General features: G+C 49.0%; 44 protein-coding genes, 2 tRNA genes, 1 rRNA gene, 1 other RNA gene and 4 pseudogenes. 2 read left to right on the plus strand and 50 right to left on the minus strand.

Features of this window, described 5'->3' with window-relative positions; genetic code table 11:
• The 16 genes and pseudogenes from DXA97_RS15675 to metG form a co-directional block, all read right to left on the minus strand.
• A 16S ribosomal RNA gene (locus DXA97_RS15675) occupies window positions 1-108 on the minus strand; the annotation flags it as partial.
• A gap of 541 nt (window positions 109-649) precedes the next feature.
• Complete coding sequence (locus DXA97_RS15680; protein ID WP_118544151.1) at window positions 650-1390, minus strand: CvpA family protein; 741 nt, start codon at window positions 1388-1390, stop codon at window positions 650-652.
• 61 nt (window positions 1391-1451) lie between these two features.
• Window positions 1452-2276 (minus strand): Cof-type HAD-IIB family hydrolase, encoded by an 825-nt coding sequence (locus DXA97_RS15685; RefSeq protein WP_118721023.1) that lies wholly within the window; start codon window positions 2274-2276, stop codon window positions 1452-1454.
• A complete protein-coding gene (locus DXA97_RS21145; protein ID WP_347561657.1) occupies window positions 2276-3175 on the minus strand; it encodes a hypothetical protein in 900 nt (299 codons plus the stop codon). The genes DXA97_RS15685 and DXA97_RS21145 overlap by 1 nt, the downstream gene beginning before the upstream one ends.
• Window positions 3115-4152, minus strand: a complete 1038-nt coding sequence (locus tag DXA97_RS22385; protein WP_347561658.1) for a hypothetical protein — start codon at window positions 4150-4152, stop codon at window positions 3115-3117. The genes DXA97_RS21145 and DXA97_RS22385 overlap by 61 nt, the downstream gene beginning before the upstream one ends.
• A gap of 203 nt (window positions 4153-4355) precedes the next feature.
• Entirely contained in the window at window positions 4356-4952 is a 597-nt protein-coding gene (gene recR, locus DXA97_RS15695) for a recombination mediator RecR (RefSeq protein WP_118721024.1), read from the minus strand.
• 1 nt (window position 4953) lies between these two features.
• Entirely contained in the window at window positions 4954-5331 is a 378-nt protein-coding gene (locus tag DXA97_RS15700; RefSeq protein ID WP_118721025.1) for a YbaB/EbfC family nucleoid-associated protein, read from the minus strand.
• A gap of 27 nt (window positions 5332-5358) precedes the next feature.
• On the minus strand, window positions 5359-6972 hold the full coding sequence (gene dnaX / locus DXA97_RS15705; protein ID WP_118721026.1) for a DNA polymerase III subunit gamma/tau: 1614 nt from the start codon (window positions 6970-6972) through the stop codon (window positions 5359-5361).
• Between the two features lie 63 nt (window positions 6973-7035).
• Window positions 7036-8110: pseudogene (locus DXA97_RS15710) on the minus strand (ATP-dependent 6-phosphofructokinase).
• A gap of 162 nt (window positions 8111-8272) precedes the next feature.
• Window positions 8273-8534, minus strand: an RNA gene (gene ffs, locus DXA97_RS15715) — signal recognition particle sRNA large type.
• Between the two features lie 114 nt (window positions 8535-8648).
• Complete coding sequence (gene tadA, locus DXA97_RS15720) at window positions 8649-9239, minus strand: tRNA adenosine(34) deaminase TadA (RefSeq protein ID WP_118721052.1); 591 nt, start codon at window positions 9237-9239, stop codon at window positions 8649-8651.
• 246 nt (window positions 9240-9485) lie between these two features.
• Window positions 9486-10856 carry a DUF6128 domain-containing protein gene (locus tag DXA97_RS15725; protein WP_118721027.1) on the minus strand — a complete coding sequence of 457 codons (1371 nt, stop codon included), beginning with the start codon at window positions 10854-10856 and terminating at the stop codon, window positions 9486-9488.
• A 190-nt stretch (window positions 10857-11046) separates the two neighbouring features.
• Window positions 11047-11918 (minus strand): annotated as a pseudogene (gene rsmA, locus DXA97_RS15730) (16S rRNA (adenine(1518)-N(6)/adenine(1519)-N(6))-dimethyltransferase RsmA).
• Between the two features lie 14 nt (window positions 11919-11932).
• Complete coding sequence (locus DXA97_RS15735) at window positions 11933-12703, minus strand: TatD family hydrolase (RefSeq protein WP_118721028.1); 771 nt, start codon at window positions 12701-12703, stop codon at window positions 11933-11935.
• A 15-nt stretch (window positions 12704-12718) separates the two neighbouring features.
• A complete protein-coding gene (locus DXA97_RS15740) occupies window positions 12719-13480 on the minus strand; it encodes a TraX family protein (protein WP_118721029.1) in 762 nt (253 codons plus the stop codon).
• Between the two features lie 67 nt (window positions 13481-13547).
• Window positions 13548-15538 (minus strand): annotated as a pseudogene (metG, locus tag DXA97_RS15745) (methionine--tRNA ligase).
• 273 nt (window positions 15539-15811) lie between these two features.
• Between metG and DXA97_RS15750 the strand changes: the two are divergent.
• Complete coding sequence (locus DXA97_RS15750; RefSeq protein ID WP_118721030.1) at window positions 15812-17608, plus strand: DUF885 domain-containing protein; 1797 nt, start codon at window positions 15812-15814, stop codon at window positions 17606-17608.
• Between the two features lie 125 nt (window positions 17609-17733).
• Here DXA97_RS15750 and araA read toward each other — a convergent pair whose 3' ends face one another.
• The 31 genes and pseudogenes from araA to DXA97_RS15890 all read right to left on the minus strand — a co-directional run bounded on the left by araA (window position 17734) and on the right by DXA97_RS15890 (window position 45450).
• Window positions 17734-19173 (minus strand): L-arabinose isomerase, encoded by a 1440-nt coding sequence (gene araA, locus DXA97_RS15755; RefSeq protein ID WP_118721031.1) that lies wholly within the window; start codon window positions 19171-19173, stop codon window positions 17734-17736.
• Between the two features lie 47 nt (window positions 19174-19220).
• Window positions 19221-20060: a substrate-binding domain-containing protein gene (locus DXA97_RS15760; protein WP_347561661.1), complete on the minus strand. Its 840-nt coding sequence runs from the start codon at window positions 20058-20060 to the stop codon at window positions 19221-19223.
• Complete coding sequence (locus tag DXA97_RS21155; protein WP_243107710.1) at window positions 20057-20335, minus strand: GntR family transcriptional regulator; 279 nt, start codon at window positions 20333-20335, stop codon at window positions 20057-20059. The genes DXA97_RS15760 and DXA97_RS21155 overlap by 4 nt, the downstream gene beginning before the upstream one ends.
• Before the next feature lie 102 nt (window positions 20336-20437).
• Complete coding sequence (locus DXA97_RS15765) at window positions 20438-21409, minus strand: ABC transporter permease (RefSeq protein WP_118721032.1); 972 nt, start codon at window positions 21407-21409, stop codon at window positions 20438-20440.
• Window positions 21410-21419: 10 nt separating this feature from the next.
• On the minus strand, window positions 21420-22919 hold the full coding sequence (locus tag DXA97_RS15770) for a sugar ABC transporter ATP-binding protein (protein ID WP_118721033.1): 1500 nt from the start codon (window positions 22917-22919) through the stop codon (window positions 21420-21422).
• A gap of 19 nt (window positions 22920-22938) precedes the next feature.
• Entirely contained in the window at window positions 22939-23910 is a 972-nt protein-coding gene (locus DXA97_RS15775) for an ABC transporter permease (RefSeq protein ID WP_118721034.1), read from the minus strand.
• Window positions 23911-24011: 101 nt separating this feature from the next.
• Entirely contained in the window at window positions 24012-25238 is a 1227-nt protein-coding gene (locus tag DXA97_RS15780; RefSeq protein ID WP_118721035.1) for a sugar ABC transporter substrate-binding protein, read from the minus strand.
• Between the two features lie 142 nt (window positions 25239-25380).
• Entirely contained in the window at window positions 25381-25845 is a 465-nt protein-coding gene (locus DXA97_RS15785) for a hypothetical protein (protein WP_147355585.1), read from the minus strand.
• A complete protein-coding gene (locus DXA97_RS20320; protein WP_182436930.1) occupies window positions 25826-25999 on the minus strand; it encodes a hypothetical protein in 174 nt (57 codons plus the stop codon). The genes DXA97_RS15785 and DXA97_RS20320 overlap by 20 nt, the downstream gene beginning before the upstream one ends.
• Window positions 25972-26361, minus strand: a complete 390-nt coding sequence (locus tag DXA97_RS20325) for a hypothetical protein (protein WP_182436931.1) — start codon at window positions 26359-26361, stop codon at window positions 25972-25974. The genes DXA97_RS20320 and DXA97_RS20325 overlap by 28 nt, the downstream gene beginning before the upstream one ends.
• A 56-nt stretch (window positions 26362-26417) precedes the next feature.
• Window positions 26418-26858, minus strand: coding sequence for a MarR family transcriptional regulator (locus DXA97_RS15790; protein WP_243032266.1), 441 nt, complete (start codon window positions 26856-26858; stop codon window positions 26418-26420).
• A gap of 108 nt (window positions 26859-26966) precedes the next feature.
• Entirely contained in the window at window positions 26967-27482 is a 516-nt protein-coding gene (locus DXA97_RS15795) for a spore maturation protein (protein WP_118721037.1), read from the minus strand.
• Complete coding sequence (locus DXA97_RS15800; RefSeq protein ID WP_347561659.1) at window positions 27479-28171, minus strand: nucleoside recognition domain-containing protein; 693 nt, start codon at window positions 28169-28171, stop codon at window positions 27479-27481. Before DXA97_RS15800 ends, DXA97_RS15795 begins: the two co-directional genes overlap by 4 nt.
• 133 nt (window positions 28172-28304) lie before the next feature.
• Entirely contained in the window at window positions 28305-29408 is a 1104-nt protein-coding gene (locus tag DXA97_RS15805; RefSeq protein ID WP_118721038.1) for a nitronate monooxygenase family protein, read from the minus strand.
• 11 nt (window positions 29409-29419) lie between these two features.
• Window positions 29420-31141, minus strand: coding sequence for an acetyl-CoA carboxylase carboxyltransferase subunit alpha (locus tag DXA97_RS15810; protein WP_118721039.1), 1722 nt, complete (start codon window positions 31139-31141; stop codon window positions 29420-29422).
• 74 nt (window positions 31142-31215) lie between these two features.
• Window positions 31216-32570: pseudogene (locus DXA97_RS15815) on the minus strand (acetyl-CoA carboxylase biotin carboxylase subunit).
• Between the two features lie 46 nt (window positions 32571-32616).
• Window positions 32617-33045, minus strand: coding sequence for a 3-hydroxyacyl-ACP dehydratase FabZ (gene fabZ, locus DXA97_RS15820; RefSeq protein ID WP_118544124.1), 429 nt, complete (start codon window positions 33043-33045; stop codon window positions 32617-32619).
• Window positions 33046-33055: 10 nt separating this feature from the next.
• Entirely contained in the window at window positions 33056-33565 is a 510-nt protein-coding gene (gene accB / locus DXA97_RS15825) for an acetyl-CoA carboxylase biotin carboxyl carrier protein (RefSeq protein ID WP_118544123.1), read from the minus strand.
• 18 nt (window positions 33566-33583) lie between these two features.
• On the minus strand, window positions 33584-34822 hold the full coding sequence (gene fabF, locus DXA97_RS15830; protein WP_118721040.1) for a beta-ketoacyl-ACP synthase II: 1239 nt from the start codon (window positions 34820-34822) through the stop codon (window positions 33584-33586).
• Window positions 34823-34852: 30 nt separating this feature from the next.
• Complete coding sequence (gene fabG / locus DXA97_RS15835) at window positions 34853-35593, minus strand: 3-oxoacyl-[acyl-carrier-protein] reductase (RefSeq protein WP_118544121.1); 741 nt, start codon at window positions 35591-35593, stop codon at window positions 34853-34855.
• A complete protein-coding gene (gene fabD / locus DXA97_RS15840) occupies window positions 35587-36510 on the minus strand; it encodes an ACP S-malonyltransferase (protein WP_118721041.1) in 924 nt (307 codons plus the stop codon). The genes fabG and fabD overlap by 7 nt, the downstream gene beginning before the upstream one ends.
• A 45-nt stretch (window positions 36511-36555) precedes the next feature.
• A complete protein-coding gene (gene fabK / locus DXA97_RS15845; protein WP_118721042.1) occupies window positions 36556-37482 on the minus strand; it encodes an enoyl-[acyl-carrier-protein] reductase FabK in 927 nt (308 codons plus the stop codon).
• A 43-nt stretch (window positions 37483-37525) separates the two neighbouring features.
• Window positions 37526-37759 (minus strand): acyl carrier protein, encoded by a 234-nt coding sequence (gene acpP, locus DXA97_RS15850; protein WP_118533698.1) that lies wholly within the window; start codon window positions 37757-37759, stop codon window positions 37526-37528.
• Between the two features lie 75 nt (window positions 37760-37834).
• Window positions 37835-38800: a beta-ketoacyl-ACP synthase III gene (locus DXA97_RS15855; protein WP_118721043.1), complete on the minus strand. Its 966-nt coding sequence runs from the start codon at window positions 38798-38800 to the stop codon at window positions 37835-37837.
• A 178-nt stretch (window positions 38801-38978) separates the two neighbouring features.
• A complete protein-coding gene (locus tag DXA97_RS15860; protein ID WP_118721044.1) occupies window positions 38979-39317 on the minus strand; it encodes a helix-turn-helix transcriptional regulator in 339 nt (112 codons plus the stop codon).
• A 161-nt stretch (window positions 39318-39478) separates the two neighbouring features.
• On the minus strand, window positions 39479-40348 hold the full coding sequence (gene rsmI / locus DXA97_RS15865; protein ID WP_118721045.1) for a 16S rRNA (cytidine(1402)-2'-O)-methyltransferase: 870 nt from the start codon (window positions 40346-40348) through the stop codon (window positions 39479-39481).
• A gap of 26 nt (window positions 40349-40374) precedes the next feature.
• A complete protein-coding gene (locus tag DXA97_RS15870; RefSeq protein WP_118721046.1) occupies window positions 40375-41115 on the minus strand; it encodes a tRNA1(Val) (adenine(37)-N6)-methyltransferase in 741 nt (246 codons plus the stop codon).
• Window positions 41108-42019: a stage 0 sporulation family protein gene (locus DXA97_RS15875; protein ID WP_118721047.1), complete on the minus strand. Its 912-nt coding sequence runs from the start codon at window positions 42017-42019 to the stop codon at window positions 41108-41110. Before DXA97_RS15875 ends, DXA97_RS15870 begins: the two co-directional genes overlap by 8 nt.
• 81 nt (window positions 42020-42100) lie before the next feature.
• Window positions 42101-43093 carry a DNA polymerase III subunit delta' gene (holB, locus tag DXA97_RS15880; RefSeq protein WP_118721048.1) on the minus strand — a complete coding sequence of 331 codons (993 nt, stop codon included), beginning with the start codon at window positions 43091-43093 and terminating at the stop codon, window positions 42101-42103.
• Window positions 43094-43273: 180 nt separating this feature from the next.
• On the minus strand, window positions 43274-43870 hold the full coding sequence (locus DXA97_RS15885; protein WP_118721055.1) for a guanylate kinase: 597 nt from the start codon (window positions 43868-43870) through the stop codon (window positions 43274-43276).
• A gap of 104 nt (window positions 43871-43974) precedes the next feature.
• A complete protein-coding gene (locus DXA97_RS15890; RefSeq protein WP_118721049.1) occupies window positions 43975-45450 on the minus strand; it encodes an aminotransferase class I/II-fold pyridoxal phosphate-dependent enzyme in 1476 nt (491 codons plus the stop codon).
• A gap of 229 nt (window positions 45451-45679) precedes the next feature.
• Here DXA97_RS15890 and DXA97_RS15895 point away from each other — a divergent pair, with 229 nt between their 5' ends.
• Window positions 45680-45907: a hypothetical protein gene (locus tag DXA97_RS15895; protein WP_118721050.1), complete on the plus strand. Its 228-nt coding sequence runs from the start codon at window positions 45680-45682 to the stop codon at window positions 45905-45907.
• 122 nt (window positions 45908-46029) lie between these two features.
• Here DXA97_RS15895 and DXA97_RS15900 read toward each other — a convergent pair whose 3' ends face one another.
• The 3 genes from DXA97_RS15900 to DXA97_RS15910 all read right to left on the minus strand — a co-directional run bounded on the left by DXA97_RS15900 (window position 46030) and on the right by DXA97_RS15910 (window position 48061).
• Window positions 46030-47700: a hypothetical protein gene (locus DXA97_RS15900; RefSeq protein WP_118721051.1), complete on the minus strand. Its 1671-nt coding sequence runs from the start codon at window positions 47698-47700 to the stop codon at window positions 46030-46032.
• A 212-nt stretch (window positions 47701-47912) separates the two neighbouring features.
• Window positions 47913-47985, minus strand: a tRNA-Lys gene (locus tag DXA97_RS15905).
• 3 nt (window positions 47986-47988) lie between these two features.
• Window positions 47989-48061: transfer RNA gene (locus DXA97_RS15910), tRNA-Phe, on the minus strand.
• Window positions 48062-48071 lie beyond the last annotated feature (10 nt).

The raw sequence follows: 48071 nt of genomic DNA on the forward strand, positions 1-48071 counted from the left end.
TCACAAATGAAATCATCCGAAGAATCTTTCATAAGTGCTTCGCTCGACTTGCATGTGTTAAGCACGCCGCCAGCGTTCATCCTGAGCCAGGATCAAACTCTCAAATAAAAAGTTTGTTTCCCGGTTCAAAAATTAACCACTAGCTAATTGTTTAAACCGTTCTACTGTTGTTTGGTTTGTTTTTGTTCTGAATTTTCTCATTCAAAGATGTCCAACCAGGACTCTTTTTTATTAGAATTTTCAGGGTTTTAAACACTGTTCAATCTTTCATTTTCAAGGTTCATCTTGTTGTCTCGCTCTCAGCGGCAACTTTGATAGTTTAGCACAGCTCAAGCTTTTGTCAACAACTTTTTTAAATTTCTTTTTGAATCTTTTCAGATTCGTTTTGCTGTTTTCAGCAGCGTGTTGTATCTTACCAGATGTTTACGCTTTTGTCAACAGTTTTTTTATTTTCTTTTTTCTGTCCCGCTGTTTTTCGCGGGTGAGTTATACTATACCATCCAGGAAATGGTTTGTCAACAACTTTTTTCAAAAAATATAAAAACAAAAAGCCACACGCAAAAAGGCTTAAAAATCAGGCAAAATCCGGTTGCTATTTACGCGGTGCGCAAACAGCAACCGGATTATACACCGCATTCTGCCCTAGTCCTCACGAAAAGCCCTTCAAAATACACAAGAACAGCCAGTTAAACAGATTATTCTGATACAGCAAGCTCAGCCACCAGCTTTTTTCAATCTGTATAAGCACCGGCTGTGCCCACACCATACCAGAGCAGGCCTTTATAATAAGACCGGCGAGCCATATGATCAGAAGACCCGCAACACCTCCAAGTAATGCACCAGCTAGCTGGTTTAATTCTGATATGATTGGAAGCCGTGCTACCTGGTCCAGCCAATGTGCGCCCATCCGGAAGAAGAGAAATACCACCGCAAATAAGATTCCGGAGCCAAACGTCCGGATTACCATCGTTGCCAGATATGACCCGAGATAATCAAAAAAACGGTTCACGCCCAGCATACGGTAAATCTCACTATTGTTATTTTCCAGCAGTACCTCCTTCATTTGTTCCGGAAGCTTTAAATTTTCTATTATATTTCTCTGATACGAGGGCTGTACTTCTGTTCCATCTGGCTCATCTGTTTCTTCCATTCCAGCTTTTGCCCCGGCCATTTTCAAAAGACTCTCCCCCACCATCTGATGGATGGCAGTATTATGATTCAATGCAGCCGTCACACACGGCATGGCTACACGTGTCACAACAAGGCTCAGGATCAACGCTAATAATGTCACTGCAATGCGCACCAACCCTCTATAATGTCCATAAAGCACCATAGACAGCCAGAATACGCCCACACCGACAGACAGCCAGTGTTCTGCTAAAAAATCCATATGATATACTCCATTCTGCGCTTCCGGCCACCACATACATATATTTCTTTCATGCAAATTTTCACAACAATTTTTCGATTGCATCCGCAACCCCGTCTTCATCATTCGTCACGGTTACATAGTCTGCCTCTGCCTTTAATGCTTCCACAGCATTTCCCATGGCAACACCGATTCCGGCCATGCGGATCATAGTCATATCATTTTCCCCGTCGCCGAAACCCATGGTCTGTTCCCGGCTTAAGCCCAGATGCTTTGCCAGGCGAAGGATTGCTTCCCCTTTTGTTGCTCCGGGCGCATTGATCTCCAGGTTATTGTCCAGGGATGAACTGACAATTACGTCCCCGCGGTCCTGCAAGGCTCTTCTTGCGCGGGCACGCTCCTGCTGGTCACCAAAGAAATAATTGATTTTTTCCACCGTAAGCCCTAACGCGCGGACCTTCTCCACGACATCCGGTACTTCCTGTCTTGTCTGGCGGACCATTGCCTGGATCGTATCCGGGATCGCGTAATCATCCATATGTTCCAGAAACCGCTTTTCCCCATATGCACATCCATTCACATAGGCATCGTACATGGTATGAAACTTTCCTGCCATTTCCAAAATATCGATTGCCTGTGCGCAGCCCAGCTTCCGCTCATCCAGGATCTTATGCTCTGCCACGTCTTCCACGATCGCACCATTCGTCGTAATGGCATAACGGATTCCTGGCAAAGTACGCAAAAACTCCGGCACGCCTCCCCAGATGCGGCCGGTACAGGGTACAATATAAATCCTGCGGGCAATACATTCTTTCAGTGCCTTTTCATTTCTCGCAGAGAGACGCTTCTGGCTATCCAGAAGCGTCCCGTCTAAATCAAGTGCAATTAATCTAATTTCTCTTCTCATTATATAAAATGCTCTTCCTTTAAAATCAGCATGCCGTCTTTGTCATACTTAGAAGAAAACAATCCCTTAATGGCTTTGCCGAGAGATGGTTTTTCCGCACGGTCCGCAGCTTCCTCGATCAAAGCCTGTGCTTCCTTTCTGGTCAGCGGGATTCCATCTTCTTCCATGATCTCGATTCGCTCATAAAGCGCAAGCATGCTCTTACCGGTAATGCTGCAGTCAATCTCTGATGCATATTTGCAGCAATACTGCGCAAATTCATCGATATCCATTTCTGCTTCTTCTGCAGGTTCGGCTAGTTCTGCCGCTTCCTGTTCTGAAGCTTCTAATTCCGGTTCCGGCGCCCGCATAGCCCCATTGCTGGTTGAAACCACCTTACGTACCGGACGCTCTGCCTGCTTAAGGTTTGATTCTCGCTCCGGTTCTGCCATGCTTTCCGGCTCTGCCGCAGCAACCTCTGGCTCCGCTGCCTGTACCGGCGGATAATCACAGCCAATGCACTCAAACTTGTCTGCCAGCGACGGATTCTGCGCATGCAGCATCTCCATCTGTTTCGGGTTGTCGATCAGGATAATACGCATGCCGCTGGTATCGCGGGTCATAAGTGTTTCCAGTTCCCCGATCATCTGAGGCGTTAAGTCTCCGGCCTCTTCAATCATAAGATCTTTTCCGCTCAGCTTGTCTGCGCAGGCAAGGATTCCACGCTTATTCAGCTTGGAACCGGTAATCTTTGCCACCGGATTCTTAATTCCGGTTTCTTTCTGAATCTGTTTTAAGGTCTGAATCGCAATCTCCATACCTTTTTCAGGAGATCTTGCCTCGATCATCAGGTGATTGGTCATGCGCGGAAGTTCTGGTTCCTCGTCAAATTCGTCAATCTCTTCGATTTCCGGCTCCACGGTTTTTGTTTCCACTTTCTGCGCAGCTTCTGCCGCCGGCATACGGCGAATGGAATCCAGTACCGGGTCTTGCCCAGATCACTCTCCTCCTCCACTGCATCTTTCCCGATCCGCGATACCTCTTTTGCAAGCTGTGCCTCGGTCTCTGCCTGCTGTACCTGTGCCACAATTGCTTCTTTTCCATAGGAAAGATCCGGAGTAATATTTACCTCCGGTGCTTCTGTGTTTTCTTCATCGACGTCTTTTACAGCAACCTCTTTTAGCAAATTCTGTTCTTCCGAAACCACTTCTGAAGCCAGCTCTGCTTCTGCCTCTGCATCTGTTTCTTCAGCGGCATTTCCTGACTGTTCTGCCTCCGGCTGCACATCAGTCTCCGGCTCGTCATCCATCGCATCTTCCTCTTCAAAGGCCTGCTCTACTGCGCGCAGTTTTTCCTCGTATTTATCCCGGTTTTCTACCAGGTCCATCTGGTACTTATTTAACGGCGCATACTGGACCTTCAGCTCCATGGCCTTATCTACATATTTGCCAAGACCAAACATCAGCATGATCTTATCGCAGGCTGCCACACAGCGCTGCGCATCACCGGCACGGTGATACAGCTCTGCCAGCTCGTACAGCCATTTTTCATCCAACTCTTCTTCGGTATAGCCCTCCAGAGAATGGATCTGCTGCTCAATCGGCGCATCCATCGCCTTTAAAATCATATAACGGAGCAGATGCTGGCGCGGATCATCTCCCGCCAGATCACAGAATTCCCGGTAGTAAGCATTTGCTTCCTCTACATTGCCTTCCTTTAACGCAAGATCGGTCAGCTTGTAAAGCAGCCGTTTCCCGATCGGCGCACGCTCAAAAGCCATCAGCAGAATGTCTTTTGCATCCTGATACTCATGGTTCTTTTCGTAAACGTTGGCAACCATAGACAGCAGATTCGCATTGCGGACCTTCTTCCAGTCAATGGTATCCGCAATTTTCATGGCTGTCTCAAAATCGCCTGATTGCTTAATTTTCTGATTTGTTCTACTTTTATGTTAAACTCGTATTTATCCATCTTCTGCACTCCTTTGCCACTGTCATTTCGCTGCTGTTCATGTACGCATGGCCAGCAACGGGCAAATATCCATTCTCTCGCCGCCGTTTTTCTGCTCCGCAGACACCGGCAGCTGGTCTCTGACCTGCCCTACAACTCCACGCGCCCTTCTAATGCCCTTAACAGGGTTACCTCATCAATATACTCCAGATCTCCTCCAACCGGTACCCCGCTTGCAATCCTGCTTACACGGATTCCTGTAGGCTTGATCAGCTTACTGATGTACATGGCCGTAGTTTCCCCTTCCAGGCTGGAATTGGTGGCAATGATCACTTCTTTTATGTCCCCCTGAAGACGCTGCATCAGCTCCTTCAGCCTGATGTCATTGGGTCCTATACCCAGCATCGGAGAAATGGCTCCGTGCAGTACATGGTATACACCTTCATACTTTCCTGTCTTTTCGTATGCAGCCAGATCCCTGGTGTTTTCAACCACCATGATCGTTTTATGGTCACGCTTGTCGCTGCTGCAGATTGGACAGAGTTCCTGATCTGTCAGAGTATAACACTCCTTGCAGTAACGGATATTCGCCTTGGCCTGCGTGATCGCGCTAGCCAGACTCGCCACCTGCTCCTGCGGCATATTGATGATATGAAATGCCAGTCTCTGTGCTGATTTGCTTCCAACACCCGGAAGCTTTGATAATTCCTCGATCAGTGTTGTGATCTGTTTGCTGTAGTAATCCATTTTAGAATGGGAAGCCTCCGCCCAGACCGCCTAATCCGCCGGTCAACTTTGACATGGCTGCCTGAGACTCATCTTCCATCTTGCGCAGAGCCTCATTGGTTGCTGCCACGATCAGATCCTGAAGCATCTCGATGTCATCTGGATCTACTACTTCCTCAGAAAGCTTTACAGAAAGCACTTCTTTTTTACCGGAAACGGTTACAGTTACAGCACCGCCGCCTGCGGATGCACTGTACTCCTTCTCTTCCAGTTCTTTCGTTGTCTCTTCCATCTGGCGCTGCATTCTCTGCGCCTGTTTCATTAAATTATTCATATTTCCCGGCATTCCGCCCGGGAATCCACACGTTTTGCCATGATGCTTCCTCCTAATCTTTGTCATCTTTATAACTGTTTTGCATCTGCTCAGTTACTCATCTTCTATTGTAATATCCATGTGAACCGCATTTTTTAATTCTTCGTCACTGACGTAAATGGTGTTCAGCCGCTCACCGGCATTTCTCATGCGCGCTTTGAAATACATGGTCTTGCCATACTGCTCCTCCACATACTTTTCCAGCGCGCCAAGGACCGTAGGCCTGCTGCCGATGGCATAGTTGTCCCCATTTGAAAATACGATGCACAGACAGCTGTCTCCACTGGGTTCCAGCACTGTATCACGGAAGCTTGGACGGATCGCGCCGCCAAGTTCCCGGATAATTTTTCCCCAGTCCTGACGGATGAGGTTTAAATCTTCCAGCTGGGCTTTTGGAATCGATACCTGCTGCGGTGCCTGTGCAGGCTCTGCATCGACCGGTGCCTGCATTCCGCTTCCCTGCTGTCCCATCTGGGCCGCCATCTGCTGCATCATCTGGGAATTGACCGGAACTCCTTCATCCATCCGGTCTTCCAGTTCTTCTAACCGCTGTAAAATGGAATCCAGATTCGGCTCCATCTGCGGCTTTGTCAGCTTGATCAATGCCAGTTCAATCAGTACCCGCTTCTGGCTTGCATAGCGGATCTGATTGGAAAGTTCTGAAAAGATCCGGATAAAACGCATGAGCGTTTCCCCGCTGATCATTTCTGCCTCTTCCCGTAATAGCTTTAAGTTGTCCTCTGACATATCCAGCATATTTTCTGCGTCATCGGCTGTTTTTAACACTAGAAGATTCCTCAGGTACCAGATAAAATCTGTGACAAACTGCCCCAGTTCCCGACCCTGGATCACCATTTCTTCCAGTTTTTTCATGCACGCTGTTGTGTCCTTTGCGATCACAGCACGCAGCAGTTCACTAAAAACACCAGAATCCACTGCGCCCAGCACTTCCAGCACATTATCGTAAGTGAGCAGCGTGCCATAATGAAACGCTACACACTGGTCTAACAGGCTTAAAGCATCTCGCATGGAGCCATCCGCCGCCTTGGCTACATAGCGCAGCGCTTTCTCCTCTACCTGGATATTTTCCGCATCGGCCAGCTCCCGCAGACGCGCCGCAATGGTATCGATCGTGATACGCCGGAAATCATAGCGCTGGCAGCGGGACAATACCGTGACCGGGATCTTGTGCACCTCTGTCGTTGCCAGGATAAAGATCACGTAAGAAGGCGGCTCTTCCAGTGTTTTTAACAGCGCATTAAATGCACCGGTAGAAAGCATATGCACCTCATCGATGATATAAACCCGGTACGCGCCTTCCGTCGGCGGATACTGGACCTGTTCCCGGATCTCACGGATATTCTCCACACCGTTGTTGGATGCCGCGTCGATCTCTACTACATTCATGGAGCTTCCGGATGCGATTGCCTTGCAGGCTGCGCATTCATTGCACGGACTTCCGTCCACTGGATGCTCACAGTTTACTGCCTTTGCAAAAATCTTTGCAATGGTAGTTTTGCCGGTTCCCCGTGTTCCGCAAAACAGATAAGCATGGCCGATACGCCCGCTGGTAATCTGGTTTTTTAATGTCTGCACAATATGATCCTGACCCTTGACATCATCAAACTGGGCAGGGCGCCATTTCCGGTATAGTGCAGTATATGACATATTCTTTAACTCCTTGTTTCCGGCAGTCTGACTCACCGAATCCACCGGCCTGTCAGGCTGTCTTTATTCATCACCAAAGCTGATTCCGATCATCTTGGCTTCCTGGATCATGGAGCAGTTCGGATCTACCGTTTTTAATTTTCCGGCAACCTCCTCCAGCGGAACTTCCGTAATCTCGTTATTCCGCACTGCCACCATATAACCATATTTCTTTTCCTGGATCAGCTTTGCCGCTGCCGCACCAAGACGGGTAGAAAGCACCCGGTCATACGGACACGGCTCGCCGCCTCTCTGGGTATGCCCCGGAACTGTCACACGGACTTCCTGTCCGGTCCGTTCCGTGATCTGTGCGCCAAGCTCGTAAGCAACTGACGGATAGATCACCTGGTTCTTTTTCTTTTCTTTTAATTCCTTCTTGCTTAAGCCCGCATCTTCCTTGGAGATTGCGCCTTCCGCAACAGCCAGGATGGAAAAACGCTTGCCCTGTTTGCTGCGCTCCTTTAATGCCGCAACGATGACATTGATATCGTACGGGATTTCTGGAAGCAGGATAATGTCGGCACCGCCAGCCATTCCTGCGTACAGGGTCAGCCAGCCAACCTTATGGCCCATGACCTCCACGATGAAACACGTCCATGGGATGCCGCTGTTGTATGAATGCAGTCGATGGCGTTGGTTGCTACATTGATCGCACTCTGGAACCGAAGGTTACATCGCTTCCCCAAAGATCATTATCAATTGTCTTCGGAAGAGATACCACATTTAAGCCCTCTTCCCGCAGAAGGTTCGCCGTTTTCTGGCTTCCGTTTCCGCCCAGCACCACCAGACATTCCAATTTCAATTTCCGGTATGTGTGCTTCATGGCCTCAACCTTGTCCAGACCATTTTCATCTGGAACACGCATCAGCTTAAATGGCTGTCTTGACGTACCGAGGATGGTTCCGCCCTTTGTCAGGATTCCGGAAAAATCCGAAGGTTTCATGATCTGGTAATCTGCATACATTAAGCCTTTATAGCCATCTTCAAAACCAATGATCTCTACATCTTCAAACATCTTATACAGTGCTTTTGCCACACCGCGCATGGTTGCGTTTAAGCTCTGGCAATCGCCGCCGCTGGTCAGTATTCCTACTCTCATCGAAGACACACCCTTCTTTCTTTATAGTTATCCTAAATAAAAAAAACCCACTTTATTATAATACAACGCTTTCTCGTTTGTCCATCTTTTATTAGGAGAAAGAAGAAAAATGGGCATACCTTCATTCTCTGAAGATACACCCATTATTATTCTTTATTAAATCCGCGCACCCCGCTTTGTATACGGCTCACAGGCGTTACCCTGGCAGCCAGCTCGGTCCAGGCTTCCTTACGGCACACAGAGGGACTCACTTAGTGCTGCTGCATTCCTGCCCTGACACGGTTCATGAGGTTCTGTTGCGCAAGACCCAAACGTCAACGCCGCTTACCAGGGGCAGCCCTGCAAGTTCGCATCCGAGGCGGGATATCACCTCTGCTGGAGCGGATTGCAGATACAGGGCACCGCTATCTCCCCGGCTGCGCGGAAGCTTTATGACATGTTCTTGTGGCACCTGCGTTTGTTGCTGTTCACACGCTGCGCAAACAGTTTCTTTTCCTCGCAAATGCCTGTTTAGTATACCTTAGAACGCAGGGATTTGTCAAGGCTGAGCCTTCACTTTCTCACCCTTTGTGAAACTGCTGGTTTTTTCTACAGAATTTTCTTCTGCGGTCTGCTGTTTTGCCTGTTCTTTCTCTGCCAAACGTTTTTTTCTCAGGTCTTTGAAAAACTGCGACAGCATTCCCGAGCATTCTTCCCTGCATACATTGATTTTTGTCTCCACCTGATGGTTAAACCCTTCCTCATGGAGCATGTCCAGCACCGACCCGGCACAGCCGGCCTTGGGATTCATACAGCCAATGACCACATTGGGGATCCGCGCCTGCACAATGGCTCCTGCACACATGGGACACGGTTCTAAAGTTACATACATTGTACAGTCCTCCAGCCGCCAGTCTCCCATTTTCCTGCAGGCTTTCCGTATTGCGATGATTTCTGCATGAGCCAGGACCGTTTTGTCTGCCATGCGACGGTTATAACCACGGCCAATGATCTTTCCCTGATATACGATCACACAACCAATGGGGACATCTCCCAGAGCCGCAGCCTTTTTCGCCTGCCGGATTGCCTCTTTCATATAACGGATATCCTCTGGTGCTGCGGTTACCTCCGGTGCATCTTTTTCTATCATTGGACTTTCTTTTACTCTCTTTTCTTCTGCCACAACAAATTCCTTCCCAGCTCTGTATGTTTCGTTTCCATAACCAGTTGTTTTTATAGCTGTTACTGCTCACATATGGGCAAACAGTAATCCATAACAACAGTATAACGGATATACGCAGAATTCGGAAGCTTTTTCGTTACTGTCTGTGCAACGTGTATTTCCTGTACACGCATGTGTGCCCGGCAACGGAATCTCATGAATAACAACAAATCTTCATAACCGGATATCCGTATACCAGTAGCCAAATCTTCCGTCTCCCTGAGGCTGTTTCCTTGCCAGTACAAAATGCGGGAAACCAAACATGGAAGCCATGTATTTTTCGTTGCTGAAATAATGTCCGGGTACTCCCAGAAGATACCGCGGTGTCTTCTGCGGGTCCTGCAGCTTCGCCAGGATCAGATGGCGGTAATTATAATATCCATGAAGCAGGAAGCTGTTATTTCCATACACCCAGATTTCCCGCGGTAAAAGCCCGATGTCCTGGGGTTTTATGGAGAGGATTTCGCAGTCATTGTCATAGTCAAAAGCCAGAACCTTTGTGTACTGACCACTCATTTTTTTCCAGATATTCGTATCTGCAAGTTCTTCATTTTCTTCCCGGTCAAGCTCTGCCAGACGTGCGGTGTCCTCCGGGCCTTGATGCACATCCTGATCGTCCGGCTGCTTCTCTGTCTGTTCTTCCGGCAGATTTATTTGCTGCACCTCTGCCATACCTTCTTCCGGTATTCGTTTTCGATGCTTTTCCATCCTGGAATCTGGCGCAAAATCCTCCAAATGTTTTTCCACCACAGGCTCTGTCAGCATACTCTCTAGACGTTTTTCAGCCACCGATTCCGGTTGCTTGCTCTCCAGACAATTTTCCACTGTAGATTCTGCCTGCATGTTCTCCACACAGGCTTCTTTCACAGATTCTGCCTGTACACTTTCCCGCTTACTTCCCCCAATATTCTGACACGACTGTTCGTTTTTTCCCCCATCCACTGCTACATTTTCTTCCCACGGCGCAGTCGCTTCCAGCTTTTCTTCCTCTGCCTCCAGTTCACGCTCGATTTCTGCTGATATAGGAAGACTTTGCTGATCCTGCTGTTCTTCCTGTTGTTTTTGTTCCTGCTGTTTTTGTTCCTGCTGTTTTCGTTCCTGCTGTTTTCGTTCCTGCTGCATCCTCTCTTCCTGCTGCCTGCGGATATGCTCTGCCGTTACCTCTGCCAGCTGGATCTCTGCGGTCTGCGCTACTGCATCCTCCCAAATCGTAGTATAGCTCTGCCAGGCATTTTCCATATCATGGATCGTGAGACCGTAACAGTCTTCTATGCGAATGCCGGTTCCATCCACATCTTCGGACTGCACCTGGGTGCGAAACTCTCCCGCACCGCTGCGGATAAAGATCCGTCCCAGCAGAACTTCCCCACCGGTATGAAGCAGATATACACCGATATCGCTGCTGCCTACATAAACCTTCTTGACATTCACCTGGATCCGGCACTGCGGACCGCGCATGTCGATCTTGGCAAACCCTATATTTTTTCCTTTTTCTCCACCCTCGTATGCATATATGTACGAAATCAGTCTCCGATAATCAGACATAGCTCTCATCCCTCCGCTATTATGTATATGCGAAGGATATGAGAGCTATGTCCAAAATATTTATTTAGTAACTGTTCAGTACCGTCACAGTCACAAGCAAAAATCCATGAAAAATTGCCTGCGGCAATGGGATTTTTGCCTGCCAGCCTATGTTTTCTTACGGTCAGCGCAGACCTACTGAACAGTTACTTTATTTACAATGTTCCGTAAAATAATTCGCTAACTGCGCAAACTGTTTTAAATCCAGTGCCTCACCACGGATCGTTGCCGGAACTCCCAGGCTTTCAATGGCCGCTATGATCTGTTCCTTAGTAAAAGAAATGTCCGGTGCGTTATTCAAACCGTTCTGCAATGTCTTTCTGCGCTGGTTGAAAGATGCGCGGATTAGACGGAACATCAGCTTCGGATCGGTTACCTGAACCGGCATTTCCTTATGGCGGGTCAGACGGATGACCGCAGACCCCACATTCGGGCGCGGATGAAGCAGTTCGGCGGTACATTCGCCACAATATACGGCTCTGCGTAATACTGCACGGCCAGAGACAGTGCGCCATAGTCCTTGGAGCCCGGTCCTACCTGCATGCGGTCTGCAACCTCTTTCTGCACCATAACGGTAATGTTATCAATCGGCACATTGCTTTCAAACAAGCCCATAATAATCGGTGTGGTAATATAATACGGCAGATTTGCCACAACCTTGATCGGACGGCCGCCATTGTACTCCTCTGCCAGTTTTTTTATGTCAACTTTCAGGATGTCTTCGTTGATGATGGTAATGTTATCGTAATCAGCCAGCGTCTCTTTTAAAATCGGGATCAGGTTGTTGTCGATCTCTACTGCAACGACCTTCCCGGCTGCCTCTGCCAGGTACTGCGTCATGGTTCCAATACCAGGTCCGATTTCCAGCACCATATCCTCTTTTGTGACGCCTGCTGCCCCTATGATCTTATCCAGCACATGGGGATCGATCAGGAAGTTCTGGCCAAACTTTTTCTGAAAGGCAAACTGATATTTCTGGATTACTTCGATGGTATTCTTCGGATTACCAAGCTTTTCTCTCATGCTTCTTCCCTCCTTTATTTTTCTATCCGGTACATCTGCTTTGCATTCCGGTTTGTGATCTCAATGATCTGCTCTGCCGGTACCTGTTTGATCCGGCTGATTTCCTCTACCACATAAGGAAGGTTCAGCGAGGAATTCCGTTTTCCACGGTTTGGCACCGGGGAGAGATACGGGCAGTCGGTCTCCAGTACGATCCGCTCCAGCGGCATATACCCGACCACTTCTTTTAACTTTTTCGCGTTATTGAACGTCAGCACACCGCCGATTCCCAGATAAAAGCCCATATTCAGATATTCCTTCGCCATTTCCAGACTGTAAGAAAAGCAGTGAATCACTCCTCCGATTTCTCCCGCTTTTTCTGCCTTCATGATATCAAGCGTGTCTTTTGCAGCATCACGGCTGTGAATGATAACCGGAAGTTTCCGCTCCCTTGCCAGTCCAAGCTGACGCACAAACCAGGTTTTCTGAAGCTCCGGCTCTGGCTCGTCCCAGTGATAATCCAGACCGATTTCTCCGATCGCCACCACTTTCTCTTTCTCTGACACATGGCGCAGCCAGTCAAACAGGTGATCATTCAGCTCTGCTGTCTCACTTGGATGCACGCCGACCGCACCATAGACAAATGGATATTTTTTCATCAGCTCCAATGTATTTTTCGTTGTCTGGATGCTGGCGCCTACATTTACCACGGCCTCAATGCCGTGCTCTGACAGACTTTTTAAAACAGCATCGCGGTCCTCGTTAAATGCCTCATCATCGTAATGGGCATGGGTATCAAAAATCATAATGTTCTCCTTTAACTAACCAAACAGCAATCTGGATAACCCATACAAAAGCAGCAAATGCACCGGATACACCAGATAGAAAAACCATTTCCCCCGGAATCCCCCGCGTGTCCCGTTATAGCAGCGGATCAGGCAGAACGCAGCTGCCAGTCCGGGCAGGTAGACCGGTTTTGACTCGGCTGCCGCCAGAAAAAGCAGTCCCAGCAGACATGCCGTCCCCGGCTGCGGACGAAGCCAGAAAAACAGCGCGATCAGCATAATTCCTACAGCATCGTAATCGCACTTCAAAAACCAGGCAAGAAGTGCCGTTGCCGCGATCACGCCCATCTGCCGGTAAGGTGCCATACCCGCTTCGGTATTTTTTCCGATCCAGTCTATGACCGTTAACATCAAAATTCCAAGGAACAGGGTGATAAACACATTCTGCGCCCGTATATCCCAGGGTTTTCCAAATAACAGCAGGTCATACGGGACCTCGGAGAGAAGTGCAAAGATTCCAAGGCGCATTGCATAGCGCCTGCGGTTTGCCGTATGGCAGAAGCCTTCCACGAGAAGAAATACATAAATCGGAAATGCCATACGCCCCACCGAGCGCAAAATCCAGAAAACCTGGTTCCACAGATCTGCCGCGGCATCCGCTCCTGTCTCACGCAGCGCCGGGATCAGCCCGTAAGCCAGCAGGCGGATTGCTGCATGATCGCATAACATACTGACAACGGCAATCAGCTTTAACTGATTGCCGTTTAATCCATGTCTCAAAATTTGTTTTTCAGACATCTGTCTTTGTTCCTCATTCTTTGCGGCTGTCCCGCAGCCGGCATGCTTTTACTTCCGGGTTATCACCTTAGCAGATCTCAGCGCCGGACGGCATCTTCTTCTCCGGAACCATTAAGGACAGGTTTCCGTCTGCATCTTCTGCGCAGAGAAGCATACCCTCAGACAGTACACCAGCCAGCTTTGCAGGCTTTAAGTTTACAACTACCATAACCTTCTTGCCTACCATCTCTTCCGGTGAATAATGTGCCTTGATTCCGCTGACGATCTGTTTTACCTGGCTGCCGATCTTAACCTGGGAGCAGAGAAGCTTCTTGGACTTCTTCACAGCCTCGCAGGCAATGATCTCTCCAACCTGGAACTGGAGCTTTGCAAAGTCATCGTACTCGATTTCAGCCTTCGGCTCGATGTCGATGACCGGCTCCTCTTCCTTTGCTTCCTCTGCGGCCGGTGCTGCAGCCTTCTCAGCAGCGCGCATTGCTTCTACTTTTTCCATCACTTCTTTGATATCCATTCTTGCGAACAGGATCTCCGGAGCGTCGGTTACATGCTCGCCGGACGGATACAGACCGAACTGATCCATCTCGGAAAGGGCACGCTTCTGTGCATGGAGCTGTGCCAGGATCTTCTTAGAGGTATCCGGCATGAAGGACTCCAGTAAGGATGCGCCGATGGTGATTGCCTCTACCAGATTGTAGAGCACAGTTGCCAGACGATCTTTCTGAGCCTCATCCTTTGCCAGAGACCACGGCATGGTCTCATCAATATATTTATTGCAGCGGCGGAAGATGTTGAAGATCTCGGTGATGGCATCTGCCACACGCAGCTCATTCATCTTGCCTCTGCTTTCTTTACGGATTCCAGAACGACGTTCTTTAAGTCCTCATCCACTGCATCGGCAGCGCCGCCATTTCTTACCTCGCCGCCAAAGTATTTATTGGACATGGAAATGGTACGGTTTACCAGGTTTCCAAGGATGTTTGCCAGATCAGAGTTCATGCGCTCTACCATCAGCTCCCAGGAGATCACGCCATCGTTCTCGAACGGCATCTCGTGCAGAACAAAGTAACGGACTGCATCGACACCGAAGAAATCTACCAGAGTGTCTGCATAAAGGACGTTGCCCTTGGATTTACTCATCTTGCCGTCACCCTGTAACAGCCACGGATGGCCAAATACCTGCTTCGGCAGCGGAAGATCCAGTGCCATCAGGAAAATCGGCCAGTAAATGGTATGGAAACGGATGATATCCTTACCGATCAGATGAAGGTCTGCCGGCCAGTATTTCTCAAACAGCTCTCCGTGGTTTCCGTCGCAGTCGTAGCCAAGACCGGTGATGTAGTTTGTCAGGGCATCCAGCCATACATAGGTAACGTGCTTCGGATCGAAGGCAACCGGAATTCCCCAGGTAAAGGAGGTTCTGGATACGCACAGATCCTGCAGTCCCGGAAGCAGGAAGTTGTTCATCATCTCATTCTTTCTGGATACCGGCTGGATGAACTCCGGATGCTCGTTGATATACGCGATCAGGCGGTCTGCGTATTTGCTCATTCTGAAGAAGTATGCTTCTTCCTTTGCCGGCTGCACTTCACGTCCGCAGTCCGGGCACTTGCCGTCTACTAACTGGGATTCGGTGAAGAAGGACTCACACGGAGTGCAGTAAAGGCCTTCGTAGTAGCCTTTGTAAATATCTCCCTGGTCATACAGCTTCTTAAAGATCTTCTGGACCTGAGCCTCATGGTCTGCATCGGTGGTACGGATAAATTTGTCGTAGGAAGTATTCATCAGATCCCAGATAGTTTTGATCTGGCCTGCCACATCATCGACAAATTCCTTCGGGGTTACGCCTGCTGCCTCTGCCTTTAACTCAATCTTCTGACCGTGCTCGTCGGTACCGGTCTGGAAGCGGACATCATAGCCCTGCTCTCTCTTAAAACGCGCGATGCTGTCTGCTAATACGATCTCGTAGGTGTTGCCGATATGCGGCTTACCGGATGTATAAGCGATCGCGGTGGTGATATAATACGGTTTCTTGCAATTACAATTTTCATTCTGACACATGAGCCATGTTCCTCCTAAACTTTCGCTGCCGGACCTGCCTGTCAAATGTGACGCCTGTGCATTACTGTCTGTGAAACCTGTGAACCGTAATGCGTACAGTCTGTATATCCGGCGCTGCAACTGCGCAAGCCTGTAGTTTGTTGCGCCAATTAAGTTAATGATATCATAAAGTCCGTGAAAACTCAATATTCTGCATTCTATGGTTCTGTTGTATTTCCGGCTCGTATAGGATATAATTAGGAACACTTAAGACTAACTTTGGAGGATTGCTTCATGCATAACGATCATAAAAAAAGGCGCGCTCTGGTGTCATTACTGACCGGAGTGCTCTGCGTCATGCTGCTTTGTTCCTGCTCTCCCATCTCCCGCACGCCGCAGCCCACCACAGCTGCCCCATACGAGGAGGAAAGCACTTCAGACTATGAACAGCTGACAGAAAGCAGCTTAAAAGAACAGCAGCGTTTTGCGGATCTGGAAGAAACACTGTTTCAGGACGAGGTCTCAGCCTCCCGTCTGGATCTTCATTTTCTACTGAAAAACCCGGAAAGCCGCGGCATCACCAAAACCGATGCACTCATTTCACCGGTTTCCATGGATGCATTTTTGCAGACCCGGAAAGACCAGGAGGAGCTTCGCAGTGAGCTTGCTTCCTTTCAGCCTGCACTTCTAACCGGGGATCAGAAGCTTACGCTCCGCATTCTGGAAAGCCTGATGGACACAGAAAAAAAAGGAGAAGGGCTGGAGCTTTACAGCCAGCCGTTAGCCCCCACCATCGGAACCCAGGCACAGCTTCCGATACTGCTCTGCGAGTATGTCTTTTATACCCGCCAGGATGTGGAGGACTATCTGAATATTTTAGAATATCTGGACACATTTTACGGGCAGATCCTTTCTTTTGAGCAGGAAAAAGCCAATGCCGGCCTGATGATGAGCGATACTTCTCTGGATCATGTCATCGATTCCTGCAAAAGCTACCTGCTTGTCCCGGGAAACAACTTTATGATCGATTCCTTTAAGGAACGGTTAGCGGCTCTTCCCGATCTGACAGACGATGAAAAAAAAGAACTTTACTCCCGCAATGAAAAAGCCCTGGAGGAACATTTTGTCCCGGCTTACAAGCTTCTGATTGATGGACTGGAAGCCTTAAAAGGCACCGGAACAAACGAAAAGGGAATGTGCGGATACCCGAACGGAAAGGCATACTATGAATATCTTGTCTACACGGCAACCGGCACCTCCTACCATTCGATCGATGAACTGATGACGGCCACCGAACAGGAAATTTCCAACAATCTGCAGACCACCTCAAAGCTGCTTTCCGAACACCCGGAGCTGGAATCCATGCTCTCTGACTATCACTACCGCCAGACGGAGCCAACTGCCATTATGGAAGAGTTAAAGGAACAGACCTTAAAAGACTTCCCGCAGCTTCCGGAATGCAGCTACACTCTAAAGGATGTTCCAAAAGCCTTAGAGCTTTCCTTAAGTCCTGCCTTTTACTTAACCTCACCATTGGATGACAGCTCTGAAAATGTGATCTACATCAACCGGAATCCCGTCTACGATAACCAGCCGCTCTACAATACCATAGCCCATGAGGGTTATCCGGGCCACCTGTATCAGACCGTATGGTTTCACACCCACTGCGGCTCTGACCTGCGCAAGATCTTAAGCTTTTCCGGCTACACGGAAGGCTGGGCCGCTTACGTGGAAGCACTGTCCTACCGGCTGGATAACGGTCTGGACCCGCTGCTTGGCGAACTGCTGGAAGCGAACTCCAAAGCGACCCTCGGTATCCATGCGTATCTGGACCTGGCCGTGAATTACCTTGGCTGGGAGCGGGAAGATGTCCGCAAATACCTCTCCTCCTATTTCAGTGACCCGGACTCCATCACCGATTCCATGTTTGAGGCCATGGTGGATAATCCTGCCAACTATCTTTCTTACTTCATCGGCTCCCTGGAGATCCGCAACATGAGGGAAAACGCTAAGCTGCAGCTTGGTGAAAAATTCTCTGCCAAGCCTTTCACACCTTCCTTCTGGATATGGGAAATGCACCGTTCGATGTGATCCAGGCCTACTTTACTACCTGGCTCATGAACCAGAAGATGGAGCAGTAACAGACAGCCGCTCACGGAGAAATCCGTGAGGCGGCTGTCTGTTTTTATGCCGTTATGATCACATTCCCAAATAATTTATTTCATGAAAAATTTCTGCAGGTCTGCCTCGGTGGTATCGTCACCAATGGTAATGAGCTCTGTACCGGTCAGACGTGCGAACATTGCGATATCGTCTCTGGTCAGTGCAGTAGATACTACAGAGTGATGTGCACCACCTGCGTAGCACCATGCTGCGGTGCCGATCTGGAAGTTCGGTTTATGACGGTACATGATTCTTGCTACCGGAAGGTTCGGCATCGGCTTCGGCTGTTTTACCAGCTCGATGTCTGCGCAGATCAGGCGGAAGCGGTCACCCATATCAACCATGGTTACCTGGATACCATCGCCGGTCACGCCGTCGAAGATCAGTCTTGCCGGATCTTCTTTACCGCCAATGCCAAGCGGAAGCACATCAATCTCCGGTTTGGTAGCTGCAAATGCCGGCGGAACCTCCAGCATATGGGAAGCCAGCTCTAACTCCTGGCCCGGAGTCAGATCGTAGGTGTAGTCCTCGATAAAGCCGGTTGCACCCTCTTTGCCCTCGGACATCTTCATCAGAACTGCGGATAAAGCAGAGATCTTATAGTCGCCCTCCGGACCAAAGCCGATTCCCTTTGCCATTAAGTTCTGTGCTGCGATACCCGGAAGCTGTTTTAATCCGTGCAGATCCTGGAAGGTGTCTGCAAATGCGCCGATACCGTTGGCAGCCAGGAATTTTTCCAGGCCAACCTCATATTTTGCCTGCTCGCGGACAGAATCGATCCGGTCAGTCTTCATGGTGTACTTGTCGGTGTACTCTTTCATCTTTGCATCGATCTCATCTTCGGTCACTGCATTGATGATGTCTACGAGGTCACCCAGTGCAAAGTAGTTGCACTCCCATCCGTATTTGATCTGGCTCTCTACGCGGTCGCCATCGGTTACGGCTACTTCACGCATGTTGTTGCCGAAGGAAGCAACCTTTAAGGACTTGGAGTAAGCGATTGCCTTTGCGACAGATGCGAACTGGCGGATCTTTGCAACTACATCGTCATGCTTATAGTAGCCTGCAACAACCTCGTGCGGGATTCCCATTCTTGCTACAATGAAGCCATACTCACGGTCACCATGTGCAGACTGGTTTAAGTTCATGAAGTCCATATCGATCGCATCGTACGGAAGCTTCTCGTTTGCCTGGGTATGCAGATGTAAAAGCGGTTTTCTCAGTTCCTGAAGACCCTTGATCCACATCTTAGCCGGGGAGAAGGTATGCATCCAGGTGATCACGCCTACACAGTCATCATCGCAGGATGCCTGACGCATGATCTTGATGCAGCTCTCGGAGTTGATGATAGTCGGAACCAGCTCTACCTCCACGATATCTTTTAATTTGTCATTTAAAAACTCTGCCATCTGGCGGCTGTCCTCAGCCACCTGTTTTAAGCACTCGTCTCCGTAAAGATCCTGGGAGCCTACTGCAAAGTATAACTTTTTCATTTCAATCTACCTCCTGTTTGATAAATGTGAATGTTTCTTATTGCTATTCATCTTATGTCACGTACCGAGTTTCCGTTGTTGAATGTCACCGGAAACTGGTGTGCGTAATTCTTTTTCTGCCATTCCGGATCCTCCATCATGCGAAGAAGGTTCCTGGCCGTGATCTTTCCAAGATTATATTTGGGATGGATCACCGATAAGATCTTCAGTTCCGCGTCCTGCTCCGGCCCGGCATCATCAAACGATACCAGGGAAATATCATCCGGGACCTTCAGTCCGCGTTCCTTTAAAAAATCCATATAGAAGCCGGCCACCTCATCGTTATAGAGGATCATGGCCGTGCAGTCCTTCGTCCTGCGGTACATCCGCAGCAGACTCTTCCTGCTCAGCTTTTCTTCCATATCCTTGGTGGAATACCACCGGATACAATCATCATCAAAATTGACACCATAATCCGAAAGGCACTCGATAAATCCGCGGTAACGCTCGATCCCCTGTATATCATCATACTTGAAGATCCCTCCGATCCGGCGGTGGCCGTTCTGGATCAGCAGCCTGGTCAGCTCATAGCCTGCCCGGGCGTCCGACATTTCCACGCTGTCAAACTGCTCATTCTGGTAATGGTTGTGGATGAACAGGGTCGGAATATTCCGTTTCCGGACTTCCTTATAAAGACGCAGATTCGGATTCGGGAACGTAGAACGGGTTCCCTCTATGATGAGGCCAGCCACGTTCCGATTTAAGAATCCCTTTAAATACATTTCCTCATCGTTCAGACGGTTTCTTGTCACGGCTACATCGATCTCGAAGCCTTTGTCCCGGAGCACCGATTCGATTCCTGCATATACCTGCGGAAACAGATAGTCCGAAAAATAGCTTAAGATCAGCCCACATGGGGACGTGCTCCGTCCGCGTCACTATTTTCATAGGATACATAAGTACCGCTTCCCTTTACCCGGACGATCAGTCCGTCTTTCTCCAGACGGTCCAAAGCGTTGCGGACCGTCTGCCTGGAATATCCAAACTTTTTCTGAAGGATATGTTCGGACGGGAACTTATCCTGGTTTTTAAGCACTCCGCTGGTGATCAGGGTGCGGCCCCAGTTATAAAGCTTCTGGTATTTCAGATTATCCTGATTCTGACTTCCCGCTGTTCTGGGCATATCATCAAACCTCCGATGCTTCTTCTGATGCCGGCATTCCCGCCGCACAAATTTGGGCAGCTGCCGTTGTCGGTTCCGGCACGCTGGATTTTCCCCGTCTGGCTATTTGATAACCTGCAGGGACTGGCGGTCTGCGAAGACTGCTACGAATACCAGGAATACCACGCCCTGAATCAGCTGCATGAGCTGTGTAGAGAAGCCCATCATGGTCAGTCCACTGTTTAATACGATATAGAGCAGGGAACCTACGATGATATTCTCGAAACGAACCTTCGCACCACCGGAGATCGGCATACCGCCAAGTACCAGTGCGATCAGGATCTGGGTCTCTAACTGGTTACCACCGGAGGATGTAACAGAACCAACCTTGATAACGTTGATGAATGCTGCAAAACCGGTAATTGCGCCAGCTAAAACGTAGATCCAGAACTTCATGCGGTCGGTGCGGATACCAGAGAACATTGCGGCCTTCTCACCTGCACCGATAGCCTTTAAGTAAGTGCCGAACTTCGTGAAGCGGAACAATACAAATCCAATAACCAGAATCAGTACGGTACATGCAACCTTTAAACCGGTGCTGTCAAAGTTGATCAGCTTTGCAGAACCTGCGACCGGCGCGTTGGTGGTCAGATACTTGATGAAACCACGGAACAGGAACATGGTACAGATCGTAACAATGAAGGATTTGATCTTACGGTATACATAGAAGTAACCGTTGATCGCACCGATTGCTGCGCCTGCCACAATACCGCCAACGATCGCTAACGGAATGCTGGTCTTGGACAACATACATACTACGATGGATGCAATACCCAGGATAGAGCCCTGAGAGAAATCCAGACCACCCATGGTCATAATAAAGAATACACCGGTTGCTGCGATCATAGTCACATATACCTGTGACAGTACCAGCGGCAGGTTCTTCATCATTCGGAAATTCGTGAGTACATTAAACAGTAAGAAAATGATAATCAGTCCCGCGATCGGAAGCAGGGCACGGATCATCGACATTTTTGATATTTTTTTGAGCTGTTGCTCCTTCTGGTCTGTGTTTGTCTTAACTTGATTCTCCATTGCTGCCTCCTTATACCATCATCGTAATCAGGCTGTTCTCATCGAGGGCCTCACTACGCTCCAGCTCTCCGCTGGTCCTGCCATCCTTCATGATCATGATGCGGTCGCACATACCAATGAGCTCCATTAACTCCTCAGAAATCATGATGATGGACTTGCCATTCTTTCTCATCTGGTTCATTAACTGATAGATATCCTGTTTTACCTTGATATCGATACCTCGGGTCGGACTGTCTAATACAACGATATCGGAGTCTTTACCGATCCATCTTGCAAGAACAACCTTCTGTTTATTACCGCCGGAAAGGTCGGATACAAACTGGTCGACATTGACCATCTTAACGGACATCTGCTTTGCATATTTGTTTGCAAACTCTTTTAACTTCTTATCGCTTAACAGATGGGACTTGCCAGCCAGACTGTCCAGGGACGGCAGGCAGATATTGTCACCGATACTCTGGTTCAGTACAACAGACTCGTTATCACGATCCTTGGATGTGTAAGCGATGCTGTGCTTGATCGCAGTCGGGATATCGTTGATCTGGGTACCGTCTGCGAGCTCTACCGTACCGGTGCGGTCATAAGATGCACCAAAGATTGCTTTACCGATCTCATGCATACCAGACTCAGACAGACCGCCGAAGCCTAAGATCTCGCCCTTATGCAGGTCAAAGCTTACATCGTGGATCAGGCCAGGAACAGATACATTCTTTACAGAAAGAACCACCTCATCAGAAACCTTCTCTCCGTAATCGGAACGATAATAGTCACCGGTTACCTCACGGCCAACCATGAGACGCTTTAAGTCATCCTCTGTTACGTCTTTGCTCTTTACAGTGTCAATGTAAACACCGTCACGCATGATAGTGATGGTATCAGACTTGTCCAGAATCTCCGGAAGGTCATGGGAAATGAAGATGATAGAGTTTCCGCTCTCGCGGATCCGGTTCATGTGCTTGTAAAGCTCTTCACGTCCCTCCTGAGAAAGAGCGGTGGTGGTCTCATCGATGACTACGATCTTCGGATCAAAGTAGGTTGCCTTTACGATTTCAATCAGCTTACGGTCCTCGAAGTTGTACTCATCAATGATGTCTGCTGCCTTGATCCGCTCAAAACCATACTGTTTTAAGAGCTCCGTTGCCTTTTTGTTCATGGCATTGGTATTCTTAATGCCCATATGTACAAACTGGTCTTCATGACCTAGGAAAATGTTCTCTGCCACCGTCAGACCAGACAGGGTACCAAGCTCCTGCACGATAATGGAGACACCCTCATTGTTTGCCTCAACCTGGTTTTTCGGATGGATCTCTTTTCCATCCAGTACGAAGGTACCGCTTCCGATGCTGTAGATACCGGTCAGCATGTTGGTCAGGGTTGATTTACCAGAACCGTTCTCACCGATCAGCGCGTGTACTTCGCCTTTGTTTACGTTAAATGAAACATTCTGAACCGCCTTCGTGATACCGAAGGACTTGCAAAGATTTTTTACCTCTAACCTTACTTCGCTCATTGCATTTCCTCCCTATGATCTACTTGACGATCTCGCCCTTCGTTACTTTTGTCGTTACGGTGATGATGATCAGCAGAGCCAGACCTGTGATAACGTCCTGGATCGCGGTCGGAGCACCCATTGCGATAAAGCCGAAGAAGATGATATTGATTACGAACTCACCGATCACGATAGCCTGCAGCGGCATACCGTATTTCTTAAATGCCAGTCCAAAGAAGCAGCCCATGGTCGGAACGAAGTTACGGCTCATGGAGGCCATTCCGGTTACTGCTACCATGGAAGAACCATAGCTGATGGTCAGGACTGCCATGACGCCAAGGAAGGCGCCACTTAAGATGAATGCCAGAACCTTGTATTTATCTACATTGATACCCATGTTCTTGGCTACAAACTCGTTGCTGCCGATCGCGTAGGTGTATGTACCGATCTTGGTGTAATTTAAAAAGATGTACGCAACCACGCATGCTAACACTGCCAGGATAATGTTGCCCGGCATCTGGCCAAAGGCACGCAGGTTAGACGGAAGCGTCTGCTCCACACCGCCTGCGATATAGTTCGCAACAGACTCATAAATCAGCGCAAGACCCGTGGTTACGATCATAGACGGAATGTGAAGCTTAACATAGAAAACGCCGTTCAACAGACCAACGATGGAACCGGTCACGATACTTCCGATGATGAGTCCGGCATAGCCCATTCCGAATCTTGATGCGAACACGCAGCCAACGATTGCGGAAAGCATGATGTTTGCACCAATAGAGAAATCAAACATTCCCATAACCATGACGAAATAGAAGCCAACTGCACCGACTGTGGCAATCAGGCTGGCCTGGAAATAGCTCAGCATGTTAGCCGGTGAACCAAAGTTGCTAGGTGTCAGGATCTTAAAGATCAGCCAGGAAAGCACTACCAGACCAAACAGGATCAGATAGCCCTTCGCAGTTCCCGAAAGTTTTTTCTTTCCGGGTGTGTCAACAACAGAAGTACCCATATTTTTTACCTCGTTCTTATTTCATACTAAGACATGACGCCGGCATCGCCGCGCGATACCGGCCGTCTTAAGCCACTCAGCCTAAATGAATCTCGTGTAATTTATTTGCCTGCACGTGCAGCTGCATCCTCGATGGAGATCTTGGAAGCTGCCTCTTTCAGACCGTCAAGATCCAGCTCAGACATCTCAACCAGTTCCTCATCGGTGTAAGGAAGCTGATCTACGAAGTACTGCTCGTAAGCCTTGTAGTCATCTGCGGAAGATACATACAGATACGGGAACGGAACATCCTCGAACTTGCCTTCGAATCCGCTGTAGTTGCCCTTAATTGCGTTGTAAACCATCATGAAAGCGATAAGCGGGTCGCAGTAATGTCCGCCGGACTGGCCAGCCATGGAACCATTCTCAAGTCTCTCGCCAAGGTCCGGAAGGAAGTCGGTGGAAACGATATCGATATCCTGAACTTTGCCTGCACGCTCAACAGCTGCGATAGCACCCTGAAGCGGATCACCGCCGCCGCCTGCCGGGATCAGTGCATCAAGAGTAGGATCTGCAGACATTAAAGCCTCTGCTGCTTTGGAACCACCCTCAGAAGAAGTACCTGCGTACTGCGGCTCAGAAAGCTTAGCCTGATCATCCGGATGCTCTGCATTCCATTTCTCAACGCCTGCTTTGTAACCTTCCCATCTGCCTAACCAGGTAGCATCACCCTGCTCCCAGCCGATCAGGCCGATGTTTCTGTCACCCTTGTCTAAAAGGATCTGAACCAGCTTCTCGCCGTTCTCCGGCTCGTTCTCATGAACTGCACCGATGTAGTACGGAGACTGGGTTGCCATGTCGTAGATATCTGCGCTGTTATCCTTGCTGATTACACGGAAGAACTGTGCCAAATAAACCTTATTGTCATTTGCAGTCTTGATTGCAGAAGTCATCTCAGTATCAGAAGAGTTACAGATAATGATGCCCTGGCATCCTGCTGCAGCAAGCTGCTCTACAGAAGCGGTAACCTTCTCAGATACATGGCCCTGGTCAACATACTGAACCTGTACACCTAAAGCCTTTGCCGCCTCATCCAGGATCAGTTTACACTGGGAACCAAGAACATCGGTAGAAGACCAGATGGAAACACCGATCTTGATGTCCTTGTTGTCAATACCGGAGGTAGCTGCTGCCGCTGTGGTCTCAGCGCCGCCCTCTGCTTTAGACTCACCTGCCGGAGCTGCTGTGGTCGCACTGGATGATGCAGCACCGCCGCCGCATGCAGTCAGGCTGGCCAGCATCGCTGCTGCTGTCACTGTCGCTGTTGCTTTTTTGAAGACTTTCTTCATTTTGATTCCTCCCAACATTTTTATAGTTTTTGATTGTTTTCAACAACTCTCATGGCTTCATTATACGTTTTCCTGTCAAAATGTGCAATAGAATACAAGGTATTTTTTCTCAGAAGTTGTATTTTTTCTTGTGTAACTTTATCTAAAAATTGGCATTTCTAATGACACGTTTTATCAAGAGTATACATCTTATATCATTTCCCTTCACAATTTTCCCGTATTTTTTGTATATTTTTGTCAAAACATGTGCTATTTTCTTAACGTTCTTGCATCTTTTCAAATACAACTTTGAGTGTTTTTGAAAGCTGTATGGTATCGGGATAAATCCGATCTTGTCCGATTGTTCCTCTGCTTTTGTTTCCTCCGAGGAAGAATCTCCAGAACTGACATTTGAAATTGCTTTCGTCTCACCTGAACCAGATGAACCACATCCAACTTCCATACCAGAAAATAACAAAACTACCAACGCTACTGCAACCGTAACGGTGGGATTTTTTATAAGACGTAATTTGCTATGGAAAACAAAAAACAGCCTGTCTCCTTTTCTGGAAACAAGCTGTCTCTGTTTTATATAACCTTTTCTTTCATTACTTTCCTGCATCCTCAAAGCTCAGTCCCTCTGCCAGGGTCTGGCCGTCTGCCTTAATGGTGATGGTCTCTGCATTCATGTTCTCGCAGAAGGTGTTTGCCACTGCCTGCAGAACCTTCTCCTGGTTCTCAGACGGGAACTGGCTTAACTCCAGGGTTGCTTTTTCTGCCACAGTAGAATCTGCACTGACACCCGGTCCTGCTTCCGTACTGGCAACACTTTCTTCGGTAGTAAAGCTGACTGCTTGGTACCGTCATCCAGCACGCCATACTGGATCAGAAGATCGGTAAGGCTCTGTGCATCCAGGGTTTCTACAGAATCCATGGTGCCCTCGATCTTGCTGCCATCTTCACTGACACTATATACAGATACCATGGTAAGATCCGGTGCATCCTGATCGACCGGTCTGCCGGTTACCACACCCGGACCTGCATCCGCAGTGGTTTCTACGGCTTCTGTTTCCGGCTCCTTTACCTCGCCGGTCTTATTCTTCTCGGTGGTTGGTGTACATGCTGCTAATGATAAGATCATCATGCTCCCAGTAAGCCCATGACTAATTTCTTCATGATAATAAAGCCTCCTTGTGTATGTTATCCTTTTGCCTCGCGGAACCACAGATTTAGTTTGGCAAGGGCACTGACCAGACTCTCAGTCTCGGCAGAAGTTAAATCCTGCAAGATTGCATCGATCATGTCATGGTGAAACTTCTCGTGGTACTGATATGCATTCCGTCCTTTTTCAGACAACGAAATATAGACTACACGCCGGTCTTCCTTTCCTCGTTCCCGGGTCACGTAGCCTTTCTTTACCAGACTGTTCATGGCTATGGTCAGGGTTCCCACTGTCACAGAAAGCTCTTTCGCTATCGCAGACATGTTCTTGGGCTCTCCGATCCCGATTGCCTGAATCACATGCATATCGTTATTTGTAATATCCTGGAATTCATCCGTAATGATGGCCTTCTCCTCTAAGTCCATGACATCGCGGAACAATTTCACCAGGGCATCGTTTAATGTCGCGTAAGTATCCACTTTTCTCCCTCACTGCACACGAAGCCTGTCACTCCGCTCTTGATTATACATGATTTGCCCTCTTTCGACAACCGCGTTTTTCTTACGACATTGTGAAAGATTTGTGTTTTAGTTTTGTGTGATCCAGATACTGGCAGCAATTCCTGCTGCTGTCGCAATCAGTGCCCCGGGCACCGTATAACGAGTCCGCCGCACTTTCACACTTCCAAAGTAAATGCTCAGGCAATAAAACACGGTTTCTGTGCTGCTCATTAGTACCGATGCCGCCATGCCGATCCGGCTGTCAGGCCCATACTGCCGGAACAGATCCAGAAGAAGTCCCGTTGCCGCAGAGTTGGAAACCAGACGCACCAGAGTAATGGGCACCAGTTCCTGCGGAATATGGAGCAGTCCTGCTGCTCCGGCACAAACATCAGTCACGGCATCTAAAAGTCCGGAAGCACGCACCACACCAACTGCGCTCATGAGTCCGACCAGCGTTGGCAAAATCTCTGCCACGGTTTTCATCCCGCTTTTTGCGCCGTCCAGAAAATCATCGAATACCGGACGATGCGAGATCAGACCAAAGGCTACGACATAGCTGATCACAAACGGAAGCAGAATCTTAGAAATCCACAGGATCATGGACGTGTCACCTCTCTGACATTTCCGGCACCAGGAACACCTTTTTCAGGATTACGGCTTTCCATCATTCTCTTTCTACGCCTGCTCCTGTTTCGTTTTCTCAAATCCATGATCTTGCAGAAAACTACCGCAGTCAATGTAGAAACCGTCGTTGCCGCAAGCGCAGGACCAAGCACAGCCTCTGGCTGTTTTGATCCATACTGGCTCCGGTACGCGATCAGTGTAACCGGGATCAACTGCAGCGACGAAATATTTAAGATCAGGAATGTACACATGGAAGCTGTCGCAGTCCGTGCCTCATCCCGGATATCTGCTTCCATCTCCTGCATTGCCTTTAATCCGGCCGGTGTCGCAGCCATGCCAAGTCCCAGCATATTGGCTATGATGTTCACCGCAATGGGCTCTCTGGCCGGATGCTGCCGTTCAAGCTCCGGAAACAGAAAGTCCAACACCGGTGTCATGCGCTTCGCCAGCCAGCCAATGAGCCCAGATTGGCTTCCGATTTCCATAATGCCGCACCAAAACGACAGGATCCCAAGCATAGTAATACCCAGACTCACGGATTCTTTTGCAGAGTCCAGAAGAGCCTGGGTCACTTCATTCCATGTTCCATTGATTGCGCCCCACAGCATTCCGGCTAAGAGCATGCCGCCCCAGAGATAATTCAGCAAAGCCTTTTCACTTCCCATATGGTCATGACACTGCTGTTTCCTTTTTTGCTACCTTGATATTGCCTGGCAATTGCTCTTTCGGAAACGCAGCACCGTTTGCTCTAAATCTATGGAACTTCAATCTCATTTATGTCATACATGGAGCATTTTTTTATACTCCCCCAACCAAATCCTGCACCACAGCTTCGACCGTCTCGATCTTATCGGCACGGTATGCGTTGCTGCCACAGAATAAAAGAGCATCATTTAACGCACCCTCTGCTGCGTTAGACAGCGCTTTGGTAATGCAGTATGGGATGTTGGCCGGATCACAGTGCTCCAGGCACTGGTAGCAATGCGTGATCTTTGCCTTTTCCCCACGCTCTTTCATGGCAGTGATCTTCTCCAGGAACGGATTGACGATCGCACGGCCCGGCATTCCGACCGGACTCTGGGTGATCACGATGTCTTCTGCCTTCGCATCGATGTAGGCCTGCTTGTAGCTTTCCGGTGCATCGCACTCTTTGGTCGTGACAAAGCGCGTTGCCACTTGAACTGCATCAGCTCCAAGCTCCATGGCATGCTCTACGTCCTCGCGGGTGTAGATGCCGCCGGCGATGGCTACCGGGATATGCTGCTGGTATTTTTCCTCAAACTGTTTTACCACCTTCATGATGCCGCGGATCTCCGCATCATACAGATCCTGATGATAGGTGTGCGGCACATCGTTTGTATCCGCACCGTAGCGGCTCAAATCTTCTCTGGAAAATCCCAGATGTCCGCCTGCCAACGGTCCCTCGATCACCAGAAGATCCGGGATGCGTTTGTACTTGCGGTCCCACATCTTGCAGATGACCAGTGCGGATTTTGCGGTGGAAACGATCGGCGCGATTTTCGTCTTTGCCCCTTCCACAAGCTCCGGCAAAGAAACCGGAAGTCCGGCGCCGGAAATAATGATGTCTGCACCTGCCTTTACCGCTTCTTTCACATACTGGGCATAATTGCGGGTTGCCACCATAATATTAAATCCAATGATACCTTTCGGCGCGATCTCCCGTGCTTTTTTCAATTCTTCGCCAATGGCACGCAGATTTGCTTCCATCGGTGCTTTCAAAAACTCCGGATCCTTAAAACCGATCTGGGCAGTGGAGATAATGCCGATCCCTCCGGCTTTTGCCACTGCGCCTGCCAGGGAATGCAGGCTGATACCAACTCCCATACCGCCCTGGATGATCGGATATTTTGCTGTAAGATCACCGATTTTTAATGTTTTCATAATATTACCTCTTACATATTCCGGAATCTCTGGTAACGGGACTCGCGGATCTCCTCTTTGCTCTTGCCATCGTAACGTTCAAAAAATGCAGTCATGCCCTGTCTCATATCTTCTGCAAGCTGAGGCATGGTCTCAATGGAAGCCGGTTCCGGCTCCGGAATCACATGCTCGATCAGACCGCGCTCATAAAGGTCAGCTGCCGTGATTTTCATAACCCTTGCCGCATCCGGCGCTTTCTTACTGTCCTTCCAAAGAATGGACGCAAAGCCCTCCGGGGAAAGAATGGAATAGATCGCATTCTCCAGCATCCAGACCTCGTTGGCTACCGCCATGGCCAGTGCGCCGCCGCTTCCGCCTTCACCGATCACAATAGAAAGGACCGGAACCGTCAGTGCTGCCATCTCAAACAGGTTGCGGGCAATCGCCTCGCCCTGTCCGCGCTCTTCTGCCTCAATCCCGCAGAATGCGCCCGGAGTATCCACAAAACAGATGACCGGTCTGCCAAAGGTTTCCGCCTGCTTCATCAGGCGCAGTGCCTTCCGGTAGCCATCCGGGGACGGCATACCGAAATTCCGGTGGATGTTTTCTTTGGTGGTACGTCCTTTCTGCTGCCCGATAACCGTTACCGGCATGCCACGAAAGGTTGCAATTCCGCCAATGATGGCTCCGTCATCCCCAAAATACCGGTCTCCGTGAAATTCCATAAAATCATCAAACAGCGCATGAATATAATCCAGTGCGACCGGACGTGCCGCACTTCTGGAAAGCTGCACGGTATCCCAGGCATTTTTCCCACTTTGTTTCTGCTTTTCCAGATAGTTTTCCACAGAGTCGGCTTCTTTTTTCTGCCCTTCCTGTGGATGAACGGTCATCCCGGTCTTTTTGTGCATCCGCAGAATGTCTGCCAGCACATCGCGCTGGTTTTCACGGTCCACGATCTTATCAACGAAGCCGTGCTCCAGCAAAAACTCTGCTCTCTGGAATCCCTCCGGCAGCTTCTGGCCGATCGTCTGCTGAATGACACGCGGACCTGCAAATCCGATCAGCGCATTCGGCTCTGCCAGAATGATATCGCCCAGCATCGCAAAGCTTGCTGTCACACCACCGGTTGTCGGGTCTGTCAGTACGCTGACAAAAAGCTGGCCTGCCTCATGGTGTTTTTCCAGCGCTGCGGAGGTTTTCGCCATCTGCATCAGGGATACAATGCCTTCCTGCATTCTTGCGCCGCCGGAGCAGGCAAAGATAATGACCGGAAGCTTTTCCTTTGTCGCACGCTCTACCATGCGGGTAATTTTCTCACCGACTACATGTCCCATGCTGCTCATGATAAACCGCGCATCGCAGACACCAATGGCAGTCTCAAAGCCTTTGATGGTTCCCTTACCGGTTACGATAGCTTCCTGCAGACCGGTCTTCTCCTGGGCTGCCGCTACCTTCTTCTCATATCCCGGGAAATCCAGCGGATTGGAAAACTCCATTTCCTTATTCCACTCCTCAAAGCTTCCCTCATCAAGCAGCATCTCAATCCGGCGGTACGCATGCACACGGAAGTATCCGCCGCATTTCGGGCAAACGTACAGATTATTGCGAACATCCTCCACATAGATCGGCTGGCCGCACTTGTTACACTTTTTCCAGAGTCCCTCCGGGATGTTTGGCTCTTCCTCGCTTTTTCCCTTACGGTGGTGCGTATCGATCATGGTATATGTCTTTTTAAACATATTTCTAAGCATAAATGATTCTCCTTAATAGGCGTTGGGACTGGCGCAAAAGTGTCATATACCACTTCACGACAGCCCCATAAACATTATTTGCAGTATTCCGGGAACTGGTCCGGGATGAAGCCCGTATCGATCTTATGTCCATCCTGGTAAACCGGATTGCTTAAGATCTCAAACTGGAAATCCAGGTTGGTATCAATTCCCTCGATGATCAGCTCGCCCAGGGCGCTTCTCATCTTCGCAATGGCCTCGGCACGGTCTTTTCCATGTACGATCAGCTTCATCAGCATGGAATCGTAGTTGGCCGGAACCTTATAATCGTTGTAAATGTGCGTGTCCACACGAACTCCGTTTCCTCCCGGGATGTGGATGTTTGCAATCTTGCCCGGACACGGCATAAAATTCTTCGCCGGATTCTCTGCATTGATACGGCACTCGATCGCATGGCCCTGGATATGGATATCATCCTGCGTCACACTTAACGGTTCTCCTGCTGCCACACGGATCTGCTCCTTGATCAGGTCCAGACCGCTGACCAGCTCCGTCACCGGGTGCTCAACCTGGATTCGGGTGTTCATCTCCATAAAGTAGAAATTTTTATTTTTATCCAGCAGAAACTCAATGGTTCCTGCATTCTCATAGCCAACGGCTTTTGCTGCCCTGACTGCAGTTTCTCCCATCTTTTTGCGCAGCTCCTCAGAGATTGCGATCGAAGGGGATTCCTCCAGAACCTTCTGGTGGCGGCGCTGGATGGAACAGTCACGCTCGCCTAAATGCACCACATTGCCGTACTTATCTGCCATAATCTGGAATTCAATATGACGTGGATTTTCCACAAAACGCTCCAGATACATCGTGTCATCGGAGAAGCCTTCACAGACTCCATCTGGGCATTCTGGAAGTTCGCCTCGAAATCTTCCTCACTCAAGGACACACGCATGCCTTTCCCGCCGCCGCCGGAGGATGCCTTGATCATGACTGGAAAACCGATTTCTTTTGCCATTTTAAGTGCTTCCTCCACGGTATAGACCGGCTCTTTGCTTCCCGGGACAACCGGGACACCAGCCTCAACCATGGTCTTTCTTGCCGCAGATTTGTTTCCCATCTTGTTAATGATCTCTGCAGACGGTCCGATGAACGCAATATTGCATTTCTGGCATAATTCTGCAAACCGCGCATTCTCGGAAAGGAAACCAAAGCCCGGATGGATGGCCTCTGCTTTCATCGCTACCGTCGCTGCCAGAATGCGTTCCATATTCAAATAACTCTGACTGGATGCTGCCGGTCCGATGCAGATGGCCTCATCTGCCAGAAGTGTATGCAGACTGTCGCGGTCTGCTTCCGAGTATACTGCCACGGTCTTGATTCCCATCTCGCGGCAGGCCCGGATGATTCTCACCGCAATCTCGCCGCGGTTAGCGATTAAGATTTTATCAAACATTCCCGTACCTCTACTCTGTTTCTGTCACTGTCTGCCTTAAATATCCTTACTGGATCGCAAAGGTCAACTCTGCGGATACTGCTACCTTGCCCTCTGCATTGGTTGCAACGGCCTTGCCGACTCCGATCGGCCCTTTGCGCTTGATGATCTCACACTCCAGCTTTAACCTGTCGCCCGGCAGCACCATCTGCTTAAACTTCGCATTGTTGATCGCACCGAAGAATGCGGTCTTGCCCTTATTCTCCGGAAGACTTAAGATCGCTACGGCACCAACCTGTGCCAGAGCCTCGATCATCAGCACGCCCGGCATAACCGGCTGTCCCGGAAAATGGCCATTAAACTGCGGCTCGTTAAAGGTAACGGATTTATATCCAACCGCACGTACGCCCGGCTCCAGCTCATCGATAAAATCAATCAGTAAAAATGGATGTCTATGCGGAATGATCTCCTGAATTTCTTTGATTCCCAGTCTCATAATGTTCCTCCTACCGGATGCGGAACAGCGGCTGTCCGTACTCAACAACATCCTCGTTGTTTACCAGAACTGCCTCTACCACACCGTCATATTCGCTCTCGATCTCGTTCATCAGCTTCATAGCCTCAATGATGCCAAGCACCTGTCCCTTCTTTACGGTATCCCCCTCTTTGACAAATGCCTCTGCCTCCGGGGAAGCAGAAGAATAGAAGGTTCCTACCAGCGGAGAAGTTACAACCTTATCAGAACCAATGTCTAAAGTGCTTTCTTTCTTCTCCTCAGCAGGCTTTTCCGCTGCCTCAGGAGCGGCTGCAGGAGCCGCCGGAAGCGGCATCGGCATTGCACCCATCATCGGGGCTGCCGGCTGTGAGATCACAACCGGGGCAACCGGAGCCTGTGCCACGTTTTTCTTCTTTTTTTTCTTGAGGACCAGCTTCTGGTCACCCTCTTCATATACAAAACTGGTCAGGCCGTTATCGGAAACAGCCTGGATCAGTGTTACGATCTCATCAATCGTCATGGTCTACCTCCTAAAGACTTATGCCTCGAATTTCTTTACCAGCAGGGTTGCGTTGTGACCGCCAAATCCCAGGGAATTGGAGATCGCACAATTTACATCCATCTGTACGCCCTCGCCCTTGCAGTAGTCCAGATCGCACTCCGGATCATCCTTCTCAAGTCCTGCAGTTGCATGAACAAAGCCTTCCTGAATAGATTTTACACAGGTGATGAACTCAACACCGCCTGCTGCGCCCAGAAGATGTCCGATCATAGACTTGGTGGAATTGATCCTGGTCTTGTAAGCATGATCACCTAATGCCAGCTTGATCGCCTTGGTCTCAAATAAGTCATTGTGATGGGTGCTGGTGCCGTGTGCGTTGATGTAATCTACATCCTCCGGCTTCATGCCGGCATCTGCAATCGCCATCTCCATAGCCTTTGCCGCACCGCTTCCGTCCTCAGCCGGGGAAGTGATATGGTATGCATCGCCGGTTGCGCCATAGCCAGCCAGCTCTGCGTAGATCTTTGCCCCTCTTGCCTGTGCATGCTCTAAGGACTCCAGTACAACAACACCTGCACCCTCGCCCATGATGAAGCCGCCGCGCTCTGCATCAAACGGAATGGATGCGCGGGACGGATCTTCGGTTGTATTTAATGCAGTCAGGGCAGTAAAGCCTGCTACGCCGATCGGGGTGATACTTGCCTCTGCACCGCCTGCTACCATCACGTCTGCATCACCATACTGGATAGTACGGAATGCCTCACCAATGGAGTGGGTACCGGTCGCACATGCAGTTACCACGTTAATGCACTTGCCCTTCATGCCAAACTGAATGGAAACATTTCCTGCTGCCATGTTGCTGATCATCAGCGGAACCAAGAGCGGGTTCACACGGCCCGGGCCTTTGTCCAGAAGCTTTTTGTACTCGCGCTCTACGGACTGCAGGCTTCCGATACCGGAACCGATGCTCACGCCCACGCGGAACGGATCTTCCTGGCTCATATCAAGTCCTGCATCCTCCACTGCCTGTCTGGTTGCTGCAACTGCAAACTGGCAGAACTGCTCCATTCTCTTGGCTGCCTTCGGGTCCATGTACTGCTTCGGGTCGAAATTCTTCACCTCTGCTGCCAGCTTCGCCTTATAATCTGTGGTATCAAAATAAGTGATCGGGCCAATGCCGACTTTCTTTTCTTTTAAACTGTTCCAGAATTCTTCTACACTGTTTCCGATCGGGGTGATGGCACCCATGCCGGTTACTACTACTCGTCTGCTCATATCGATTCTCCTGTTATCTTCCTTTCAACATTACATAGCCATTCCGCCGTCGACACAGATGACCTGGCCTGTAATGTACTTTGCCGCATCGGATGCTAAAAATGCGACCAGATTTGCGACATCCTCTGTCTCACCGAATTTTTTCATCGGAATCTGTGCATTGATGTTTTCCTTAATGGTATCTGACAGCACATCCGTCATATCGGTTTTGATAAATCCCGGTGCGACTGCGTTGCAGGTAATGCCTCTGCTTGCCATTTCCCTTGCCACTGCCTTGGTCATACCGATCACGCCAGCTTTGGATGCGCTGTAGTTTACCTGGCCTGCATTTCCCATCACACCGGATACCGATGAGATGTTTACGATATGTCCGCTCTTCTGCTTTAACATCTGGCGGGAAATATGCTTAATGCAGTTGAACGCACCCTTTAAGTTGGTGTTTAAGACTGCGTCAAAATCTTCCTCGCTCATCTTCATCAGCAGGTTATCGCGGGTAATGCCGGCATTATTGACCAGAATGTCTACACGGCCATAGGTTTTCACCACATACTCCATCATCTCTGCTGCCTTGTCATACTCAGACACATTACACTGCAGGGCCTCTGCCTTGCCGCCCAGTGCCTCGATTTCTTTTACAGTCTCCTCTGCCTTTGCTGCAGATCCATTATAATTGACAACAACGGTTGCTCCCTTTGCTGCCAGAGTCTTTGCGATTTCTTTTCCGATGCCACGGCTTGCGCCGGTCACCACTGCGATCTTTCCAGTTAACATCCAAGTTCCTCCACAACTTTTGACACGTCATCCAGCTTCTCTATATTAAGAACCTTTACGGTTCTGTCGATCTTTCTCATAAATCCGCTCAGGGTCTTGCCCGGGCCGATCTCTACAAAGGTATCTACTCCGTCAGCCAGCATGGTACGCACACTCTGCTCCCATCTGACAGAGGAAGAAACCTGTCTGGTCAGAAGCGGTTTTACTTCCGCCGCATCTGTTACATACTGCGCGGTCACATTCGCCACATACGGAATCACCGGAGTATGAACCTCCACGTTTTCCAGTACCTCACCAAGCTTCTCACCGGCGCCGGTCAGCATGCGGGAATGGAATGGTCCGCTTACGTTTAACAGGATCGTGCGCTTTGCACCTGCTTCCTTTAACTTCTCACAGGCAGTTTCGACTGCCTCTTTTTTTCCGGAAATTACAATCTGTCCCGGGCAGTTATAATTTGCGATCTGTACGCCATCGATATCTGCAATGGTTTCTTCGATGGCTGCGGCATCCATAGCCAGGACAGCAGCCATAGCGCCCTGTCCTGCCGGAACTGCCTGCTGCATCAGGATGCCTCTCTGTCTTACCGTTGCAATGGCATCCTTCTCGCTCATAACGCCGGCAGCATAGAGTGCACAGTATTCACCCAGGCTAAGACCTGCTGTTACATCCGGCTTCACGCCCTTTTCTTCCAGCACCTTTGTCATGGCAATGCTGGTGGTTACCATCGCTGCCTGGGTATACTCTGTGATATCCAGACGGTCATTCTCCGTAAAGCAAAGCTCCGGAACGGAGAATCCCAGGATCTCGCTTGCCAGGTCAAAGGTCTCTTTTCCAGCCTTTGTCTGCTCATAGAAATCCTGTCCCATGCCGCACACCTGCGCGCCCTGTCCCGGGTAAATAAATGCGATCTTGCTCATCACTCTTGCTCCTTTATGCGTTCAAATACTTAATTTATTCCTACTTTATTTGCGGCCCAGAAGTGCCTCTGCCTGTGCCATCATCTCATCGATCATTTCCTTACAGGTCTGCTCCTTGGAAACCATACCTGCGATCTGTCCTGCCATCACGGTTCCATGCGCTACATCGCCCTCCTGGACTGCCTTGCGCAGCGTTCCAAGTGTCAGGTACTCCAGCTCCTCAAAGCTCTTTCCTTCGTTTTCCAGCTTTACATACTCTCTGGTCATCTGGTTTCTCAGGCAGCGGACCGGATGTCCATGGCTGCGTCCGGTTACGGTAGAATCGATATCCTTTGCCTTTAAGACGCGGTCTTTATAGTTCTGGTGGACAATACACTCTTTTGCTACTAGAAAACGGGTTCCCATCTGCACGGCCTCCGCACCCAGCATGAATGCTGCTGCAATGCCTCTGCCATCGCCGATACCGCCTGCTGCGATCACCGGAATGGAAACAGCGTCTACCACCTGCGGTACCAGTGTCATGGTGGTTGCCTCGCCGATATGTCCGCCGGACTCTGTGCCCTCTGCCACAACTGCATCTGCGCCGTAGCGCTCCATTCTCTTTGCCAGAGCTACGGATGCAACAACCGGGATGACCTTAATGCCTGCTGCCTTCCACATCTCCATATATTTTTCCGGGTTTCCGGCTCCGGTCGTAACGACCTTTACGCCTTCCTCCACAACGACCTTTGCTACCTCATCTGCGTAAGGGCTCATCAGCATCACATTGACACCAAACGGCTTGTCTGTTACAGCCTTTACCTCACGGATATAATTGCGGATGACCTCAGCCGGTGCATTTGCCCCGCCGATCAGTCCCAGACCGCCGGCAGCAGATACTGCAGCCGCCAGATGACTCTCTGCCACCCATGCCATGCCACCCTGAATGATCGGATACTCAATTCCCAAGAGCTCTGTAATTCTCGTTTTCATCTGATTCCTCCAACTAACTCTCTTAAAGAAAAGGGTGTAGGGCTTACGCCTCTACACCTTTCTCCTTCAGGTAATTCATAACGTCACCAACAGTCAGCAGGTTCTGCAGATCGTCAGACGGGATCTCTACGGAGTACTCATCCTCCAGAGCCATTACTAACTCGAACAGGTCCAGGGAATCCGCACCTAAATCCTCCTTGAAGGAAGAAGCCTCGGTGATGCTGTCTGCATCTACGCTTAACTGGTCTGCAATGATTTCTTTCATCTTCTCTAACATGATCTTAATCTCCTTTAATATGAAATTGTTATTTTTATTATTTGAAGGAACCGGATCTTGAGTCCGTACTCCATACTACCACTGTAACAAAACTGCGCCCCAGGTAAGACCGCCTCCAAAGCCTGCCAGCACCAGCTTGTCTCCCCGGTTTAATTTTCCTTCCCGGTTTAACTGGTCCAGCAGGATCGGTACCGTTGCACCCGACGTATTGCCATACCGGCCAATGTTCATCGGCACCTTATCAAGTGGCTGCTTCAGCCGCTTTGCAACAGCCTCACAGATCCGGTAATTCGCCTGGTGAAGAACAAAATAGCGGATGTCCTCAATTGCCGTCCCACTCTCGGAAAGCACCTGGTGGATACACTCCGGTACCTTCTTGACGGCAAATTTGAATACCTCCTGGCCATCCATATAGATATAGCCAAGCTCCGGTGTCTTTCCATTCAGGAAATTTCCCTCGCTGCGGGCCAGACAGGAAAGAACCATTCCTCTCGCCCCGTCTGATCCCATGACACTGTGAATGATGCCGGTTGTCTCATCTGCACGGATCACTGCTGCTCCGGCTCCATCTCCAAATAAAACACAGGTAGCCCGGTCACTCCAGTCTGTCAGCTTGCTCAAACAATCTGCACCGATGATCAGTCCGGTCTTGTAAACACCTGCCTGGATAAAGGCCTGGGCCGTGCTTAAAGCGATCTCAAAGCCAGAACAGGCCGCACTGATATCAAAAGCCATGGCATGAACTGCGCCGATCGCTGCCTGCACCTCGCAGGCTCCATTTGGGAAACAGTGGTCCGGTGAGGATGTTGCAAGCAGGATAAACTCGATTTCTTCTGCCGCAACCTTCGCATTTTCCAATGCATGTTTGGCTGCCCGGGATGCCAGAATGCTTGTTCCCTCTGTCTCAGCAATATGCCGCTCATGGATTCCCGTACGGCTGACGATCCACTCGTCACTGGTCTCCACAACCCCTGCCAATTCCTCATTCGTCACAATACGCTCCGGAACATAAGAACCGGTTCCAATAATTCTGCCTGTCATGTTCGTACCTGTTTCCTTTAGAAATTTGTATCACTGCGATATGTACAGCCTCAAATTTACTTTTATTTTCAAATGTTTTGATATTCAAAGTTTTTTGACGTTTTATATATTATAGAATAAAAAGAGTTTTGTCAAGCAATATTTCCCGACAAAACTCTTCCTAAAACTCTTATAAACCTTACACCGTTGTTTCCTGCTGGTCTTCCCTTAAAAGCTGCATCATCAAGACTACAACGTGCTTCCGGTCCTTGTTTAATGCTTCCCATTCATAAACCGGGAAATCTTTTGAGGTATTCTTCTCCGGATCATCCTCCACCAGGCTCAAAAATTCGGAGCACTTCATTCCGAATGCCTTGCTGATCTTAGTCAAAGTGTCGATGCTGACCGTGCTTCGCTTATTAAACATAGTTGTCAGAGTCGATTGCTTGATTCCGCTCAGCTGAGAAAGGCGGTAACGGCTGTATCCTCTCTGCTTCATCAGTTCTTCCATCTTCAGCAGTAACCTTTCGTTCTCCATGTCATATCTCCTTATCCTTTGAATACCTCTATCTTATTGGATTTAAGAGACATGCCATAGATTTAATATTTTGATAATGTAGGTCGTAAAATTGACATATATTGCATTTTTTGCCGTAAATCCGTTCTTTTCCTACGAATTTACGGCATATCTTTCAAATATCAATCCTTTTGTTCTGTCAGCATACGGTATACATCCCGCTTTGCGATCCCACGGTCCTTTGCCACCAGCTTCATGGCTTCCTTCCGGTCAATCCCCTGGGATAAATAAAGCTCCATATGCTCCGCAAGCTCCATCTCCTCCCAGGATTTCTGCTGCTCCGCCTTTAGCTGTCCAATACTCTTTCCTTCAATGACGATCACGCACTCCCCTTTTGGCTCCTCATGTTCATAGCGTTCAAGCGCCTCGCCAAAGGTAGTCCGGTAAGCCTCCTCATACTTCTTAGTCAGCTCGCGGCAGATCGTAATACGGCGGTCTGACCCCAGTGTGGCCGACAGCTCCTGAAGTGTACGCACCAGATGATGCGGTGCCTCATATACGATCATTGTGCGGGTTTCCGTTTTTAATTCCTCTAGGATCCACTGGCGTTCCTTCTTATCGACCGGAAGAAATGCCTCAAAGCAGAATCTTCTTGTTGCCAGCCCGGATATCGTCAGCGCTGTAATGCAGGCTGCAGGTCCGGGCAGGGAAGTCACCTCAATTCCGGCTTCATAGCACTGCTTTACCAGCTCCTCCCCAGGATCCGAAATTCCCGGGGTCCCCGCATCCGTCACCAGCGCAATGTTTACGCCCTGACGCATCTGTTCCACCAGATAACGTGCCTTATCGATCTTGTTATATTCATGATAGCTTGTCATCGGTGTTTTGATCCCGAAATGATTCAGCAGCTTAATGCTGTGTCTGGTATCTTCTGCCGCGATCAGATTGGCTTCTTTTAAGGTATTTAATACCCGCAGCGTGATATCATCCAGATTTCCGATCGGAGTTGCACAAAGATATAACTTACCTGCTGCCTTTTCCTGTTCCGCCATAATTTCCTCCTGATAGCCTCTGTTATCTAATATCCGTAAATGTCGTAGATTTCCTGTGTATACACACCCGGCTTCTGATAAACGATAACCGGCGCCTCCACCTTCATCATCGATCTGCCACCCCGCACAGCCTCGATCAGCACCATATTAGCATCCTTATCCGCAAACGGATGTACCAGCTTCATGCGTTTTGGCTCCAGCCTGTATGTCTTCAATGCCGTAATGATCTCCGCAAGCCGGTGGGGCCGGTGTACCATATAAAAACGTCCGCCGGATCTTAACAGCAGCGAAGCCTCCCTGCAGACATCGTCCAGCGTACAAAATACCTCATGCCGCGCAATAGCCTTTGGGAGATCCGGGTTTTTCAGTCCATGATTATCATTCATATAAGGCGGATTCGATGTAACCACATCAAAAGAAGCCTTGCCGAACAGCCGGCTGGCTTCCTTGATGTCGCCTCTCACAATGTCTACCCGGTCTTCCAGATGGTTCAGCCGCACACTCCTCTCTGCCATCTCCGCCACCTCTTTTTGGATCTCAAGGCCGGTAAAATGCTTTCCTTTTGTTTTTGCCTCCAATAAGATCGGGATGATTCCGGTCCCTGTGCCTAGGTCCACGGCCACTTCCCCTTCCTTTACCTGGGCAAAGCCAGATAAAAGCACTGCGTCCATACCGAAGCAAAAGCCCTTCTTTTTCTGGATGATGCGGTAACCGTTTCTCTGAAGATCATCGATCCGCTCATCCTCACCGCAGATCACATTATTCATTCAGCTTTGATTTTCCTTCCTTTTTCTCAAGTGCCTCCAGCTTTTTCAGCTCATGGTCTTCTGCCTGCTCCCCTTTGCCTTTCCGGCGGCGCGGTTTGAACTTCAGCTGTTCGACTTTATATTCCCGGATCTCTTTTTCATCCTTTTCAACCGTAACAACAACCTTAACTAACTGGCGCAGGACATTCACACTCTGTACCTCGCCCTTTAAGCCATCATCGGTTGTCACATAATCCCCTACACCCGGAAGCTTGCTGTTTAAATATTCATAGGTGTCTTCCTCATTCTTTAAGCAGCACATCAGACGGCCACAAACGCCAGAGATCTTGGTAGGGTTTAAGGACAGGTTCTGCTCCTTTGCCATCTTGATAGATACCGGAATAAATTCCGACAGATAAGAATGGCAGCAAAGCGGTCTTCCGCAGATCCCGATCCCACCCACGATCTTTGTCTCATCACGGACGCCTACCTGGCGCAGCTCGATCCTGGTCTTAAATACAGAAGCAAGATCCTTTACCAGCTCTCGGAAATCGATTCTTCCGTCTGCCGTAAAATAAAACAGGATCTTATTGTTATCGAAGGTATACTCTACATCGATCAGCTTCATCTCCAGCTTATGCTTGCGGATCTTTTCCTGACAGATTTTAAAAGCATCCTTTTCCTTTTTGCGGTTTGCTTCCTCGCGGGCAATATCCTCTTTATTTGCCATGCGAATCACCGCCTTTAACGGCTGCACAACCTTATTGTCCTCCACGTCCCGGTTTCCCAGCACTACATGGCCATACTCAATGCCACGGGCCGTTTCCACGATTACATGGTCCCCATTTTTAATTTCCAGCTTTCCCGGGGAAAAATAATAAATCTTTCCTGCCGTACGAAAGCGGACTCCGATTACTGTTACCATAATTTATCGATCTCCTATCTGTTTCAGTCTGATTCCATCTGACTAACCGTTTGATATTGTTCACGCGTTGCGCAAACGGTATCAACCGTTTTCCTTCATCACAAGAAGCATCAACTCCATCGCCAGCTCCATATTTACATTCGCATCCAGTCGGACGCGGGCTTTATCGATCGCCTGCAGGATTTTCTCCAGTCCCTCATAAGAGCACTTTTTGCTGACCTCGTTGATGCTGCTGTATTCATCCTTGAAGATCAGCTGGTTCATATCCTGTGCAACCTTGTAAATTAATACATCCCGGTACCAGAGCTGCATAAAATCCAGGCACTCATAAATATCCAGATTTTCCTCTTTCATTTTCCGGATATAATCCAGCAGCTCAGAAATGTCCATCTCCTTTATGTGCTTTAAAAGATGGAGCATCTCCCCATGCAGAAGCTTAAAGTCCTCCGAAGACGCCAGCGAAATTGCCTTTCCCAGATTTCCACGGGCAAAAGCCGCATAAATATCGGCATCCGCCTCTTCCACATGCAGATTGTCTGTCAAATACTTCTTCACGGTAAAATTCCGGAGCGGCTTTAATTTCAGCTGTACGCACCGCGACAGAATCGTTGGCAAGAATGCTTCCTGATTCGTTGTCAGCAGCAGGATCACCGCATAGGAAGGTGGCTCCTCAATGGTTTTTAAGAGCGCATTCTGCGCCTGCTGCGTCATCTTCTCTGCTTCGTCTACAATATATATTTTATAATAGCTGCTGTAAGGCCGGATCATGATCGTGTCATTGATCTGCCTGCGGATATCATCGACGCCGATCGTCCCTGACTTTTCATGGGATACATAGATCAGATCCGGATGGCTGCCGCTCAAAACCTGTCTGCAGGCATGGCACTCCATGCAGGGCTCACTCTTTCCCCTCTCACACAGAAGCGTAAGTGCGAAGGCATTCGCTAACGATTTCCGGCCCATTCCCGCCTCTCCTGTAAGGATATAGGCATGGGATACCTTGTTATATTCGATAGCTTTCTGAAAATGCTCTTTTATCTGTTCATGGCCGATAATCTCTTGAAAATTCAACATAGCAGTCACCTCACAATCTTCGTAACGTTTCTATGAACCCAAAGCTATAGCAGCGATCCGCCTTTGCATTAATCCGTTACGTAATATCATTCAAAAGTATAGCATACTTTCGCCTTCCAGCCAATGCTTCCTATTCCAAATCAGCAAAATCTGCTGCCAGAACTGTATCATGCGGGATTTTCAGTCGCATTTCACCATATCCTTCCAGATCCGCGCTGCAACCTGTTCCACACAGCTTTCCAGATCCTGGTTTTCAAACGCCTCCTTCACACCGAGCGCCGCCAGACGCTCCGGTGCAAAATCTGCCTCATCTGCCAGAAATCTCCTGCACAGCTCCGCATATTTCGGCTCCTTCTGCTGCCGTTCCCGCAAAAGTGCACGCTCCAGACGCACACCGTCATCTACTGTAATATACAGCGGGATCAGCACTTCCTTCCCGTAATAATTCCTCAGCTTTTCATAAGAATCCAGGGTTCCGATCACCAGATAATCCTTGTTTGCCAGATCAATCTGTCCATCATCCACGGTTGCATAGCTCCAGGGGCCATACACCGTCTGGTAAGTCCGTACTTCGATCACCTTTCCATCTCGCTGCATTGATTCCAAGTGAAGACCGTCGATGAAATGATACTCAACTCCCTCCTGTTCCCCATCCCGCATAGGCCGCGTGGTATAAAGGACCAAAGTCTGCAGCTGCGGGTATAAGCTATGCAGCTTTTTATAAATGCTATCCTTTCCCGATGCACTCTTTCCCATCAGATAAAAGATTTTTCCCATCCTGTTTTCCTCCTGACTCCTGTACTTTCTGCGATCTTTGTATTCCCTGCAATTTCCGTAGTTTCTGTTCTTCCAGTAACCTTCCATTCTTCCAAGCCATTTCGCTATTCCAAGTCATTCCGGTCTTCCAAACTACTCTGCTTTTCCTTCACAACCAGCAGATGCTCCGTTTTCCTGTCTTCCAGCCCCTGAACCGGCAGCCCAAGCTCACGGTCCTTCAGAACCTGCCCGATGATTTCCCGGTTCATCCGCTCTCCCGGCGTGATGATCGGAATTCCCGGCGGATACAGATAGATAAATTCCCCGGATATCCTGCCTGCCGATTCTTCCAGACACACCCGCTCCAATGGTGCATTGGCAGCTTCTGCAGGCGTCATGCAGATTTTCCCTTTCGGAATTTGGGACGCTGCACAGTTTCCAGCCTTATTCCGCTCCAGCTCCCGGTCGATCGCAAGCAATGCTTCTGTCAGACGCTTCAGGTGCTCCTCACTATCCAGAAAAGTCAGGATCGCCACAGCATAATCTGCCCCGCACATCTCCATTTCAATTGCAAAATCCCGGCGCAGACACTCATTCAGTTCCTCTCCCGTCATTTGGTTCTGACAGGAAATGACCAGCTTTGACTCATCCACATCAAAGATCCCGTAGCGTCCTGCTTCCTCTCTGCTTAGAAGCTTCAGGCTCTGCAGCTGCCCCAGCCATTTTCTGACTTCAAAAATCCTCTGGGCAAATTTCTCCATATATTGTCTTCCATGCTGCTCCATATCAAAAATACATTGCTCGATCGCCGCCATGAACACATAAGAAGGGCTGCTGCTCTGATACATCTGGAGACATTGCTCCAGACGTCTCCGGCTGACTCTGTTTCCCTGCATATGCAGCAGTGCTGTCTGCGTCAGACTCGGTAACGTCTTATGAAGGCTCTGTATCACCAGATCTGCCCCACACTGCAAAGCCGACACCGGAAAATGCCCGGCCCCAAAGGGAAAATGTGCACCATGGGCTTCATCTACGATAAGTGGAATATCATGCGCGTGCACGGCCTCTGCAATCGCACGGATGTCAGAAACTACACCATCGTAGGTCGGCGATACGATCAGAACCCCACGGATCTGCGGGTGCTCCCTCAGCTTCTTTTCCACATCCTCCGGGGTAATCCCACCCTGTATCCCCAAATGACCGATAATTTGTGGATAAACATATTCCGGCTTCAGAGAATTGAGGATAAGTCCATGATACACCGATTTATGGCAATTGCGGCTCACCAGAATCGTCTCACCGGGATGCATCACCGCCCCGATGGCACTTAAGATTCCGCAACTGCTTCCATTTACCAGATAATACGTATGGTCTGCACCATATACCCCGGCCGCCCATTCCATGGAAGCTTTTAAAATTCCTTCCGGATGATGCAGGTTGTCAAACCCGTCTATTTCTGTGATATCAATGGAAAAAGGATTCGGAAAATCCCGCAGGATTTCAAAATCCATCTGGCGCTTATGTCCAGGCATATGAAACGCTGCTGTCTGGGTCGCACAGTAGCGCTTTAAACGTTCTCTCAGTAATTCTTCTTCTCTCATCAATTTCTATTCTATCCTTATTTTTTGCATAAGTGATTGTAACATAGAACACCTTTACATTCCAATCCATTTTCATTATAATCAAGAAGCAGGTCCACACATGTATGAACAGAGCAATAAATGATTGCTCAATTGCGAAGGAAGGCGCAGCCATAGTTCACACATATATGAACCGCAACGAAACAGCAACACAGGGATACCATAAAAAGTAGAAAAGAGATGAATTGCTTTGCGGCAAATGGAATTTAAAATGGAACGCCAGGGTCTGGTGAAAATCGGAGATGTAGTCGATGTCACTGAGCGTGAAGGCTTCAATTACAGCTATATCATTGAGCCGGCTGTAGCCATGTCAGGCTGTTACAAATCCCGTGACCGGCTCAAATCCAAACAAGGCGTGATCAAGGATATTCAGGAAAACTCCCGCGGATTCTATGTAATTGCGGAATTTGACGAATAAAAAACTTTACGCTTCGTGTATGCACCTGCTGAGGAAATACCCAGGCATTGAAGACAGCAGCACGGTTTCTGCCAGATGCAGCATACAGATGTACATGGCAAAAACAGGGTTGTGGCGGAAGATTAGTCTTCCATCACAACCCTGTTTTTATCTGGGATCACAAGAACCCTGCGCCACATCGGGATCGGATTCTCTCCCTTTTTCCAATAACAGTCTTCCCAGTAGCAATATACCTGGCCGTCCTGCATCATAACCAATTTCACACGGTCATTGCCAGTAGTTTCCTGCGCTTTCCGAAGTTCTTCATCATCCAGATAACTCATCTGCCCTGAACGGGAGATCACAGCGATCACACCATAACTGCTCTTCCAGTTCTCAGGACTATAGTTTCCGTATATCTGGTTTCCCTCTTCCGAATAGTACATCTGCCAGATGCGTCCCTGATATCGCTTGTGCAATTCTTCCACCTCGGCATCCGGGTCTGTCAGGGAAAGCCTGAACAGCTGGCTGTATTGCTTGCCCCGTTCTTTTCCTTTCATCCAGGCACTATAATAAACCCAGTCTCCCACGATACAGAAGCTGTCAATGGATTTCCCCATGGATTCAAAAAGCGTTTCATTTCCGCCTTTCTTGCAAAAGATTGCCTGTCCTTTTCCATCCTCCTGATCCTTCAGATAATACTCAGATGCTCCCACTTCATGAGCCGCCGCTATCACATCCTCGATACGGTTTCCGGACATCTTAAAAATACGGTCCCCATACTGGTATTTTCCCTCAACATCCGTCTGGAGGTTTCTTCCCAGCGTATCATACAGATAGATTTCTTCATTTTCCACAGCTGCATAGGTACCTATCTGACGCGTCGCAAAAGAAGCCTCAACACTGATCCTCTGTACTGATCCATATTGCATGATATAAATTCCATCTTCCCAAAATGTAAAATTATCGACATCCTGGGCAATGACCTCTATTTCCTGATCATTATCTGCACGATACAGCGTATGGTAGAGGGATGGATGTACCTTTGCCAGCTGACTGTCCTTCCGTTCCGGGCATGGCAGATAATAGGTCCAGCCATCACGTGTCTGGATTTCCTCGTTATAGTCATGTTCTCCTGCCAGACTGCTTTCCTCCAGCGGCACCGTGTACAAAATCTGGCCTGCCGCCGATAAGACAACCGCTTTATCCCCCAGCTGGATCTCGGTATTTTCATTCTGTGCTTCTGTCTCCTCCGTCTGATGAAAGGTTTTATCAAACGGAGCCTGTAAAAGATCAAACTGATGCTTTACCTTATAAATCCCGGCAATAGCCAGAAGCAGGGCTGCAGCCAGAAGCGCCAGTGACCAGATTCTTTTTCTGGGAGAATCCTCTGGTTCTTCCGCATGTTCTCCATCCCCATCTACGATTCCAAGGCGATCTTCTATTTCAAGAAGCAGCGAAGCTTCATCCAGATTTGTCAGATTCTCCTTTTTGGCTTCCTTTGACTGCATCTTCTCTTCGGCATAGGAAGCCTCAATCATTTCCCGCGTTGCTTCCAGACGCGTCTCAGCCAGAAAATCAGATCTCTTTAGCAGCCAGTCGACCGGGCTCTTTTCCTTCTGCAGCTGTTCTCCCCGCTGGTAAGCCTCCATATAAACCTGGACCAGAAGCTCTCTTGCTTTCTCTTCCTGTCCAAAAACTAGTTTTGCATGGCGGTACAAGGATTTGTACGTCAGAATATACAGATTCTCAAATTCGTGGATCCAGTTACTTTGTTCTGACATTTTCTGTGTTTTGGTTTTGGTTCCATTCATTCCATCGTTTCCTCTTTCATCGGAGCCCAGTGATACAAACATTTTGAAGATAATTTGAAGATATTATCTTCCCTATGAGAGCTATTTTATCATACAATAGCTGATTACAAAAGCACTTTTTCTGTGCCTTAATTGTCTGGAGATACCTCTCAGCTGAAACAAAAAATGGCTTAAATCCAAGGTTTTTCAAGGATTTAAGCCATTTTCAAAGATGAGCGTGCGGGGATTCGAACCCCGGACAACTTGATTAAAAGTCAAGTGCTCTACCGACTGAGCTACACGCCCGTATGCCTTGGACCGGAATCGAACCAGTGACACGAGGATTTTCAGTCCTCTGCTCTACCAACTGAGCTACCAAGGCAAAAATTGCG

Origin of the sequence: Clostridium sp. OF09-36 (genome assembly GCF_003481985.1) — a bacterium.
GTDB lineage: Bacteria > Bacillota > Clostridia > Lachnospirales > Lachnospiraceae > Brotaphodocola.

Bases quoted from the DNA above. Each gene is read 5' to 3' on its own strand.
- DXA97_RS15885 (WP_118721055.1), bottom strand. From the start codon at position 43,870: ATGGGAAAAATCTTTTATCTGATGGGAAAGAGTGCATCGGGAAAGGAT.
- araA (WP_118721031.1), bottom strand. From the start codon at position 19,173: ATGAAAAAGTTATACTTTGCAGTAGGCTCCCAGGATCTTTACGGAGAC.
- DXA97_RS15890 (WP_118721049.1), bottom strand. From the start codon at position 45,450: ATGAGAGAAGAAGAATTACTGAGAGAACGTTTAAAGCGCTACTGTGCG.
- fabK (WP_118721042.1), bottom strand. From the start codon at position 37,482: ATGAAAACGAGAATTACAGAGCTCTTGGGAATTGAGTATCCGATCATT.
- rsmI (WP_118721045.1), bottom strand. From the start codon at position 40,348: ATGGCGGAACAGGAAAAGGCAGCAGGTAAGTTATATCTTTGTGCAACT.
- fabF (WP_118721040.1), bottom strand. From the start codon at position 34,822: ATGAGCAGACGAGTAGTAGTAACCGGCATGGGTGCCATCACCCCGATC.
- fabG (WP_118544121.1), bottom strand. From the start codon at position 35,593: ATGTTAACTGGAAAGATCGCAGTGGTGACCGGCGCAAGCCGTGGCATC.
- DXA97_RS15870 (WP_118721046.1), bottom strand. From the start codon at position 41,115: ATGAATAATGTGATCTGCGGTGAGGATGAGCGGATCGATGATCTTCAG.
- tadA (WP_118721052.1), bottom strand. From the start codon at position 9,239: ATGATAGAAAAAGATGCACCGGAGGTAACCGCAGCACCAGAGGATATC.
- DXA97_RS15735 (WP_118721028.1), bottom strand. From the start codon at position 12,703: ATGATTTTTGATACCCATGCCCATTACGATGATGAGGCATTTAACGAG.
- DXA97_RS15810 (WP_118721039.1), bottom strand. From the start codon at position 31,141: ATGCTTAGAAATATGTTTAAAAAGACATATACCATGATCGATACGCAC.
- fabZ (WP_118544124.1), bottom strand. From the start codon at position 33,045: ATGAGACTGGGAATCAAAGAAATTCAGGAGATCATTCCGCATAGACAT.
- DXA97_RS15800 (WP_347561659.1), bottom strand. From the start codon at position 28,171: ATGGGAAGTGAAAAGGCTTTGCTGAATTATCTCTGGGGCGGCATGCTC.
- DXA97_RS15805 (WP_118721038.1), bottom strand. From the start codon at position 29,408: ATGAAAACATTAAAAATCGGTGATCTTACAGCAAAATATCCGATCATC.
- DXA97_RS21155 (WP_243107710.1), bottom strand. From the start codon at position 20,335: ATGCCCAGAACAGCGGGAAGTCAGAATCAGGATAATCTGAAATACCAG.
- DXA97_RS15900 (WP_118721051.1), bottom strand. From the start codon at position 47,700: ATGAATGGAACCAAAACCAAAACACAGAAAATGTCAGAACAAAGTAAC.
- DXA97_RS15750 (WP_118721030.1), top strand. From the start codon at position 15,812: ATGCATAACGATCATAAAAAAAGGCGCGCTCTGGTGTCATTACTGACC.
- fabD (WP_118721041.1), bottom strand. From the start codon at position 36,510: ATGAGCAAGATCGCATTTATTTACCCGGGACAGGGCGCGCAGGTGTGC.
- holB (WP_118721048.1), bottom strand. From the start codon at position 43,093: ATGTTGAATTTTCAAGAGATTATCGGCCATGAACAGATAAAAGAGCAT.
- recR (WP_118721024.1), bottom strand. From the start codon at position 4,952: ATGGATTACTACAGCAAACAGATCACAACACTGATCGAGGAATTATCA.
- DXA97_RS15855 (WP_118721043.1), bottom strand. From the start codon at position 38,800: ATGACAGGCAGAATTATTGGAACCGGTTCTTATGTTCCGGAGCGTATT.
- acpP (WP_118533698.1), bottom strand. From the start codon at position 37,759: ATGTTAGAGAAGATGAAAGAAATCATTGCAGACCAGTTAAGCGTAGAT.
- accB (WP_118544123.1), bottom strand. From the start codon at position 33,565: ATGACGATTGATGAGATCGTAACACTGATCCAGGCTGTTTCCGATAAC.
- DXA97_RS15765 (WP_118721032.1), bottom strand. From the start codon at position 21,409: ATGGAGAATCAAGTTAAGACAAACACAGACCAGAAGGAGCAACAGCTC.
- DXA97_RS15780 (WP_118721035.1), bottom strand. From the start codon at position 25,238: ATGAAGAAAGTCTTCAAAAAAGCAACAGCGACAGTGACAGCAGCAGCG.
- DXA97_RS20325 (WP_182436931.1), bottom strand. From the start codon at position 26,361: ATGATGATCTTATCATTAGCAGCATGTACACCAACCACCGAGAAGAAT.
- DXA97_RS15700 (WP_118721025.1), bottom strand. From the start codon at position 5,331: ATGACAAAGATTAGGAGGAAGCATCATGGCAAAACGTGTGGATTCCCG.
- DXA97_RS15770 (WP_118721033.1), bottom strand. From the start codon at position 22,919: ATGAGCGAAGTAAGGTTAGAGGTAAAAAATCTTTGCAAGTCCTTCGGT.
- DXA97_RS15775 (WP_118721034.1), bottom strand. From the start codon at position 23,910: ATGGGTACTTCTGTTGTTGACACACCCGGAAAGAAAAAACTTTCGGGA.
- dnaX (WP_118721026.1), bottom strand. From the start codon at position 6,972: ATGTCATATACTGCACTATACCGGAAATGGCGCCCTGCCCAGTTTGAT.
- DXA97_RS15725 (WP_118721027.1), bottom strand. From the start codon at position 10,856: ATGTCTGATTATCGGAGACTGATTTCGTACATATATGCATACGAGGGT.
- DXA97_RS22385 (WP_347561658.1), bottom strand. From the start codon at position 4,152: ATGAAAATTGCGGATACCATTGACTGGAAGAAGGTCCGCAATGCGAAT.
- DXA97_RS15860 (WP_118721044.1), bottom strand. From the start codon at position 39,317: ATGGAGAACGAAAGGTTACTGCTGAAGATGGAAGAACTGATGAAGCAG.
- DXA97_RS15795 (WP_118721037.1), bottom strand. From the start codon at position 27,482: ATGATCCTGTGGATTTCTAAGATTCTGCTTCCGTTTGTGATCAGCTAT.
- DXA97_RS15680 (WP_118544151.1), bottom strand. From the start codon at position 1,390: ATGGATTTTTTAGCAGAACACTGGCTGTCTGTCGGTGTGGGCGTATTC.
- DXA97_RS15875 (WP_118721047.1), bottom strand. From the start codon at position 42,019: ATGGTAACAGTAATCGGAGTCCGCTTTCGTACGGCAGGAAAGATTTAT.
- DXA97_RS15685 (WP_118721023.1), bottom strand. From the start codon at position 2,276: ATGAGAAGAGAAATTAGATTAATTGCACTTGATTTAGACGGGACGCTT.
- DXA97_RS15740 (WP_118721029.1), bottom strand. From the start codon at position 13,480: ATGTCTGAAAAACAAATTTTGAGACATGGATTAAACGGCAATCAGTTA.